We start from the raw sequence: 57,671 nt of genomic DNA on the forward strand, positions 1-57,671 counted from the left end.
ATTTTTAACAGTCAAAAAGAATTTATAGAAAACGCTTCGCACGAGTTTCAAACGCCATTGGCTATTGGTATAAACAAATTGGAGCTGCTCGCCGAAGATTCGAGTCTGAAAAGTGAGCAGGTTCAAAAAATTGGTCAAATTATAGAATCTTTTCAGAGACTTTCAGGCTTAAATAAGTCTTTGCTTTTGCTTTCTAAAATTGAAAACAAACAATTTATTTCAGAAGAAAAAATAAGCTTTGATGAGATTGTCTCACAAATCGTTGAGGATTTTACAGACTACGTAAGTTTTTTGGGAGTAAAAATTTCATATCAAAAAGAAGCAGATTGGGTATTTAGCATGAATAAAAGTTTGGCAGTTATGCTGGTTTTGAATTTGGTGAAAAATGCCATCATTCATAATCAAAAAGAAGGCGAAGTGCTAATACGGCTAAATGCAACCTCACTTTCTATCGAAAATTCAAGTGATATCTCAGAAATTCCAGAAAATAAATTATTTAAACGTTTTAGTAAAAATTCTTCAAATTCTAAGTCCACCGGGCTTGGGCTTTCTGTAGTAAAGGCCATTTCAGAGGTTTCGGGCTTAATTATTACGTATTCTTTTAGCGAAAGGCACCGGTTTCTCATTTCCGAAAAAGTATAAATATCACGTATCAAGGAGAGTTTTATGCCACAGTTTTCTCAATTCCAGATTCTTTCCAGATTTCTTCCCAATTGTTTCCAAATTCGATTTATTCCTTTGTATCAAATTAAAGGTTTAACATGAATAAAATTGTAATCATATTGGTTTTGAGTTTCTTCTCAACGGTTGCATTTGCCCAGCGTATTGAGCAAAATGCAGTTCCCGCGGTAGTGCTTAATGCTTTTCAATTAAAATATCCATCGGCTGAAGATGTGAGCTGGAAAAAAGAGAAAGCAAATTATTTGGTTTATTATAAAGTAAATACCAAGCCGCATAAGTTAAGAATGGACTATAAAGGTGAATCAATTGATCACTTTCAAGACCTTTTTTTAAGTGAAATTCCAAGAGAAGTACTTACAACTATCAAAGGGAAAATATCCAACTTTGACCTGAAAGACGCAGATTTAGAGGAAAGAAATGGCGTTTCGACATACGTAACTAAGTTTAACACAAATGGAAGTAATAGCTATTTCTGGGTCAGCGAAAAAGGGGAGTTGCTAAAATACAGACAAGAGATTCGTGAGGATGAGATTCCATCGCCCATTGTAAGTTTTATTAATAGTCAATACGGCAAGATAAAAATAGAAAGGGCCAAGTACGTTGAAGACAATGGCACAAACAATTACATTATAGGCGGAAAAATTAATGGGAAAACGAATGTTTTTTGGTTTAACACAAATAACAATATGTTAAAACATACCCAAGACCTAAAATTAAGTGATATTCCAGAATCAATTAAGAAAGTACTAAGGGTTGATTATAAAGGATTTGAACTTAGGGATGCCGACATGATTCATGTAAAAGATAGCCAAACGTATACCATTAGGCTGAAAAGTACAAACGAAGAAGTTCGGGTAACTTTTGATAAGTATGGTAAAACCCTTGAATTGAACTAATATGAAAGAGATATTACGTCATTTTGGGCTTTGCTTAATAGTGGTTATAAGTCTTTTTTCGGTTTCGAGTTTGGCACAAAACACCCTAATAGAAGAACTAAGCGGTGAGGTTTCGGAGGACTCGCTAAATTCTAAAATCAATATCTATTTAGATTGCAATGACTGCAATTCGTCTTATTTTAGAAGAAATCTGGCATTCTCAAATTTTGTGAGAGACCCCAAGTTGGCGGATATTCATATTTTTGTAACCCAACAAAAAACTGCGGGTAATGGCACCGAATATAAGCTCAATTTTATTGGCCTAAAACAATACGCTGATATTCAGTATAAACTAAAGACGTTTTCGCCACAAGACGATTCCGAAATGACAAAATGGGGCAGGTTACTAAAAATAGTGGATGCCGGTTTATTGCCATATTTGTCACGTACTGCCGATTTTTCAGGAGTTAAAATAAAACATGACGCTCCATTGGTGGCACCTGTTGAACTCAGAGACCCGTGGGATTTTTGGATATTCAGAACTGAGTTTGGAACAAATTTTAGTGGAGAAAAAAGCAAGCAGAAGTATACATTAAATAGCTCAATTAGAGCGGATAGAATTACGAATGTCTATAAATTCAAATCTGAGCTTTCGTATGATTTAGAAAAAAACGTGTATAACAATGGGGACGAGGTAATTGTAACTGCCAAAAAAGAATCGGGGGCAAATGCAAGGTTTATCTATTCCATGAACTCTCGTTGGTCAGTCGGTCTTTTCGGGAAATTGTATTCTTCCACGTATTTAAACCTACAAAAAGCCTTTAATCTAGGTCCGGCCATTGAGTATAACATTTTTCCTTGGGACAAGTCAGACAGCAAGGTGTTTACTTTGGCGTATATTTTAAAGCCAAACTATTATGCCTATAACCAAAGAACGCTTTTTGGAGAAATAGAAGAATGGAGAACTTCAGAAACCTTGAGGTTGTCGCTGTTGCTTCGTCAGCCATGGGGGGCTATCGAAAATACCTTAGAAGGCTCTCATTTTTTTCATGATTTTTCTAAAAATAGATTAACGCTACAGTCAGATGCTTCGGTAAGAGTTTTAAAAGGGCTTTCGTTTTTTTTAAACATTAAAACAGACCTCATACACGATCAGCTATACCTGCCCGCCGGAGGAACTTCCAGAGAAGATGTGCTGCTGCAACAAAGCAAACTTGCTACCAATTTCGAGATTTCGGGTAGGCTCGGCGTACGATATACTTTCGGCTCAAATTTTAATAACATAGTGAATCAACGATTATAAAAATATATATAGTATGAAAAAATACATTTTGACATTTCTCAGTTTGGTTTTAATCTCTAAAATCTCAAATGCCCAACAATTAGCCTTCCCAACAGCCGAGGGTTATGGAAAGTACACAGTTGGAGGGCGTGGAGGTGTAGTATATGAAGTTACAAATCTAAACGATAGTGGACCAGGAAGTTTAAGGGCAGCGGTAGAAGCCAAAGGTCCTAGAACAGTGGTATTTAGAGTTTCAGGAACCATTACGCTTGAAAGAGATCTAAGAATTGAAAACCCATTTATAACCATTGCCGGTCAAACGGCACCTGGAGATGGTATTTGCCTGAGAAAGTACCCGCTAATGATTAATGCGGATGAAGTCATAATTCGCTATATGCGAGTAAGGTTTGGAGACGAAGCTCTAAAAGATGCTGATGCAGTTTCTAGCAGGTATGTAAAAAATCTCATTTTAGACCATGTTTCGGCCAGTTGGAGTATTGACGAGGTGATGTCTATCTATCATGGGGAATATACAACCGTACAATGGTGTATTATTTCGGAAAGCTTGTTTGATTCTAAGCACCCCACAAAAGGCAATCATGGATTTGGTGGAATTTGGGGTTCTAATTACAGTACATATCACCATAACTTAATTGCCAATAATTCTAACCGAAACATTCGTTTGGCTTCAGGATGCGGAAATGTAGATTACCGAAACAACGTGATTTACAATTGGGGATTTGAGTCTACTTATGGTGCAGAATCTATGCAAAAAGGTAACGATAAATTTAATTTCGCTAACATAAATGTAGTTGCCAATTATTACAAACCAGGTCCAGCTACCCAACCAGGTAGATTAACCTCTCAAATCGCAGCTCCGTGGTCACGTAACGGAAATAGCGATTATGGTAAGTGGTATATCGCAGATAATGAAATGGTAGGAAGTAAGGAGGTAACCAGCGACAATTGGAAAGGCGTATCCCCTGCATTAACCGCTATTCAAGGTGTGCAAGAAAGTAACCCTGAAAACTTGGCAGCGATTCCAAGTTTAAAACTAGATAAACCATGGGCAGCCATGGCAATAAATCAGCAATCTGCTAAAGACGCTTTTAATTCTGTCCTTGAAAAAGCAGGAGCTAGTTTGCCAAAAAGAGATGCCGTTGATACTCGAATTATAAATGAAGCCCGAACCGGTCTTGCCACTTTTGAAGGTTCTTCTTATGAGAAGTTTTATGAAGTTCCTGATAAATCAAAGAACTGCGGAATTATAGATTCTCAAAATGATGTAGGCGGCTGGCCAGAACTGAAAAGTGCTCCAGCACCATTAGACACAGACCATGATGGAATGCCTGATGATTGGGAAGAGAAAAATAAATTGAACAAAAAAGACCCATCGGATAGCAATAAGATAGCGGAAGATGGATATACGATGTTGGAGAAATATATGAACAGTCTTAAATAATATTAACTATGAAAAAATTACATTTTTTGTTTATTCTGGGTTTTCTGCTAATAGCAGGAAAATCATCAGCCCAAACGGCTAAGTCACTAAAAGGAACCGCTGAAGAACAGGTTTTATTAAAAGACTTCCCATTTTTAGCAAAGTTGTTAACTACAGCATCCCCTTGGGAAATGAAACCCGAACAACTAGCAAAATCAGTTTTCGCTCGGATGCCTAAATTAGCACAAGGAAATGAAGCCTACCCACTTTTGTTTAATGATCAGCGAGAAGAAAACGGATGGTTAGGTGAGCCGGTTTTTGATCAATATGCTTATGAAACAGAACTGTACACCTTTGACCGAGAATACCCAGTGATAAAACTACACATTGGTCGTCCGCTTATTTTTGGGGTACAACACGGCCGTGTGGAAGCACTTGCCAAGGCTAAAGGCCTCGTTGCTCAGTTTCCGTATCTTGAGCCAACCGTAATTCCGGGGTTTTTACAAAAAATAGATAAGACGGTTGACTTATTGGCCCCTTATGGAGCAAAAAAGTTGCCCAATGATTTTTATCTCGCTTCTCACTATTTGCTTCCAAATGGAATCAAAATGACCGTGACCAATTTATCTGGTTCAACAAACGGTTCGCCTTATGTAGAAATTGAATTAAGACCAAGCGAGCCAGTTAAGAAATTTCAGGGTAGTCAAACACTTGCTTTTCCTGAAGCAGAAGGTGCAGGCAGATTCGCCCAAGGAGGACGTGGCGGAAAGGTATTCGTAGTAACTTCATTGGAAGACTATCTGCCAAAAGGTCGCCCAGGTAGACCAGAAGGCGTGTATGGACAAGCAAGCGACTATGCCACCACGCTTGGTGAAGGAAAGTGGATACTTCATGTTGATGCTTTGGGTAATGCCCATCCGGGAGAGGGGCGTCCATTGTTGCCAGCATACCCTGCCTTGCCAGCCCAGGAAGTAATACACGGCACCTTACGCGAAGCAGTTGAAGCGGAAGGCCCTCGGTATGTTGTATTTGCAGTGTCTGGAACAATTAACCTTTTGTCGCCTCTTGAAATCACAAATCCTTTTATCACTATAGCAGGTCAAACGGCTCCTGGTGAGGGAATTCAAATCAGAAACTTTGGTATTGAAGTAGAAACACACGATGTCATTTTGAGGTACTTGCGTATACGTGTAGGAGATATAAAAGGACCTGGTGATTTGAAAAGAACCCTTGGCGAACAAACACACGCTTTAGATTTAAACGCAATGAATATCATAGCAGACCATTGTGACATTGCTTATGCTTGTGATCAGGTTTTTAATACTTACGGTCAGTTTAAACGTGAAGCTACCACCATACAGTGGTCGTATATTTACGGTGGACTTACAGCATCTACCCACGAGAAAGGAAATCACTCTATGATTTCTGTAGGTGTGGGCTGGGGTTGGGTGTCATCTCATCATAATTTGCTGGCTCATGGCCGAGTGCGTAACCCTCGTATTGATATGCTTACCTATGACTTTAGAAATAATGTGGTTTATAATTTTGTAGGGGCTGGGTATGGTTCAGACAATGATTATTTGCGACTAAATTACGTAGGCAATACCTTAAAAAATGGACCAGATTCAGGTAATAAAAAAATGTACGCCTGGAGTGAATCCACCAAATGGGCTCAATGGTACGGAACAGGAAACAAGCTTCCAGCTAATTTTGAAGGAGATTTTGGTAAGTCAGATGTTACTATAGTTCACTCGCCCATTGACTATTATCCTTTAAAAACCGAATCAGCAGAAAAAGCCTACCAAGAGGTTGTAGAAAATGGCGGAGCTACTAAACCAATAAAGGATGTTATCACGTCGTATGTGTCGCAAACGGTTAAAGATGGTACAGGGTTTATTCCAGGAACTCCTGCTGATTGGCCAAATGGCGGCTTTGGAACATACCCTGAAGTAAAAGCTCAGGCTGATACAAATAATAATGGTATACCTGACCAGTGGGAAACTAAACATGGACTTGACTTGAAAAAAACGAAAGCTAATGGACATGATTTAGACGCTAAGTATGAAAACATTGAAGTGTATATGAATTCTTTGTAGGCTGCTTCATCGAAAAAAAACAATAAAATGAGAAAAATGAAAAGTTTTATTTTAACCGCAATAACCTCACTTACGCTGTTTTCTCTGAATAGTAGAGCGAGTGCTGGAATTAATGAGGGTTCAGAAAAAGATATTTCAAAACCACGCGTGGTAATCATGTCTGATTTTCCACCTCTTGACGTCATACCGGTTAAAGCTCCTTACGGGCCAGCTGAGAAACGAAGCGACCCGGATGATATTCAGTCGATGGTTCGTTTTTTACTTTACACAAACGAGCTAGAAGTTGAGGGCTTAATTGCCTCAGCAGGCACTAGAGCCAACATAGCAAGGAAGCAAAATATTATAGATATTTTGAATGTTTATGATCAAATAGATGAGAATTTAAGAAAGCACGATACAAGGTACCCCACGGCCGACCATTTGCGTGCCATTACCTGGCAAGGTAGAGATAAGACGTATGGAAAAGGAGCCGTAGACTTACTAGGAGAAGGAATGGATACAGAAGCTTCGAATGCAATCATTCGAATTGTAGACAAGCCAGATGAACGCCCGGTTTTTGTTTGTGCATGGGGAGGCACCTACGAAGTTGCCCAGGCTATTTGGAAAGTAAAAAATACGCGATCAGGTAGTGAACTAAAACGCTTTCTGAGCAAGTTGCGAATTTACTCAATTGCAAGACAGGATAGTACAGTTCAATGGCTGCTTGATAATTTCCCAGAACTATTCATTATTGTTGCTGACAATACCTTTAGAGGTATGATGTCTTATGCCCCCGGTTCAGACCCAACACTTACTGACATAGAATGGGTTTACAAAAACATTCACCGAGGCCATGGAATGTTAGGCCTGATGTATCCCGAAGATACCACTATGGATCCTGATAAAAAGGGTGTTAGAGAAGGGGATACACCTTCATTCTTATATCTTGTAAGTGCGGTTCGGGGTTTAAACGACCCCAATAAACCCGACCAAGAGAGTTGGGGTGGTCAATTTGTACAAACAGACCCTAGCAAAAAACATTGGTTTGATGGCCCTGGTCCTGTGAGTGTATATAAGTGGCGGGCCGAGGTTCAAGCAGACTTTGCTCGTCTGGCAGACTGGATGCTTCCTTAGATTACAACTAAACAATAAATATCAACCATATGAAACATTTCGCATCGGCACTTTTAATTCTTGTAGCTTCTTGCTGCATTTCTATGAGTAGTTTTGCCCAAAAAACACAAACTACAGAACAATGGGGCGTTTTTGAAATTAGTTTAAAGGGTCCTTCTGAAGGAAATCCGTATATGGACAATTCGCTCGAAGCTACGTTTTCTAATGGTAATAAAACCGTTTTGATGCCCGGTTTTTATGATGGAAACGGCATGTATAAAATTCGCTTTTCGCCCGATCAATTAGGAAAATGGTCGTTTGTTACAAATAGCAATCAAGCTGCCTTAAACAACCGAAAAGGCACTTTTACTTGTGTTAAGCCAACTGGAAATAATCATGGCCCAGTTAAAATTGTAAATACCTTCTACTTGAAATATGCCGATGGCTCTCCTTTTTATTCTGTTGGTACTACCGCCTATCAATGGACGAGTGTGAAGCAAAGTATACAGGAACAAACTATCAAGACACTTGAAAAGGCTCCTTTCAATAAAATGCGTATGTGTGTTTTTCCTAAAAATTATAGATTTGGAAATGATACAGAACCTTGGATGCTGGCTTATAAAAAAGTAGATGACAAAAACGACCCAACACAGCCAAACTATGAGTTTTTTCAAAATTTTGACCATAGGGTAGAACAGCTTTTGGCTATGGGAATCCAGGCTGATGTAATTCTTTTTCACCCGTATGACATTTTGGGGTATTTTCTTATGGGTAAAGAAATGAACGAAAAGTATACCCGTTATATGATTGCAAGACTTTCGGCTTATCGCAATGTGTGGTGGTCGCTTGCAAACGAATGGGATATACCGAGAATAAAAGATGCCATTGATTGGGAAGGAGTGGGTAGTTTACTTCAAAAAGAAGACCCTTATCAGCGTTTGCGTAGCATTCATAATTGGGCTGGTGATGAAACGCACTTTTACGACCATACACGTCCTTGGATTACACACGTAAGCACACAAACACATCGGTTTTTTGATGCTATAAAGTGGCGTAATCAATACCAAAAACCTGTTTTTTTTGACGAAATGCGTTACGAAGGTGATGTGGCAAGCAGTTGGGGACAGTTGACGGGTAAAGAAATGACTAGCTATTTTTGGAAGGCTGGACTGAGTGGTGTTTACGGGATGCATGGAGAAACTTTAAGAAATGATTCTGATAAAGAAACCGAAGTGCGTTGGTGGGCAAAAGGAGGGACTTTAATGGGTGAAAGTGAAGAAAAAATTGCTTTTTTTAGAAAAATAATGGAAGCAGCACCTGTTACAGAAATGACTCCTGAAATGCTTACGCTGACTAAAATGCCTAAAGCTGACACTCTCGTTGGAAAAATAGATCCCAAGCTAATGGAGGTGCTCAATAACAACATCTATACCCTGTACCAAAAAGACAAATACTATCTTGTTTATACGACTGACCCTTTACAAACAATTGAGTTAAATTTGGGAGGAAATAAAGATTACACTTTAGAAGTAATTGACACCTGGAACATGAAAGTTGGGCCAAAGAAAACGGTAAGCCCAGGGAAATTCCAATTTAAAACAGAAACACCTTTTACAGCAATACGCCTTATTTCGCAATAATGGAATGTAGATTTTTTTTAATTAAACTTATTTGAATATGAAAAAACCAATGGCTAAAATGATAAAAACCTTGGTCATTTGTGTGGCGATGATCACATTTATGGGAACATTTGCCTTTGCCCAAGAAAAACCAAGACTATTTGTACTTACCGACATCGGCGGTGACCCAGACGACCAAATGTCAATGGTGAGGTTATTGACCTATTCCAACCAAATCGATATTGAGGGTTTGGTGGCTACCGAAGTTGTAAAAACCGTTAATCCGGACCGAATCCGAAGTATAGTAGAGGCTTTCGGACAAGTGAGAGATAACCTCGAATTGCATGAATCAGGTTTTCCTAAAGCCGAATATTTACAAAAATGTATCTCAAAAGGAATACCTGTTGGAGGCATGGCTGGTGTAGGCGAGGGAAAAGATTCGGAAGGCTCAGAGCTTTTAATAAAAGCCGTTGACCGAATGGATGCAAGACCTTTGTGGGTCAATGTTTGGGGTGGTCCAAGTGTGCTTGCACAGGCTTTGTATAAAGTTAAAGCTACACGTTCAAAAAGCGAATTGGCAAAGTTTGTTGCCAAAATACGGGTATATGCCATTTCTGACCAAGATAACAGCGGTCCATGGATTCGTACCGAGTTTCCTGAATTGTTTTATATCGTTACGCCGGGTGCCAATGCAGGTGGAGCTTTTCATCACGGCACTTGGATAGGTATAGGTGGCGATAAGTTTCATGGCCGTTTCGGAGGAGCAGATTTTGAATTGGTAACTAACGAATGGCTCGAACGTAATATTCGTAAAAAGGGGCCACTCGGCAAAATGTACCCACACTGGGAATACATGATGGAAGGCGATACCCCTGCATTTTTATATTTGGTAAATAATGGACTAAATAGTCCTGACAACCCAAACTGGGGAAGTTGGGGTGGCCGTTATGAATACTATCTACCCAAAACTGAAAAGTGGTTTTATCAACCCGAAACCCACCCCATCTGGACAAATGCCGACGATGAAGTATTAGGAAAAGACGGTGAATGGCACGAAACCAACCAAGCTACGATTTGGAGATGGAGAGAAGCCTATCAGAATGATTTTGCTGCAAGAATGGATTGGACAATAATGCCATACAATAAAGCGAATCATCCTCCAGTAGTGAAATTGGAAACGCCGACATACATCAAGGCTAAAAAAGGTGACCGAGTAGACCTTAGTGCCGTAGGTACTACTGATCCTGATGGAGATTTGCTATCGTATGAGTGGTTTTGCTATGAAGAAGCAGGTACAAGAGGTATGTCAAATGCACGAACAGGTATTAAACACGACATCATAGGTTTTGATAAAGAAAAAGCGTGGCTCTTTGTAAAAGGTAGCCGTGTGATGCCTCCCGGTACAGGTACTATGCATATAATTCTCGCAGTTACTGATAATGGTTCGCCAAGATTAACGAGGTACAAAAGAGTTATTATTGATGTGGTTGAATAAAAGCCTTTTTCTATTCAAACCTACAAATAATTAATTTCGAGTAGCCTTTTTATCAGTATTTAACCTAATATTTTCGTTTCAGATTTACCTATTTGCCAAACAGTAAATAGGTAAATCGAAGCGTTTTTTTATTTAAAAGCGTTTTTGATAAAAAGTATATCAAAGTATTATCTATTCAAAATCATCTTTTTGACTAAAAAATACGAGTTTGTATTGTTCTCAGGTGTAATAGTTAAACGAGCAAAATAAATTCCATTCGGCAACCTAGATGCGTCAAATGTTTCTGTGTAAGTACCTGCTGCTCTTTGACCTGTACTTAGGTTAGACACCGAATTGCCTAAATTATCAATAACACTAAGTGAGATATAGGCAGGGTTTAATACAGTAAAACTAATGGTAGTAACATTATTGACTGGGTTTGGGAAAATACTGAGTTGTTTTTCAGAATCTACTTCATCATTTATAGCTAAAAGTACCTCTTTTGAGATTAAAGAATTTAGGTATAATTCGAGATTTGTATAGTTGATATCATACGAATACAGTTTGCCGTCGTTGGCGTCATTCGGGTTTAATCCATGAGCTTTTTCCCAATTGTCAGGCATGCCGTCATGGTCGGTATCAGTAGGGGCAGGTAAACTACTCAATACTGGCCAACCTCCAGAATCGGCAGGTGTATCTATAATTCCGCAGATTTTTTTTGGGTCTGCCAGTGTTTGGGTTTGCTTGTAGGTAGCTCCTTCGTGCGATGCCGTACCTGTTTGCGTATCATTAATAATATGAAGGTCCACCGCATCTCTGACAGGAAATGAACATCCCACATGTTCCAATACGGAGTAATAGGCTTCTTCGGCCGTTTGCTCATTTATAGGCATAGCTTCCCAAGAAGTTGCTAGTTTTATTAATGGCAGGTCCGAGTTTCCTCCTTGAGGTTGCACACCGCCATTCCAATTATCAGCCGTTACAGCTACATTGCCTACCATCACATTTTTTGCTATATACCATTTGCCATAATCAGTTTTTACGTCACGGTAAGAGGGGTTGGCAATGCGGTAAGCGTTTGTTCCGGGCTTGGTGGCAGGGCCAGGTTTGTAGTAATTGGCCACTAAATTTATGTTAGAATAAGCATGGTTTACATCGCCCACTTGTTGCTGTTCGCCGCCATAGGTGCTGTTGTAGCCCCAATTGTAAATGACATTGTTTCTAAAATCAAAATTTAAAGTACCAGAGGCCATTCTTGGGTTTCGGCTTGAGTTATGTGCCAATAAATTGTGGTGATAAGAGCTGTTGTTTGAGCCCCATATTCCTCCAAAACCATGAGCACCTTTAACGTGATTTGAATTATACATACTTTCGGCTATTAGGCACCATTGAATAGTAATGTTTTCACAATGATAAACCGACATGGTTTCGTCCACACTCCAACTTGCTGAAATATGATCTAGGATAACATTACTAACAAATCGCCCAGAGACTGCATCTGAGTCATCACCAGATTCTCCTCCTAAACGAACTCGCAGGTAACGAATAATCACTTGATTTGCAGCAATAATTAACGGATACTTTTTAAGACAAATACCATCTCCAGGAGCTGTTTGGCCTGCTATAGTTATGTTGGGGTTGTTGATTTGTAAGTTTTTGGTCAAGTTTATGGTGCCCGAAACTCTAAATACCACCGTTCTCGGGCCAGAAGCTTCTACGGCCGCCCTTAGACTTCCCACACCGGAATCATTTAAATTGGTTACTTCGTAAACCGTGCCGCCTCTACCGCCAACTGTGTATTTTCCATAGCCTTCTGCTGTAGGGAATGCCAGTTTTTGAGCATTTAAAATTGAAGAAAAAAAACCAAGAGAAAATAAAGCTAATATGTATTTTTTCATTCTAGTAATTGAGAAATTCTTTTACAATAAAAGAGGTATGCTACTAACTTAAGCTGTCAGTGCATACCTCTTTGGTTAACTAGTTTTATAATCTCCAGCGTAAAGCTCCAGCCGATGATTTCCCTACGAAAGTTTTATCTTTAAATTTGAAATTTCCATTTAAAGGATCCTCCCAAAGGTCTGTAATAGAACCGTTATAGGTATTGTTTGTAGGAGCCGTTGTAGCATTAAATGAAAAATCATTTGTCTTATATGTATTGCTAAATGTCAAAGCCGTTCCCGGAAGGTTTCCTGCTTTTACAAACGGGTTGTCATATACTGGAGGGGTAGCCCCATTGTCGGCACCACGTCCAAATATTGTATTTCTAACAATTAAGCCATCTGTAATATCTGTAGTGTTTACGTATTCTATCAATTGTCCATTTCTTGGTGACTCGCTAAAGGTACAATCTAAAATATTTAAACTCTTTGAGTTAGTTGTAGATCGGTTGTTTACCAATTTTTGAACTTTCCAAAAAGTAGAATTTTTGAATGTAACATTAGAAAGTGTATTGTTTGCTCCACCATCAACCGCTACTAAGCCTGCATTACTAAAGTCGCTCAAGAAGCAGTTGTCTATTGTGAATTGACCAATTCCTCCACTCGTCCATTGCGTTCTTGTACGAATCAAGTTTCTGAAACTCGTGAAGTCACAGTTTACAAGTGTAATATTTCCGACTGTTGAACTCACTGCAACACCGGCGTTAAACACGTATTTTGAGGTGGTTCCCAAAAACCTAACACCATCTATTATGATTGAACCAATTGTGGCATTTGCCGCTATCTCAAATTGGCCACTACTTGTTAAGTCTATAGTAGCACCACCAGAAGTTAAGCTATAGCCACTTTTGATAGTTAAAGATTTGTCAATTAGGTAATTTGATTTCAATCTGTAGGTTTGGTCACCGTCTAAAATTATGGTACTTCCAGCAGCTGCGTTGGTAAGTTGATCAAAAAGGAAAGAACCATCGTCTGGAGTAGGTATATCTGCACCTCTTAAATCTACTATTATACCCGTGGTAGGCAAAGCAGGTTTGGTAGTAAATAGTTCGAAACCTCTTAAAACGTCATCGCTATAAATAGCCACTGTGTATGAGGTAGAAGGAGCCAATTGTTTTACACTTCTTAAGCCAGCTACCTGCTGTGCTGCGGTTGTTTGGTAGGTTGCCAAAGGTTTCGCAAGGTCTTCGTCTGATGCGGCAAATACCTTGATTGTGGTTACAGGAGCACCCGAGGTAGTCCATCGAACATTAAGGCCATTGTCTATTATGTCCACACTTTGTGGTATGTTTAATATAGATGGGAAACGCTCAGTTTTAACGAAGCCGAATTCTGCAGTTTTACTATTTAATTCAGGATTTGCAGCAAAGGCCATTCCTCTTACATAATATGTGGTATTCCACAATAATTTGTCAAAAACTACGATGCTAGTAGTGTCTGAAATCTGTACGCTTCTAATGGCTGGGGTAGCGAAGTTATCTTTGCTAAGCTCAATTTTATAACCCACGGCTGTTTTTAAAAGTCCAATATTAACTGTTATCGTATTATTTACCGAACTAAGAGGTTTGTTTAAAACGGGTCTAAAAAGTCTAACATCTTCTGCTACAACTAGGTCTTCCGTACAAGAACTATAGCACAATACCCCTGCTAACATAAGCAGGATGTAGTATATTTTTATTTGTATTTTTTTCATTGTTCTAAATATTTTTAATTAAAACCATAACCGTCGTTTTTCAATAGCTTACTATTGTCTATCGCACTAATAGGAATAGGTTGAATGTACCTGATTACAGGAACTAGGTAAGGTGATAATTTTAGGTCAATTATATTATTATAGGTATTTGTGGTGGTCGAATATAAGTTGTTTGTCCAGTTACTTCTATTCCAACCGTTTACTAGTGGAAGCGTGTTTCCGTTGCTGTCTGCTCCAGTTGCTGCCACATAGTTTGGTGGAGGCGTGTTGCTGTTTAGTACACCGGAGTAAACCGTGATTTTCTTATTGTCAACTCTCCAGTAAATATAATTAGCATGAGTAGCGGTAGGGCTGTTAACTGCCGACTCATCGCCTAATGCTTTTAGTGTATTTACTGTTTTTTGCATTATTTCTTCATAATTTCCCCATCTTATCAAATCATGCTTTCTGTTTAGCTCTCCTCCAAACTCCCAAGCCTTTTCATCCACAATAGCATTAAAAAATGCTGCTTTTCCTGATAAATTATTAACATAAGCGTCTACTTTAGTTGACCAATCTTCATTAGCAAACGCTCTTTGTCTTACTCTTTTAAGGGCATCTTTTGCCGGTCCAGTTGGGCCGTTTAGTTCATTTTCTGCTTCAGCAAACATCAATAGTACATCTGCGTATCTCATCATTGGCCAGTTGATTCCTGTGCCTTTAGCTGATGCCGATCCAAGAGGAGGATTGCAATATGCTTTGCTCCATTTTGCTTGTGCAATGTCTGTGCTAGATACTATAGAAGGAATCAAGTCTTTGTCTAAATTATATAGGCCGCAAGTCGCATCTCTTCTTTTATCTTTAATATCAAATGAATAGAAATACGATAGTGGCATTGCATAATCATGAGCTCCGGTGCCATATGGGTGGCTGCCACCTGCTATTCTCATACCAACGTTATAACCAACCTCTCCGGTAGTGATAGCAAAAGGTACTTCAAAAAGCATATCACTATTGCTTGGATAAATGTTTTCGCACTGATTTTTAAATACTTGAGCAAAATCTGCAGGTAAAGGTCGGTCTTTTAAGGTCATTAATTTTTGACAATACTCCTTTGCTAATGTATAATACTTGGTTCGATCAGCAGCACTTGCTACTGCTTTAGTCATGTCTGGTTTTAGATAATATCCTGCACGTTGTAAAGACAGCCTAGCAATCATTCCAAGTGTATATTCTCTGTTTATTTGTTGACATGCCTGTGGCAGTTGATCTGCCCATTTCATACCACTCTCGGCGTCTATTAGGTCTTGAATTACTGCCGAAAGAATCTCATTTCTGTCTGTTTTTGGTAAGTCAAAATCTACACCAGCTTTAGGAGCCGCAGTAGGAAAAGGCACATCGCCCCAGTTGTAGACTAATTCGCTATACCAAAACGCTCGCATGGTATAAGCCTCTCCAATATATTGACGCATTTCTGCTTTTACTCCGGCGTCATTTGAATTGTAAGCCGCACTTGCCTTGATACCGTCAATTACTACGTTACAATCTTTTATAGAGGCATAGGCCGAAACCCAGGCTTTATTTAAGTCGTCATTGTTTGATAGAGCCCTAAGAGTTATAATCATGTTATTAAACTTATCTGAAGTTCTATCACCACTTACATCTACATCTGAGTTTCCTTGCATTGTAATAGATAGCCTTGTTCTATAGCCGTCTTCGCCAAACTGTCTGTAAATGTTATTGGTCGCTTTTCTGGCATCATCCACATTTGAGAAAATCAATGTGGTATCGAAAGTAGACAACGAAGTGGGTGCTAAAAAATCAGTACATCCGTTCGAAAGAAATGCCACCCCTACGATTAGTAAATTTCTTATGAGTTTCATATTAATATGTTTTTTATTCATTTTTTAATTAAAATACCACGTTTAGACCTAAAGTGTACGATCTATTTTTTGGATATGAAGAGAAGTCAAGTCCAGGAGTTAGGGCTTGGTAGCCATCGCTTCTCGAGTTGTTTGCGTCTGGGTCAAATCCGCTGTATTTGGTCCAAAGGGCTAAGTTTGTACCTGTGGTGTATATTCGAAGTTTAGATATTAATTTAATATTCACCGGAACTGTGTAGCCAATGTTCAAGTTGCTGAATCTTACATAAGATGCATCTTCCACTGCCCAATCAGTTAGCACAGGTTTTCTTGTTCCAAATGACATATTGCCACTCCAAAGTGTTTTGTCTTTGTTCATCTCGCCCAGTGTCGCCAAATCTTTTATTACTGCACCAGCTGGGCCATATTTTCCTTCTACGTCTATATATGTAAATCTATTTTCAGAGTTCATTGTATTTAACATATTTAGATAAGAACCTCCGTTGCTCGCCCATAATTGGTTGAAAGCAATTTTTCCGGCATTGTATTCGTCATTTCCATATGACCAGTTAAAAAACGCCGATATATCAAACCCTTTTGCTTTTGCCGTTAGGCCAAAACCACCTGTAGCTTTTGGCAATGTTCTACCAATTATTGTTCTATCGTTAAGGTCTATAATTCCGTCGCCGTTAAGGTCTTTTAACTTCAAGTCACCTGGTCTAAGAGGCACTCCCAATGAGCTTGAGTTGTCAACTAGTGGCTTACCATTGTCATCTACTTTTTTCAAAATATATTTTCCTCCGGCATATTCCGAGAAGTCACTTGCTTTGTAATAGCCATCATTTTTATATCCGTAGATTAACCCTACTTCATTGCCCACTTCTAGGTAGTAGTCTAAGTAGTTATTTAAGTCTGTACTCGCCCAGTTTGATTGTAAAAACAGAAACTGTGTGCCGTCTAATTTATCAATTCTAAATTTGTTAGAGCCAATGTTTGCATTTACATATAATGAATAGTCTTTTTTATCATAAATTCTTGCACTTAAACCTAGTTCAATACCTTGGTTTGAGGTGTTTCCTACGTTTTTCCATTGGTATTTAAATCCTGAAATAGGGGCAATTTGAGCTTGAACCAGTAAGTCTTTGGTTTCATTTCTGTAAATGTCTAAACTACCCGTAATAGCTGAATTTAACAATGAGAAGTCCACTCCAAAGTTTTTACCAATGGTGGTTTCCCACTTTAAGTCAGGGTTATATAAAACACTACCAGGGGCATTAATTTGGTAATAAACCGAAGAAAGGTTGTTTGAAAAACCAGGACCCCTGCTGTCAGATGCAGCAAATAGCAAGCTCGTAGAGTTTGATGGGATTCTGTCGTTTCCGGTAGCACCGTAGCTCAATCTTATTTTTAACTCGTCTACAACTTTAGATCCTTTCAAAAACGCTTCGTTTGACATTCTCCAAGCAGCAGAAAACGCTGGGAAATAACCTGTGTTATTTGCTTTTGCAAACTTACTTGAGGCATCGCTACGAAGCGTGGCCGTTAATAAATACTTGTCGTCGTAGTTGTAGTTTGCTCTTCCAAATACAGAAAATATATTAGCATCTGTATTTACAGAAGTGCTTTGAGACGTATATAGTGGGATTCCTAATTGCATATTTGCAAAAAGCTCTTCAGGCTTTACCGAAGGTCTAAATCCACCCGCTTGTACAGTTTGGTTTTTTCCACCAAATGAGTTCACCTCTTGACCTACTAATAGATTAAGATTGTGCTTGCCCATTTTCTTAAAGTCATAGTTCAATGTATTGGTAACTCTGTAAGAATCACTGATGCCGTTTGACTTTAGACCCACTGGTAAACCTCCATTTACTAAGGCCACAGAAGTTATTGGGCCATAGAATCTTAGTGTTTCGTTGAAGGTTTTGTTTAGTGTTACAGTTGAGTTTGCTCTCAGGTTTTTTAGGATATCCCAAGTTAAACCACCATTAAATATGTAGCTGTTGTTTGTTGATTTTCTCCAATCTTGCTTTACCAAATCGTTTGGGTTGATCTGAGACAACAAGAAATCCTCCAAATAGGCTTGGTCAGCATTGTCTGGGTTAATCGTAATCTGATCTGCATAGCCATTGGTTGGTCTATTCGTAACTAGATTTGATACTCTCAAAGAAGAGGAGCCTGATGTTCCTGCTCCATTTACTTCGTTTGTAGTTACCCTAGCTCCTAAATCTATTTTTAAATCTTTTGATATTTTGTGATTTAACTTAAAGTTAAATGCATTTCTGTTTACTCCCGAACCAGGCAAAAGGCCTTTGTCATTGTTTCCGTTATAGCTAAGTGAAAGTTTAGTGTCTGCGGTTCCCCCCGAGATATTAATGTTCTGATATCTTGAAAAAATACCTTTTTGGCCTAATACCTCTTTTTGTCTATCTATAGGTGTTGCACTTTTGTATAATTCCAAATCGTCAAAATATCCATAGTCTTTTGTAAACTGTGCCAAAGCAGCGGCACCATTCATTGCTGCAGTTTCGTATTGCATTAAGGCAAATTCATACGGTGATAGCACATCATATTTCCTTTCGCCAGGAAATGTATTTTGCTGCATGTAGGTATTAAAACTTACGGTAGTTCTTCCTGCTTTGCCACTTTTAGTAGTCACAATAATTACCCCATTTGATGCTCTTGATCCATAGATGGCCGTTGTAGCGGCATCCTTTAAAACATCTATACTTTCTATATCTTGTGGAGGTATGTCGTTTAAGTTTGAAACTATCAGTCCGTCTACTACATACAAAGGGGCGTTGTCTTGCGAAATAGATCCGCCACCTCTTACTCGAATAATTATGTCAGAGCCTGGAGCACCATCTAGAGATTGTACCCTAACACCAGGCAATCTACCTGCCAGGGCTTCTCCCACATTGGTAACCGCAAGTTTTGATATTTCACCAGCAGATATCGAAGCGATAGATCCCGTTAAATTCGCTTTTTTTACGGTTCCGTAACCTATAGAAACTATTTGCACTTCCTCTAGGGTCTGCATGTTAGGTTCTAACGTTATAGTAAAGTTGGTTTTGTTTTCAACTGCCACTTCTTGGGTAATATATCCCACATAAGAAAAGACTAGCGTTGAAGTTCCTTTTACACCAGAAAGTGTGAATTTTCCGTCTAGGTCAGTTGTGGTTCCGGTAGATGATCCTTTTACGGTTACGTTTACTCCTACTAATGGCCCTCCTATGGCACTTCCGTCCATCACGACTCCACTAGTTGCTTTGTTTTGAGCTTGAAGCTCCCCTGTGTATACTAAAAGTATACCAATAAAGAATAGCAGGAAATCTTTTTTAAGATTTAACCTTTGTGGACCGGCCTGTTTAAAACAGCGTTTTAGGTCCATAATTAAGTCTAGGTTTGCCATAGAGGTTAGTTAAGTTTAAATGTTCCCATTTATGTTATAGTTTATCAAATTATATTCCTATTCTAATTTGATTGGCAAATATATAATTATTTCCACATAATTTTGCTTTTATTTATTTTTATTTTGTTTTAGTTTTCTTTTTTTATCGTTTACCTTTTTTCATAGTCTGCTTTAAGCTTTTAATTCCATAAGATTCTAGGTTTTAATTTGTTTTTTTTTGCTCAGATTATTTAGGGTGGGTTTTGCTATTTTATATATAATAAAAAGAGTAAAGTTGGTATTTTTTATAAAATAGAGTAGTTTTTAGGGATGTGTTTTTTGAAATTCAAGAATATGTACTACTGGGGAGTATGGTAAGGAAGTGTTGACTTTGTATAGTTAGAGAAGAAATAGTTTTTTCTCTAACTATATAGTTTAGTTTTCGGACAATATAAAAAATGAATGTAGATTGTAGATTTGATTTTTAACTTGAAATAATTGATAATCTGTCCTGTAGCTTTGTTTTTACATGTGAGTAATTTAATGAGTTTTTTTGATAGACTTTTATTGATGCTGTCAGGGTGTGGTCTCAAAAATTAAAACAGTGGCAGTTTATTAGGTGTCAGCTAAGTTGTTTAGTTGAAAGGAATGGCGGGGTTTCTGGTTTAGTTAAAACGTTGCAATCTATCTGTTATGTAATTTTATTTAATATCAGAAATTTGGAGAAAGCTTTCATTGATTCTGATTCAATAATAAGTCAGAAAGGAAATTTTATAAAAACTCTTCAGTTGGACTTTTATACGACTTCAATTTTTTTGACTTGCCTACATGAAAATGATAAATTAAACAAAGTATTTGCCTCTTTGGTCTACTGAATTAGCCTATAATTAATATTTTTTGTTAGAAAAGTATACTTATTCTTTGATAAATTAAAAATATAGTAGTAATTCGAAGCTTAAACGTAATTAATCGAAAATAAACGAAATAAAAAGTTAGGTTTTTTAGGTTTCACCGGAACAAACAAAGCTTCTCAAGTCTTGTAGTTTTCTTCGAATAAAATAACTGTTTTCGTGGGGTGAAATTCAGTTCGATTTTGGTAGCGTCATTTATTCATAAATTTTTTAATGTAACATTTCTTAAAAGATGAGGATTTCAAAAAAGAAGCAAAAAGTAAAAGGAGGTATAAAGCTATTGCTTATGGCTTTGGTAGTATTAGGTTCACAAACTAGCATATTTGCCCAAGATTTTTATGCCGAAGGCAGAATTCCAATTTATGAGGTGCCGTATACATTGCCAACTGTGGATAGTATAAAGCTGGTTTTGGGTCAAGTAAGAAGTTATTATGAGGCATCTAGTAAACAGCAGATTATTGATAAAACTACAGGAAAAGAATTGAAGGATTTTTCTAAACCTAATAAAAACGCTGCTGTAACAGGTGGCTTTTCAAGTGAATGGTCGTATACCCATGGAGTGGTGCTTTCTGCTTTTGATTACCTTGACAATGTAACCGGAGACAAACGGTATTTTGAAAACAACCCTAAGTTTTTTGATTTTGTAGTTAAAAATCTGCCGTATTTCCGTGAAAACGACAAACAGTTTGGCCGAGACGCGAGCGGCTGGCCTGCCATTGTGCACATGCATGCCTTAGATGATTGTGGTGCTTTGGGTGCTGCTTTGATAAAAACCTACCAAAAAACTAAGAAAAAAGAATATTTAGAATTGATAAACATTACGGCTGACTTTGTTTCAAATAAGCAGTTTCGTTTGCCTGATGGCACTTTGGCTCGTAATCGTCCGCAGTATCAATCACTTTGGGCAGACGATATTTATATGAGTGTGCCGTTTTTGGCCAATATGGGTGTATTCACTGGCGATAAAAAATACTTTGATGATGCAGTAAAGCAAATTTTGCAAATGTCTGAACGTCTTTATATTCCTCAAAGAGAGCTTTTTGACCACGGCTGGAATGTGACCTCAGGCGACTATGACCCGCATTTTTTCTGGGGAAGAGCAAACGGCTGGACTTTAATGGCTACTGCGGAGCTGTTGAGTGTGTTGCCAAAAGACTATGAGGGAAGAGATAAATTACTACATCTGTATCGCTCTATGATTCGCAGTTTGGCTAATCTTCAAGACGGGTCTGGTTTTTGGCATAATCTGTTAGATAAGACAGATACTTTCACCGAAACCTCATGTACGGCCATGTTTACTTATGCTATCGCAAAAGGAATTAACGAAGGCTGGATAAGTCACGTTTATGGACCTGTAGCTCTTACAGGGTGGAATGCCGTAAGAACACGTATTTTGCCAAACGGTGCGGTAGATGGTACAGTGGAAGGTACTACTTTTGCTCACGACAATTCATATTATTATCACAGAGGTACGAGTGTAGACGCTACGCATGGCTACGGTCCAACGCTTTATGCAGGTGCAGAGATGATCAAGTTGCTTCAAAACGATAAAATTGAAATAGTAAAAGCTAAGCCGAATGTAATTAACAGCACATTCCATTTTTTACTCAAGTCAGAGTGGCCAAATAAGAAATAATTTGAAGTGGAAAAGCGGGATGCTTTTGGTGCATTATTTTACAAAGAAATTGAAAACTGATTTTCTTAATTACCTTATAGTAAGTCTTTTTTAGTTTTTTTTGACAAGAGAATTTCATTCATAAGATTTTTAGATAGAAAAGTTAAGGTTGAATAGCTCCTGATATATTTTTGGGGGCTATTTTTTTTTGTGTTTTTATATTCAGTTTTTCAAAGCTGCAGTATGTGCTTTTCTTTTCTTTCTTTTTTTGGTTGAAGTGCCTACTTTTTGTGATTTAATTAATAAAATATTTAAATAATTCGATAATAATAATTTTCGGGAACGATTCCGAAAGCAAAAAAAGCAAAAACGAAAAAAATAATTAAATTAATATTAAAATTTCGTTGTTTAATTGGATTTTAGCCAATATGTTTATGTGTTTATTTACGTTTATTGTTGTGAAAGTTCTATTAAAAGCAACTAAACGAAAAAAATAAATAGTATAAATTATTCATTTTTTAATTAATATTTTTTTTATGTTAAAAACGTTACATACTTATTCCAATGGAATAAAGAAAGCATCTGGATTTAGATGGTTTCAGTGGGTGGTAGCTATTTTTATGTTGGTATCAGTAAATGCTATTGCTCAAACGAAAGTTAGCGGAAAGATCTCAACAGAAAATGGAGATCCTCTTCCTGGAGCTTCTGTGGTGGTAGAAGGTACTTCAAACGGAACAACAACTAACAACGACGGAAGCTATTCTGTTAATGTTCCGAAGCAAGGTTCTTCATTAATCATTTCATTTATTGGATATGTGAGCAAGACTGTTGCTATCAATGGAAAGTCAATCATTAATGTGTCACTTGAAGAAGATGCTTCTCAATTGGGTGAAGTAGTCGTAATTGGATACGGTACGGTTAGAAAAAGAGATTTAACAGGTGCTGTAACATCAATCAAGTCAGACGATATTAAGCAAGTGCCTGCACAAAGTCCTCTTGAGTCTATTCAAGGTAAAGTGGCTGGGGTAGATATTACAAGAAGCAGCGGTTCGGCTACTTCGGGTATTAATATCACGATAAGAGGTAACCGTTCGATTGGTGCTGGTAATGGTCCATTGTTTATTGTAGATGGAATCCAGACAGGAAACATCAACAACATTAACCCAAATGATATCGAATCAATGGAGTTTTTGAAAGATGCTTCTTCTACAGCTATTTACGGATGGCAAGGTGCTAATGGTATCGTGATAGTAACTACTAAGAAAGGTGCAACCGGAAAACCTAAAGTTACATTCAATACATACTATGGTGTTTCTCAGGTTTCGAGATACCCTTCTGTATTGGATGGACCTGGATATACAGCTATCAAAAGAGAAGCAAACAGAGCAGTAGGAAAGTGGAACTCTGAAGCAGACGATGCCGCTATTTTTAATACAGGAGAACTTGCTGCCATCAAAAATAACGATTGGATTGACTATCAGAAGGAGCTGTTCCACAACGGTACGCAACAAAACTATAACGTAGGCGTAAACGCAGGAAGCGATAAAACTAAAGTGTTTTTCTCGTTAGATTATTTCAACGAAAAAGGTATCCTTAAGTTTGACGAAGCTAAACGTTACTCTTTCAGAGCTAATATTGACCAGACGATTAATAGTTGGATCAAAGTGGGTCTTCAGAGTCAAGTTACTACAAGAGACGAAAGCTATAGAAGAGACCCTTTAAACATGGCCAATAAAATTATTCCTCTTGGTACAGTTTATGATGAGAATGGGGTATTCATTCCTTATCCTTTAAGTGGTTCTTCTATCAGTCCATTGGCTGATGAGCAACCAGATGTTTTCTCAAATACTGGAAAGAAAACAAACATTATTTCGAACGTTTATTTAGAAATGAAGCCCCTTAAAAGCTTAACATTTAGATCAAATTTTGGTGCAAACATCGGCTTCTCAAGAGAAGGTCTTTTTGAAGCTTCAAACACAATCAGCAGAAACGGAGGAAACCCTCAGGCTTCTATGTCAGCTTCTAACAGCCGTTTTATTAACTGGGATAACATCTTGACTTTTAATAAAGAGATAAACAAACATGCAATCACATTTACGGCTTTGAGTAGTTATGTTCAAAACAACTCTGACGAGGTAAATGCTTCTGGTCAATCTCAACTATTACCAGCACAGTTATACTACGCATTGGGTAATGCACCTAATAACATCGCAATTAGCAGTGCCTACGAAAAATGGAATGTATTGTCGTTTGCGGGTCGTTTAAACTACAACTACAAAAGCAAGTATTTATTGACTTTGACAAACCGTGCCGATGGAGCATCGAGATTGTCAGCGGGTAATAAGTGGGCGTTTTTCCCTTCAATAGCTGCAGCTTGGCAAGTAGGTGACGAGGCATTTATGAAGAGCCAAAATATTTTCTCTGATTTAAAAATTAGATTAAGTTACGGTGTAGCAGGTAACTCAGGAATTTCACCTTACGGTACTCAAAGTACATTGGCTAGAGTTCCTATGGCATTCGGAGAGGCTAGTTACCAAGGATTTACATTCTCACCTTTATTGGGTAATGCTCAAGCAGGATGGGAGCTTTCTAAAACCAAGAACTTAGGTTTTGACATGGGCTTCTTGAAAAACAGATTGACAACTACTATCGACATTTACGATACACGTACTTCAGATCTATTGTTGCCTCGTGGTTTGCCACCTACTACAGGTGTTAAAACGGTTTACCAAAACATCGGTAAAACTAGAAACCACGGAGTTGAGCTTGGTATTAATTCAGTAAACGTTAAAACTAAAGACCTTACTTGGAGTAGTACTTTGACATTTACAAGTAACAAAGAGCAAATTGTTTCGCTTGTAACTCAAGGTGTAGACGATATCGGAAACGGATGGTTTGTAGGTCAAAACATCAACGTTTTTTATGATTACGAAAAATTAGGAATTTGGCAAACAGCTGAAGCAGACGCTGCTGCTGCATTCGGTCAGAAACCAGGTGATATCAAAGTAAAAGATCAAAATGGTGACGGTAAAATCGACGCCGTTAACGATAGGGTTGTATTGGCAGGTGTAAACAGACCAAAATGGTTTGGTGGACTAAACAACAAAGTGTCTTACAAGGCTTTTGACTTAAGTGTTTATTTGTTTGCTCGTTGGGGACAAACCATCAGTCCTGCGTTTTTGGGAAGATATGACCGTCAGTCTAACTTGAGTAATAGTTCTGCGGCAATTGACTATTGGACTCCGGAAAATCCAACTAATGAGTATCCACGTCCAAATGCAAACGTTTCGGGTTCCTCTACTTTATACTGGAGTACGCTTGGATACGTAAATGGCTCATATTTGAGAATTAGAAACCTTTCATTAGGTTATACATTGCCAACCTCTACTAAGAATACTTATTTTAACAATCTTAGGGTTTACGTTACAGGTTCAAACTTATTTACGTTTACCAAAAGTGCAAAGTTAAACGAGTATGATCCAGAAAGAGGTGGTGGCGAAAGCAGCCCAATGTTGAAAAACGTAGTAGTGGGTCTTAACCTTGGATTTTAATTTTAAACAAGTTTAGAAAGATGAAAAAAGTATCAATATTTATATTATTCCTTGCAGTGATGGCCACGTCATGCAAAGACTTACTCACAGAGTATAACCCGAGTGGCTTAACTGCAGAAGCAGTTTATTCTACACCAGAAGGATTTGAGTCGCTTGTAAATGCGGCTTACGGCTATCAAAGGTGGTGGTATGGTAAAGAAGAAGGTTACAATATCTCAGAAATGGGTACAGATACATGGACAAGTGCTGCCGGAGATATCTCTCCAGATCTTTCTAAGTATGTAAACTTACAAGGTACCAACGGACTTTTGTCAGCAGAATGGACGGCACTTTATGCAGGTGTAAACTTATGTAATGCTGGTATCAATAGAATAGCAAATGTAGGTTTTACGCCAGCAATGAGAGCTCAAAGAGAGGCAGAACTTCGTTTTTTGAGAGCATTTTACTATTGGCATATAGTAGAAACTTGGGGTGGTGTACATTTTACCTTGGAAGAAACAAAAGGAATTGAAAGTACGTCTAATAAAACGCCGGTTGAGACTTTTTACAAACAAATTTTTGAAGACCTTCAGTTTGCAACCAAGAACCTTGCAAATACTACTACTAACTATGGTAGAATCACGCGTCCAGCTGCAATGGCGTTTTTGGCTAGGATGTATTTGACAAGAGGTATGAACGCCGAGGCTAACAACATGGCGAACACTATTTTGAAAGGTAACTTTGGGTATAAGTTAGAGGCTAACTATGCTGACCTTTGGAAAATGAGCAACAACCAAGGTAAAGAAATTATGTATGCTGTAAATTATGCATCTAATTTAACATTAAATGACTTATTTAACTCAACTACTAACGTAACGGGTCACGGAAGAGGAAGTAACAACGGTCACTTGCACTTTTTAATGAAATACGATAACCTTCCAGGAATGTTAAGGGATATTACCTACGGAAGACCTTTTAACAGATACATGCCTACTAAGTTTTTGTTAGACCTTTATGGAAGTGCCGATGCTCGCTATGACGGTTCGTTTATGGAGGTTTGGTTGGCTAACTCGGGCACTAGACCGAAGGGTATGAACCTTGGTGACACCGCCGTAATTGCAACAAGGACAGCAAGAACTAAGCCTGCTAATGCATTGTACACTTTGGTAGACCGCAATGCGATTTATAACCCTGACGGTACTGCAAAAAACATGTTAGTGTATCCAACTTTAACTAAGCACATGGACAACACTCGTTTAAGTGCAAATGAGGCTCAAAGTGCTAGAGATGCTTATGTGATTCGTTATGCAGAGGTTTATTTGATAGCTGCTGAAGCACAAATGAAACTTGGCAAACTTGACTCTGCGGCAATTAACCTAAATGTGATTCGTACTAGAGCTGCCAAAGCAGGAAAAGCTGCTGAAATGCAAGTTAAACCAGAGCAAGTTACCCTTGACTTTATTCTTGACGAAAGAGCGAGAGAGTTTGCAGGTGAGCAAATGAGATGGTTTGATCTAAAAAGAACAGGTAAGTTATTAGAAAGAGTAAAAGCATATAACCCAGATGCTACAGGTATTCAGTCTTACCATTTGGTTAGACCTATTCCAAGAGCTCAGTTAGATGCAGTTTCTAATAGAGATGTATTTACTCAAAACCCAGGTTACCAATAAATATTGGTATTCTGACTCAAAATAAAATAAAGGAGGTGGGTATTTATAAATATTCATCTCTTTTTTGGATAGCATTCGAAAGGCAATTTTAAATCCTAAAATATGTCTTTAAAATACTTTTAATAGAATTTAGAACAAAGGTTGATTTTTAATAGCTCACAATAGCATTTTGTGGGCTATTTTTCTATTTTTTTGGTTGGTGTTAATTTGTTTTTGTTTTTCACTTATTAGCTCTGCTTATTGAGTAACACTTTGTTTTTCAGAAAATTATGATTTTGATTTTAAAATTTTAAGGACTTTTTTAGTATTTATTTCTATAGTTTTCAAAGAAAAAAAAGCATAAAGCTGATTTTAATAATTGGTAATAGTTAAACTATAAACTATTTTTAGGCTATAAATACTTTAAAAGATACAATTTATAGTAAAATAAGCAAATAAGGGACTTAAAAAGTAAATAAAATATTTTCGTTTACTTTCGTTTTATTTTCATTTGTTTTCTTTATTTTTGCAATAGGGTTGTTATCTTTTGGTATTAGTTAAATTAACTTTTAAAAAAATACTTAAAGAATGTTGCCCAATCAAAGGAGAGAAAAGATACTTGAGCTTCTGAAAGAAGACGGTTCTGCTAAAGTTGTAGACTTGGCCAAATTGTTTAAAGTTACGGAAGTGACTATTCGCCAAGACTTAGAAAAAATGGAGGTAGAAGACCTTATTGTGAAGGAGCATGGTGGTGCGTATTTGAAAAATGTGGAAGACCAAGTAAATAGTTTTTCTTTGGTGCATCAAGAAAATTTAGACAAGAAAGAAGTTATTGCTCAAAAATGTCTTGACTTTATCGAAAGCGGTGATACCATTATTTTGGATTCGGGAAGTACCACCACCGAGATAGCCAAAAAGATAAAGACCGCAGGTCTTAAAAATTTGACAGTAATAACAAACGCCTTAAATATAGCCCTCATGTTGGGTTCAGGGCTCGACATAGAAGTGATAATGACAGGAGGTGAGTTTAAGCCACCTACCTTATCGCTTACCGGACAAAAAGCGGCTGATTTTTTTAAAGGCCTAAATGTTCAAAAGCTATTTTTAGCTACCGCTGGCATATCGCTTAAGTCAGGTTTGACTTATCCAAGTATCAGCGATATCGTAGTTAAAAAAGCAATGATAGATGCAGCAGAAACCACCTATTTGGTGGCAGATAGTACTAAAATAGGCAAAAGTGCTTTAGCAAGTTTAGGGGCATTAAGTCTGATAGACATTATCGTGACTGACCCTGGAATAGAAGAAAAGCACATTTCGGTTTTTAAAGAAAACGACGTAAAAATAGTTATTGCGGAGTAGAAAATTTTTATTCCTAAAGGCTATTGGATTTTAGTGTTTCTATAAGGAGTTCAACATTATTAATACATAGATAAAATGACTTTAGGAGTAATCATCGGAAACAGAGATTTTTTTCCGGATAGTTTGGTGGAAAAAGCGAGAACAGAAATTATTGATGTTTTTGCTAAGTTGGGTTTAACCCCAATTTTATTAGATACCACCGAAACTAAGCTTGGAGGTGTAGAAACTTATAAAGAAGCTCAGAAATGTGCGGCTCTATTCAAAGCTCATCGAGACGAAATCTCAGGAGTATTGGTATTGCTTCCAAACTTTGGTGACGAAAAAGGAGTAGCAGATACACTTAAGCTTTCGGGCTTAAATGTTCCGGTGTTGATTCAGGCCTACCCAGACGACCTTAGCAAGATGAACGTTGTAAACAGACGCGACTCTTGGTGTGGTAAAATATCTGTTTGTAATAATTTATATCAGTATGGCATCAAATACTCCCTAACGAGTCAGCATGTAAGTCTACCTTCATCTGATATATTCCAACAAGACCTTAAGGATTTCGTAGCAGTTTGTAGAGTTGTAAAAGGACTTAGAACTGTAAGAATTGGGGCTATTGGAGCCAGACCAGGAGCATTTAACACGGTCAGATATTCAGAAAAAATACTACAAAGAAACGGTATCACAGTTTCTACTTTTGACTTGTCAGAAATCCTTGGTATGGCCAATAAGCTAACCGGTGATGACGCAAAAGTGAAGCAGCATTTAGAAATGATAAATGCATATGCCCCAAAAGGCAGAACCCCTAACGAAGCTATGATTCAAATAGCCAAGTTAGACGTAGTACTTAAAGATGTTATGGAAGAGCATAGCCTTGACGCTACTGCTATCCAATGTTGGACTTCGCTGCAACAAAACTACGGATGCAATGTATGTACAAGTATGAGTATCATGAGCGAAAACATGCTTCCAAGTGCATGTGAGGTTGATGTTACAGGTACACTAAGTATGTATGCCATGCAGCTTGCTTCTGGCTCACCAAGTGCATTGGTAGACTGGAACAACAACTACGCCGACGATCCCGAAAAATGTGTCTTATTCCACTGTGGAAACTGGGCCAAGTCATTCCTTCCAGATATTGAAATCAGCAACGCCCCAATATTGGGAACTTCGGTAGGTGTAGAAAACACCTACGGTGCTTTAGATGGCCGAACTCCTGCCATGCCGTTAACCTATGGCCGTATCAGTACAGATGATCCTAAAGGTATTATCAAAGCTTACATTGGCGAAGGCGAACTTACAGACGATCCATTAAGTACATTTGGAAACAGAGCGGTAGCTAAAATTCCTGACCTTCAGAATTTGATGAAACATATCTGTAAAAATGGTTTTGAGCACCACGTAGTAATGAATGCTTCTAAAACCGCCGCCATTTTGGAAGAAGCTCTTGAGAACTATATGGGATGGGAAGTTTATAAGCATTAATTTATTGAACTATAGAAGTTTAAGAAAATGAAAAGAGAAAAAATGGAAGTGGACTTAATGATAGAAAAATCGGTAGAATACCGTAGAAATATCATTAAATATATATTTAACGCAAAAGCGGGTCATACGGGCGGTAGCTTGTCAGTGGTAGATATTCTAAACGTACTTTACAACCGTATCATGAATGTTTCGCCTGAAAACTTTGACTCAAACGAGCGAGATAGATTTGTGCAAAGTAAAGGCCACTGCGTAGAAGCACTTTATGTGGTTTTGGCAGACCAAGGGTTTTTTCCTGAGGAAGACTTATTGACATTGTGCAAGTTTAACTCGCCTTATATAGGTCACCCCACTAAATATATTCCAGGTATTGAACAAAACACCGGAGGTTTAGGGCACGGTTTGTCTATCTGCTGTGGCAATGCCATAGCGGCAAAAAAAGACAACTCACCAGCAAAAGTATATACCGTATTAGGTGATGGCGAAATGGCCGAAGGCTCAAACTGGGAAGCTTTTATGTTAGCCGCTCACTACAAATTAGACAACTTGTGTGCCATCTTGGACTACAACAAATTACAAATTTCGGGTTCTAATGCTGAAGTAATGGCTTTAGAGCCTTTGGATAAAAAGTTAGAAGCATTTGGTTGGGCTGTTAAGCATGTAGACGGCAATGACATAAACGCATTGACAGAAACATTAGAAAGTCTTCCTTTTGAAGATGGCAAACCGTCGTTTGTTATAGCACATACTACCAAAGGAAAAGGCGTAAGTTATATGGAAAATAACTTGAAATGGCACCATGGTGTTCCGAGTGAGGAACAATATAAAATAGCAATGGACGAATTAAATTTAGCAGAAATAGCATAATACTAAGATGGCAGAAATAATGGCTACTGAAAAAGTAAAATTAGCAGTTGCAAAGGCAAATTTAGAGACTTTCTCTGAGACAGTTCAGGCTCTTGCAGCACAGGATAGAGATGTCCTTGTGGTTACCAGTGACTCACGTGGTTCAGGTAAACTTGTGCCTTTCGGTCAAAAATTTCCTGAGCAGATTGTAGAAATCGGTATTGCCGAGCAAAACCTAGTAGGCGTAGCCGCAGGTTTGGCCAGTATGGGTAAAAAAACCTTCGCAGTTTCTCCTGCATGTTTTCTAACTGCTCGTTCTTTGGAACAAATCAAAAACGACGTTTGCTATTCAGACAATGCGGTTAACTTGGTCGGAATTTCGGCAGGGGTTAGTTATGGTGCATTGGGAACAACCCACCACAGCTTACACGATTTTGCTGTTTTAAGAGCAATAAATAACGTTACAATTATAGTTCCTGCTGATAATTTTGAAACAGAAGAAGCCATCAAAGCCGCCGCCGCAATGGATTCTCCAGTTTATTTAAGATTTGGTAAAAAGAATATGCCAGCAAGCATCTGTTCGCCAGATGATTTGACAAGAAATAACTTCACAGTTGGAAAAGGTAGAACCGTTCGCGATGGCGAAGATTTGACATTTTTGGCCACTGGAGAAGCTGTTTGGCCTGCATATGAAGCAGCGGAAAAACTTGCGATTGAGCAAAATATTCAAGCAAAAGTTGTAAGCCTACATACTATTAAGCCTTTAGATTCTGAGCTAATCAAAGAGATAGCAACAAATGGTAGCCCTATAATTACTGTGGAGGAGCATTCGGTTTACGGTGGCTTAGGCGAAGCGGTGGCATCACTACTTATGCAAGGCGGATACCATAACAAATTCAAGATTGTGGGACTACCAGACCACCATACTGTTTCTGGTTCTCAAAACGAAATTTTTGATTATTACGGAATTTCTGAAAAAGGATTAGCCCAAACTGCATTAGATATTTTGAACTGAATATTTTAATCAATTGAAAATCTTAAAATGACCTTCAAGAGCTTTTTAACCTTAATTATAATAACTGTAAGTTTAACTAATTGCTCCCAAAAAAGCAGTGAGGAAAAACCTAAGGTAGCGGTTGTGATTTCTACATTAAACAATCCGTGGTTTGTGGTATTAGCTGAAGCGGCAGCTAAAAATGCCGAGCAACTGGGCTATGAAGCTAAAATTTTTGATTCTCAAAATAACCCGGCAATCGAGTCAGATAACTTCGAAAACTTGATTTCTTCGGGTTATGATGCCATTCTTTTTAACCCTACAGATGCCGACGGCTCTATCTCAAATATCATGAAAGCCAAAGAAGCAGGAGTGCCGGTTTTTTGTATGGATAGAGAAGTCAATTCAAACGACGCTGCCACCTCACAGGTTTTGTCTGACAATTATTCGGGCTGTGCTGAGATAGGCATAGAGTTCGTAAAATCCTTAAATGGTAAAGGCAAATATGTAGAGATATTAGGTCTCGTGGGTGATAATAACACCTGGGCTCGCTCAGGAGGATTCCACTCTGTGGTAGATAAATTTCCTGGTTTTAAGATGCTCGCTCAGCAAAGTGGCGATTTTGACAGAAACAAAGCCATGGAGGTTTTGGAGACAATTATGCAGGGTCATCCAGACTTAGAGGCGGTATTTTGTGGAAATGACGCAATGGCTATGGGAGCCTATCAGGCCTTACTTTCAGCAGGAAAAGCAGATAAAGTAAAAGTATTTGGTTTCGATGGTGCTAGCGATGTAATAGAGAAAATAGCGGAAGGGAAAATAGTGGCTACAGGCATGCAATATCCGATTGTGATGGCAGAAACTGCGGCAAAGTTTGCTGACGAATATTTTAAAGGGAAAAGAGATTTTCCTCAGCGAGTTCCGGTAGAAGTAGTTTTAGTTAAAAAATCAAACGCAGGAAGTTTTAAATAATATCAACATTAATGATGAAAGATTAATGGTAAATAAAGTCTAAAACAATATCCTCTCTAAACCCATTTTTCTGGGTAGGATTTTAAAGATTTTGTTTGAAATAGACTTTCGAATAGTATTTAAAAAATGCTGTTTTAAATTTATCATCCATCCTTAAATGCTCATCATTGAAAATTTATCATTAATTAACCTATGAAGAAAGTTATCGGTTTAGTAATTGTCTGCTTTCTAGCGTATAATTCTGTGTACTTCAAAAAACTAAGCGAGCAATCTGCAAGCGAAAGCTCCAAGTTTAACTTTGTAACGTATGCAGACTCTATCTATAACCAAGGTATATTAAAACAAGCTAAACCAATAGCTTTAGCAGATCTTCAAAAAGAATTAGGTAAGAATACTGAAAACGCGTTTTCGCAGTTTGGCAATAGGTTAGGAATTGGTCAAACCGCCTATTTTATGGTTTCGGTCGATGGAACAGTTTTAAACAAAACCGTGGATGGCTTTGAAGTCAAAACCGCAGATGGCAGAATTTACCCGATAGATACCAAATTTATATTCGGAAATGCGATTCGCGATGCCTCGAAGTTGGTCAAGTTAACCGACTTTAAAACCAATGCTGATTTTAATAAAGTTTCGGAAGAGTTAAACAACGTGATCAGAGAGAAAGCCATACCTGCCCAACTTAGTACGCTAATCGTAGGCGACAAAGTAGAGGTGGTTGGAGCCATAAAACAAAGCAAAAAAGACGCTTTGCCTATACTTATTTTGCCTGCCAATATTACGAAACTTTAAGTACCTTAAATACCCATGTTACAAGCCGTTAATATTTCAAAAAGTTTTCCAGGTGTTAAAGTATTGCAAGGGGTTAATTTTAATTTTTACCCCGGCAAAGTAAATGCCATTTTGGGTGAAAACGGTGCAGGGAAATCTACGTTACTTAAAGTGCTAACTGGTGTTTATACAGACTACGAAGGCGAAATAATCCTTAATGGCACCACCCTTAAGTTTGACGGCATCAAGGACGCTCAAGCGGCAGGAATTGGCATTATACATCAAGAACTCAACTTGATACCTCACCTAAGTATTTCAGAAAATCTTTTTTTAGGAAATGAGCTTAGAAACCGTTGGGGGCTTTTAGACTCTTCCGAAATGGAGAAGCAGACAAAGGTTTTATTGGCAAAACTAAAACTAGATTTTTCTCCCAAAACATTGGTTCAAAACCTCAAAGTAGGGGAGCAGCAATTGTTAGAAATTGCCCGGGCCTTACTAAAAAACAGCCAAGTGATTTTGATGGATGAGCCCACTTCGGCTTTGACAGATTCAGAGATTGACAATTTGCATGTAATCATAGAGGAACTAAAAGCAGAAGGGAAGACCATCGTTTATATATCTCATAAAATGGATGAGCTTTTTAGAATAGCTCAGCATTATACAGTTTTAAGAGATGGCGTTACCGTGGATGCTGGTGAAATGAGCCAAGCCACCGAAAAAGACCTGATCAAAAAAATGGTAGGTAGAGATGTACTTATCGTTAAAAAAGAACAAAATAAAGACGTGAGTGAGGTTTCGCTTAGTCTCAAAAATATATTTCTACCTCATCCAGTATTAAAAAACAGAAACTTATTGGATAATATTTCTTTCGATTTACACAAAGGTGAAATCTTAGGTGTATTTGGTTTGATGGGAGCGGGGAGAACAGAATTGCTACAAACGATTTTTGGTTTAAATGCCAAAAATACAAAAGGCCAAATAGAAGTTTTTGGTAAAAGCGTAAAGCTAAAAAGCCCCAAAGATGCAATAGCAAGTGGTATAGCTTACGTAACGGAAGACCGTAAAACAGAAGGCTTGGTGTTAAATATGAACATTTCTACCAATATTGGACTAACGACCTTAAAGATTGGGGAGCTTCTAAATTTCAAAAAAGAGAAAGAATTGGCTCAAAAGTACATTTCTGAATTCTCTATAAAAACACCTTCAGAAAAACAGCAATGTCAAAATCTAAGTGGCGGTAATCAGCAAAAGGTAGTATTGTCAAAATGGATGGCTACGCAGCCAGAAATTTTGATGCTTGACGAGCCTACGCGTGGTATAGATATAAAGGCCAAAAGCGAGATTTATGAGCTTATCAAGAAATTGGCGAACGACGGAAAAAGTATCTTATTGATTTCATCGGAAATACCCGAGGTGTTGGCACTTTCAGACCGTATTTTGGTGCTTTCAGAAGGAAAAATATCAGCAGAATTTAATGCAGAAGATGCAGACGAAAATAAATTATTAAAAGCAGCTATTTAAAATTACAGTTAAATGATGAATGAAAAATGTTGAGTTCGATAATTAGACAGAAACCTGATTTTAAGGTATCGGAGCTTAAGTTTAGTTAATAGTAAAACATTAGAATTTAATTATTTATCAGTAAGTATTTAGCGTTTAGCATTATAAAAAATGAATAAAGAATTACTCAAAAAATCTCAGTCACTGATCGCATTGTTTGCACTTTGCTTGGTGATAAGTATTCTGTCTGATAAGTTTATGACCTCATCCAACTTATGGAATGTGCTCAGACAAATATCAGTAAATATCTGCATTTCGGTAGGTATGACCTTGGTGGTTTTGATGGCCGGTATCGACCTTTCGGTGGGTTCTGTGTTGGCTTTTAGCTCGGCTGTTTGTGCCGGCTTATTGTCAAAAGGAATCTCAATACCTTCCATGGATCTTTTCATAGGGTTTACCGTTTTAGGTGGTGTTTTGGTGGCTTTGATAGTGGGTTTGCTCATGGGTTTGTTTAACGGTTGGGTAATCACCAAGTTTAGTTTGCCGCCTTTTGTGGCTACTTTGGCCATGCTAACTATTGCCCGTGGTGCTACTATGCTTTATACACAAGGTATTCCGATTTCAAACCTTGGTTCAAGTTTCGAATTTATAGGTTCGGGCTGGTTGTTGGGCATACCGGTTCCGGTTTGGATCTCACTTTTTGTGGTATTGTCTGTGGTGTTTATTACAAATAAAACCACGTTTGGTAGATACATTTACGCCATCGGTGGAAACGAAAGAGCTGCATTTTTATCAGGAATAAATATCAAAGCAGTTAAACTAGCCGTCTACGGTATTTCAGGAATGATGGCCGCAGTAGGAGGGATTTTAGTGACTTCACGCCTAAACTCGGCACAGCCAAACGCAGGTGCGAGTTACGAATTAGACTCCATAGCGGCAGTTGTTATTGGAGGTACGTCGCTTTCAGGGGGTATTGGTACCATAGCGGGTACCGTGATAGGAGCCACCATAATTGGCGTACTAAATAACGGTTTGATATTGTTAAATGTGTCGCCATTTTGGCAGCAAGTAGTGAAAGGCTTAGTTATACTGTTAGCAGTTATCATCGACCAAAAAAGCAAGAAGAAAGCTTAGATTTTGATGGTAATTGGAGAATGGCTAATGCTATTTTTTTCTTTCAAAATATGGGGGCTATTTCGAATGTTTTTATAATTAATGAATTAAGTGTAATTTTAGTGAAAATTTGAAAAATGAATTACAAAATATCATTTCAGGAAAGAGTTCGGTTGTCTATGGAGCTCTTATCCAAACAGTCGCCCGTGAGCTTGAAAGAAGCTGTAATGCAAGCAAATTGGATAAAGAAAACGAGCACTTCAAAAAACAAGAAACAGAAATCTTAGTTGAGTTAATTGACAAAGAACAACTTTGGATATCAGACCTCAATTTAGATAACTATGTGTCTAAAGGAGCGGAGCAGCGGGTCTATCTGAAAGACGGCAAAACAGTTCAAAAACTCAACGATTCAATTTACTACGCTTCATGGCAAGATTATTTTCATAATCTTCTTTTAAATAATTTCTTTTTTGCTGACACAGCCTATCGTCTAGATGGTTTTTATAAAGATGCGGATGTGGTATTCGCTGTTGTTAGTCAGTCATTTATAAAAGCCACAGAGCCAACAAAACTCGAAAATTTATTAACGGAAAATGGAGTTTTGCGTTTTATAGATACAGTCTTTTATTTAGACAAAACCTTTTGGAATTAAATCATAGATACTCAAAGAGTAAAATAATCTTTTTAAAAATGAAATTCGTTCTCTCAATAGACCAAGGTACTAGTAGCACAAAAACTGTGATTTTTGATGAAGGCGGCAATGCGGTAGTGAAAGGCCATGTAAACTTGCACACCGATTACTTTGATAATGGATTTGTGGAGCAAAACCCAGAAGGCATTTACCAAAACGTATTGGATTCGGTAGCCAAATGTTTAGAAAACTTTGTAAGTGTTGATTACAACATTTCAGACATAGTTTCCTGCGGGATAAGCAACCAACGCGAAACCTTTATACTTTGGGATAAAGCCGGAAATCATTTGGCTCCTGCCGTAGTTTGGGCTTGCAAAAGATCTACCACTATCTGCAAGGAGTTGATTGATAAAGGGCAAAATGAAATCATAAAAAACAATACGGGACTTTTAATTGACCCTTATTTTTCTGCAACGAAACTACTTTGGTTATTGCAAAACGAAGACGGCCTGAAAGAAAAACTAGATAATGGAGAAGTGTTTTTCGGAACTGTGGATACTTGGATTTTGTATAAAATGACCAAAGGGAAGTCTTTCAAAACAGACTATACCAATGCCCATAGAACCTTACTTTTCAATATCAATACCTTAACGTGGGACAATGATATTTTGAAAATGTGGGGTTTAGAAAAGTTAAACCTACCAGAAGTTTGTGCCTCAAGTTCAGATTTCGGTGTTTGGGATGTAAGCGAAGCATTCCCAAGTTTATCATTCATTAAGCAAAATTCATCAATACCTGTAACGTCTCTAATAGGTGATTCGCACGCGGCCGCATTTGGCGAAGCATGTTTTGATGCTGGAACCGCTAAGGTTACCTTGGGGACAGGCTCGTCTATAATGATGAACATCGGCAAAAAGCCTGTGAAATCAAAAGCAGGAATGTTGACTACCATCTGTTGGAGTACGGAAGAAACCGTAGCATACGCATTAGAAGGAGCAATAGTAGCTTGCGGCTCTACAATAGAATGGATAAAAAATGAGTTAGGGTTCTTTAAAGAAGTTTCAGAAACAGAGGCCATGGCCAATGCAGTTACAGACAATGGCGGCGTGTATCTAATACCCGCATTTAGCGGACTAGGAGCCCCACACTGGCAAATGAACCGTAAGGCATCCATAGAAGGAATGACTTTCGGAACTTCTAAAAATCATATTGTAAGAGCAGCTTTAGAAAGCATCCCTTACCAAATCAAAGACGTGGTAAATGCCATGGGTGCAGATATGGGTGGAGACCTAAAAAGCATCGCTGTAAACGGTGGTTTAACCAAAAATCAGTTTGTGATGCGTTTTCTGGTAGATTTATTGGGTATTCCATTACAGAAACAATCAGATGCTGATATTTCAGCATTAGGTGCGGCCTATCTTTCGGGTCTAAAAAGTGGCGTATTTGCCAGCATTGAGGCTTTGAAAGAATTGAACAACAGTAGAACTGAGAAAATTGAGCCCGATTTGGATAACGAAAAAGTGAAAGAGTTCTATCACAAATGGCAAGAGATTATTAAAGGATAGGTAGTTTTTATAATATTCCAGGAAGGCTTTAAACTGAGAGTTTATATTACTTATTATCCCCAAAAAATTGCTTTTAAGCAAAAAAATGAAACTATTTTAAAGGTGTTTTTTTATAAATGCCAATAAAATAGTTTTACTTGTTTTTAAGCAGGCTTTTAAACTCCTTTCTCACACCGTTTCCCCGCGTCGGGGATAGAAGCGGCATCCTTTTTTTGGCTGACGAAGTCGTTAAAAAAAGATATAGCGGATAGCCCCTTAAGACGCCCAAATCTCTTTTAAGTTTATTCTTTAGCACCTAATCTTTGTATTTGGTCGCCAAATTTAAATTTAACATCCATTCCTTTAAGCCACTAGGTCTTTTAATAGTAAATTGTGACTGACAGTAGTTATTTTTACCTACTTTTTAAGTTATTTGAGAAGTGTAAATTATCTATTAGTCAACACTTTATAAAAACTAACTATTTCTTGAATTAAAACTCATCAACATGAAAAAAACCTTAACACTTTTAATGTGTTTTGTAGGCTTTCAGACATTTAGTCAATCGACACTTTTGTTGCGACAGCCAGCCATTAGCCCCGATGGAAACGTAACGGCGTTTTCGTATCAAGGCGATATCTGGACGGTGCCAACTGCAGGCGGTCGTGCAAACAGACTAACCATTCACGAGGCTTATGAAACCAGTCCCGTTTTTAGTCCTGATGGAAAGCAAATAGCTTTTACAGGGGCACGTTTTGGCAACAATGATATTTTTGTAATGCCTGTTACTGGCGGTATGCCGCAGCGTCTTACTTTTCATTCGGCTTCTGATGTTATCTCCAGTTGGACCCAAGCCAATCAGATTTTGTTTTCGACCACCAGGGAGTTTCGTCAGGTGGAGCGACCTGCCGAAATATATAGTATCAATCCGGCAGGCGGAACCGAAAGTCGCGTGCTTGATGCTTTAGGGTTTGATCCCATTTACTCAGCAGATGGCAGGTATTTGGCTTTTGTGAGAGGCGATATTAACCCTGTGGCCAGACAAGACTACACGGGTAGTTCTGATAGGGATATTTGGATTTATGACACTCAGAAAAAAACGTACCATGAAATAGAGGGTTTCGCTACCAATGATATTTCACCACAGTTTGGTCCTGATAACACCTTGTATTTTTTGAGTAGTATTGAAGGGGCCTATAACCTGTACAGCCTAAGTTTAAAGTCGGGTTTAAGCAATATGCCCAAGCCTACCAAAATCACCAATTTCAAAGACGAATCTATTCGTGCATTTAGTTTAGCAGGCAATGGTAAGAGTTTAGTTTTTGAGAAAGATGTACATTTATATCACATGGTTTTGGGTTCTGCAGCCAAGGTGATTGACGTTCAAATAAACGCTGACGACCGCTTTGATGCTTTTGAAAACAAAACGTATAGTTCAAATGCCGGCGATTTGGCGATTTCACCAAATGGCAAATTGATGGCTTTTGGAGTTAGAGGAGAGATTTTCGTGAAGGAAGTAGACAAAGAGGCGAGTAGAAGCATTAATGTCTCGGAGCATGCTTTTCGTGACCTAGAGCCCGTGTTTTTAAATGACAGCACCTTGCTTTTCACCAGCGACAGAGCCAAAGACAATTTTGATATATACTTACTTAGTTCGGCTGATACTAAGCAGCCTAATATTTTTAAGTCGCTAAAGCACAGTTTAAAGAAAATCACAAATACATCGAGTGATGAAAGTCAACTTACGGTATCGCCTGATAGAAAAAAAATAGCATATGTGAGAGGAAGAGGCACTATGGTGGTAGCGGATATAGATGCAAACGGTACACTGAGCAACGAGAAAATCATAAACGATACTTGGGACTCACCAAACGGTATGGCTTGGAGCCCAGATAGCAAGTGGCTCGCCTATGCTTTGAGCGATTTATATTTTAATCAGGAAATATTTATTCAGGCGGCAGACAATAGTACCAAAGCAGTAAATGTGAGTATGCACCCTCGGTCTGACAGCCGCCCAACTTGGAGCCCCGATGGCTCTAAACTGGCTTTTATAAGCGGCCGAAGTGCAAGCAGAAGTGACGATGTTTATTTTGTGTGGCTCAAAAAAGCCGATTACGAAAAAGTAAGCCAAGACTGGCAAGAAAAAGATAAGCCCGAAGAGGCGGATGCCGCTAAAAAAGGCAAAGAGAAAGCCGAAGTAAAGCCAATAGAAATTGATTTTGATAAAATTTACGAGCGAGTAGTTCAAGTCACGAGTTTTCCGGGAGATGAGAGCAATATCGTAATCTCAAAAGATGGTGAAACGTTTTATTATACTACCACCAGTAGCAACGCCAAAGGCCGCGATTTGTACAGCATCAAGTGGGATGGTAAGGGGCTAAAAGAAATTACCAAAGGAGGTACCAACCCGAGCAACGTTTTTGCTGATAATGAGGCTAAATATCTCTATTATACCAAGTCGGGTTCGTTTGCTCGGATAGATCTAAAAACAAGTAGTTCTGAATCGCTTCCTTTTGCTGCCAAAATGAAGATTGACTTTACTGCCGAGCGTACACAAGTGTATGAAGAGGCATGGAGAACTATCAATAATGGTTTTTATGACCCAAATTTCCACGGTAAAAATTGGAAAAAGCTGCATGACAAATACTTGGATCGCTGCATAAATGCGAGTACGAGTCAAGACTTTAGAGATATGTTTAACCTTCTTTTAGGAGAACTTAACTCAAGTCACATGGGATTAAGCGTGACCGACCGCTCTGAAACTCAAAACCAGTCAACAGGTCTAATAGGAGCCGAGCTAAAACCTGAAAAAGATGGAATGCGTGTAGTGCATGTGGTGCCCGAAACACCAGCCGACAGAGCCACTAGCAAACTGATGGAAGGCGACAAGATTTTGAAAGTTAATGATATTCAAGTTAGTCAGGCTGATAATTTTTACGAAAAGCTAAATGACCTCGTAAACGAAAAGGTTATTTTGACTGTAGAAGGAGCAGATAAAACACAACGCGAGGTGATTATTAGACTAACGGCAAACATTTCTAATAATTTGTATAGCGAATGGGTTGAAAACCGCAAGAAAATAGTAGACCAACTTTCAAAAGGTCGCTTGGGATATATTCACATCAAAGGCATGGATTTTGCGAGTTTTGAAGTGGTGGAGCGAGAGTTTATGGCGGCTGGCTATGGCAAAGATGGCTTGGTGATAGATGTTCGCTACAATGGCGGGGGCTCTACTACCGACTACCTCATGACTATCTTAAACTATAAGCAACATGCCTACACCATACCTCGTGGTGCGTCAGAAAATTTAGAGAAAGACAAACTGAAGTTTAGGGAGTATTACCCGATCGGCGAGCGACTTGTTTATGCCGCTTGGACCAAGCCTTCCATCGCACTTTGCAACGAAGGCAGCTACTCAAACGCAGAGATATTTTCGCATGCCTACAAGCACCTCGGCATAGGTAAGTTGGTAGGTTTGCCTACAAACGGTTCTGTGATTTCCACGGGCGGCAAAGGCCTCATGGACGGTTCGTTTATTCGTCTCCCTGGCCGTGGGTGGTTTACAAAAGCAACCGATAAAAATCAAGAATTAGGGCCAGCCATTCCTGACATTTTGGTTGAAAATACACCGGATTGGTTAGCCACAGGTCAAGACAATCAACTAAAAGTAGCGGTCGAAGAATTGCTAAAAGACATAGATTTAAAGAAGTAAATTCTTTAGGACTTTAAATGAAACCCCAAAGTCAAGCTGTAATTGGTTGGCTTTGGGGTTTGTTGGTTTTGGCTGAGAGAAGTAATCTCTTTAGGTCAGGAAATAATGGGTTAATTTTTTATTCAAAAAAGTCCTCATACCTCACTTTGCACCCATACGAATGGCTCCATCTAGTCTGATTACTTCGCCGTTAAGCATTGAGTTTTGAATGATATGGATGACTAAGGCTGCAAATTCCGCTGGTTTTCCTAATCTAGGCGGAAAGGGTACTTGTTTACCTAATGAGTCTTGTGCTTCTTGAGGCAAACCTGCCAACAATGGCGTCTCGAAAATACCCGGTGCTATAGCCATAACCCTAACCCCCATTCTCGCAAATTCTCTTGCGATTGGTAATGTCATAGACACTATTCCGCCTTTTGAGGCTGCATATGCGGCTTGTCCTATTTGGCCGTCGTAAGCTGCCACTGAGGCCGTGTTTATTATTATTCCTCTTTCGCCACCTTCGTCAGGGGCATTATTCTGAATCTCGTTTGCCGCTAGTCGGATCACATTAAAGGTGCCCACTAAGTTGATATCCACTACTTTTTTGAAAAAATCTAAATCGTGAGGACCTTCTTTGCCTACTACTCTTTTTGGTGGGCCAATGCCCGCACAGTTTACTACGCCGTCTATTTTACCAAACTTGGCAATCGTTTGAGCAATAGCAGCCTGAACTTCCTCCTCAGACCGAACATCCGTTTTACAAAATAAAAGGCTTTCAGATGGGGTAATGTCAGATTCGTTAAGGTCTAAAACAGCTACTTTGGCTTCATTTTCTAAAAGGAGAGTTGCCGTGGCTTTTCCCAGCCCAGAAGCACCGCCAGTTACAATAAATACTTTTTGGTTGATTTTCATATGGTTTTGTTGTTGATGTTATTCAAAAATAAGGCATAAAAGATGAAATTAGAAATACATACTTAAGTAAGAATCACAAAACTTGCCAAACGAATAAGCTTACGTCTTTGGGGTTTTTAACACCTTGGCAAATAAATACGGCGTTGTTCATCCAGTAATATTTTCCTTCGGGAGCTTCTATTTTTAGTCTTCCTTTAAAATAATATTCAGACGCTAAAACCACTTCGCCTTTTGCTAAACGTGCGGCTACCTCGGGTTTGGCTACGCGTATACTCTCGTTTTTGAGGTAAAGTATTACGCCGTCTTCTGTCACCATTTGAGAAAGTGCCTCTATTTCGGCAGTGCCGTCTTTACGTATTAATTGCCAGTCTGAACCTCCTGCCAATACTTTTCCGTTTAGTTTTGGTCCTGAGGCAGTACCGTCCACGATAGGCACTATTCGCCTTAAACCTGTTGGTGTTTGGCCGACAGTATGTGCGGGGTCTAAGACAAATTTAAATTCAGTAATATAGGCTAACTCTGGAGTAGGTGGCAGAGAGTTTTGGCCAAAAGTGACGATAGCTACCAAAAAGGATATTAAAAGCAAAGTGTATTTCATATAGACTTTCAGATTTTGTTTTTCAAAACCAAAAGTTACAAAATCTACCGCTTTTTTTTTAAATAACTTTAAAGAAAAGCACTACGTTAAATTCTGAATCTAAGTTGAAACTGTGAGCATTTCTAAGAAACTCCAAGCATTCAACAGTCCAAGACGAATGAAATATTACCTCGCCAACTCAATCTTCATTTTTCTGCCTTTAATCTTTTCGTTATCTATGTTTTTCAAAAAACCGGGAATAGCTTTATTTTTAATAGCCACATACGAAGCAAAATCTTTGACCTCAATCTTACCAATTTGGTCTTTTTCTAATTTTCCTTTCTGAATACAAAAACCAACAATATCCATTTTGCTGATTTTGTCTTTTTTTCCACCACTAAAATACACCGTGTCCCATTCTTCAGCGGCCGGTAAAAGGTGGTTGTTTTCTATCACAAATTCTTTCGGGAGGTCTTTGATATATGGAGGAGTATTCCCTTTTAAATCCACAAAAAAGTAAGCAGTACCTGTAGCGTTCATTCGGGCTGTTCGTCCGTTTCTATGTACAAACTCTTGTTCGTGATGTGGTAAAGCGTAGTGAATCACGTGCTCTACTTCGGGTATGTCAAGTCCCCTTGCCGCAAGGTCCGTACTTATCAAATATCTACTACTTCCGTTTCTAAATCGTATCAGAGCTTTTTCGCGTTCCATTTGCTCTATTTTACCATGAAAAATAGAAGAGTTGATGCCCTTTTTTTGCATCGCGTTTGCTAGTTCTTCAACTTCGTCTCTGAGGTTGCAGAAAATTAAGGTAGGCGAAGCCGAAATTTGCCCCAAAAGGCTTACCAAAGCTTTGGTTTTTTCTTGTGTTCTAATATATCTAAAACTGATATTTTGAGCTAAAACTTTCGCCTCTATATAATCTAGTGTAGTAAGTTTATTTACAGTAACAAAATCAGGAATGGCGATACGCTGGGTAGCTGATACAAATATGCGTTTGGTTACATTCGGAAGGTTCGTGAAAATGTATTGCATTTGCTCCTGAAAACCCATTTCTAAGGACTTGTCGAACTCATCAAAAATAAGCGTATGAACCTCTGAGCCATCAAATGTACGGCGGGTAAAATGATCCGCTATTCTGCCAGGAGTACCTACCAAAAGGGTGGGAGGCTCCGAAAGGCTGTTAGTCTCTACTTCCATGCTGTGGCCGCCATAGAATGCATTTACTTTGTGTTCAACACTGATTTTTTTCCAAACAGACTCAATCTGAAGCGAAAGTTCACGGGTAGGCACCAACACAATCACCTGCACTTTGCCAGTTTCGGGTTTAAGTAGCTTTAATAATGGCAATAAAAAAGCCAAAGTTTTGCCCGAGCCAGTTGGCGAAAGCAATAAGGTGTCGCCATCAGCTTCTATACTTTTGATGGCTTCAATTTGCATTTCGTTCAATTCCGTAACTCCGAGGTTCTGTAAGGTTTTTTCCATGCACAAAGTTACCCTTATATTTTGGCATGATTATAATATTTTTAAAAATCAAAATGAATTCAAAGTTTAGTCTATGTATAAGGCTACGTTTCTACAAAATCGTGACTTAAAGATTTACAATGCTTTAACATCAATTATCAGGTTTTAATAGTATGTTTATTGAAAAAATATCAGCCATGACAAAAAACAATCTTACCGCCCTCATTATTGGGGTTTCTGTGTTGCTATCTTCGCTTTTTTTAGGGTATAGTTTTGTGAATAGAAACAAAAAAGAAAATACCATAAGTGTAACTGGTCTAGGCAAAAAAGACTTTACGTCAGATTTGATTGTGTGGACGGGTTATTTTTCAAAGAAAAACTATAACCTAAAGTCTGCATACGCCGAGTTAGACAAAGACCGCGAAGCTCTCAAAACGTATTTGATAAACAAAGGAATTGACGAAAAGGCGATTGTCTTTAGTTCGGTTTTAATAAATAAAGATTTTGAATCATATTTTGACCCGCAAACGCAACGTACCACAAATACATTTACGGGTTATACACTTACTCAAAATTTAAACATTGAAAGCCGCGAAGTAGACAAAATAGAAGGGGTTTCAAGAAAAATATCTGAGGTAATAAGTTCGGGTGTGGAGTTTTATTCAAATGCTCCGGAGTACTATTACACCAAGCTAGCCGAACTGAAACAAAGCATGATAGCCCAAGGAACACAGGATGCAAAAGAACGTGCCGAAAAAATTGCGGAAAATGCCGGAACTAGCTTGGGTGGCCTAAAAAAGGCCGTAATGGGGGTTTTTCAAATTACCGGACAAAATTCGTCGGAAGAATATTCGTGGGGAGGGTCGTTTAATACACTTTCAAAAAACAAGACAGCTACCATCACTATCAAGCTAGATTATGAAATAGATTGAGTATATTTGCAACCCGTTTTTCAAAACTGAGGTTACAACGTCTCGCTATTTTATTTTTTTAATGCCTAATTATATTTACGGTATCGACTTCGGTACTTCCAATTCTGCACTTGCTATTTTAGACCAAGATTCGCAGCAAATTCTGAAATTGTTCACTGCACCTTCGCTTTTGTTTTTTAAAGAAATGGGTAGCAAACCTGAGGCTCCTACTGTGGCTATTGGCGACGCTGCCATAGATCAATACGTAGAAAACAGGATGCACGGTCGATTCATGAAATCGATCAAAAAAGTGCTGCCAAATAAGAGTTTTTTAGATACCAGAATTGGTGGAAACAGATACCGGGCAGAAGATTTAGTGGTTTTAATTTTGAGCCACCTTATCACACAAGCCGATGAGTTTTTAGGTCAAAGTGTTAAAAAAGCTGTGATAGGCAGGCCCGTAGTGTTTGATGAAAATCCAGAAAAGGATCAATTGGCCCAGGAGCGTTTGGGCAGAGCTGCAAAAATGGCAGGACTGGAAGAGTTTTATTTTCAGATGGAGCCTATTGGAGCTGCTTATACCTACCAAAGACAAATATCAAAACCTGAGCTTGTATTGGTGGCTGACTTTGGCGGTGGTACTTCTGATTTTTCGCTTATGAGGCTTCATCCGGCGGCCGAGAGCCAAACCAACGAAGACATGCTGGCCCAAGGTGGTATTTATATCGGTGGCGATAGTTTTGACTCCGATATCATGTGGCACAAAGGCACGCCGCATTTTGGAAGAGGCGTAAAGGAAGAGTTTACTCCCGGTAAGCCCATAGACCTGCCACTTAACTATTTCCTGAATATTTGTTCGTGGGAAAGAATGAACTTTCTTGATACGCTTCGTATGCGTTTGAGCATTGCGAAATCGTATCAGTTTTCCAAACAAGACTACCGCGTTAAAAACTTACAGACACTCATTGATAAAAACCTCGGGTACACGTTTTTTAAACAAATAGAGCAAGCCAAAATAGAGTTAGGTAGCCAAGACACAACGTTTTTGGATTACAATCAGCACGAAATAGAGATTCACGAGGAAATACAAGCAGAAGAATTTGAGCACGATATCATAGTTGATAACTTGAGCAAAATCAAAGACTACTTAAATGAGTTTTTGGAGAAAAATAACTTTAAGGCAGAAGATATAGACGTAGTGTTTATGACCGGAGGAACCTCACAAGTTAGGCCTCTGAAAAACCATTTCATTTATACATTTGGAGAGGCTAAAGTCACTTCAGGCGATAACTTTAACTCCGTGGCTATGGGACTTGCGTTTAGCTTTGACCTTTTGGCCCAAAAACAAAAAGAGGAAGTGATTTAATTCACTTCCCCCTTTATTACTGATTTAAAATTTCATTATCTAGGCAAGTTAACCGACCAGGCATCAAACAGCATTTTCTCATTCTCAGTTGGATTGGCCTTTTTCTTAATCACAATATTTTTGTCCGAAACTCGGGTATATTCTAAACCTATTTTTCCTAGGTATTCGGCATGAGGCAAAGCTTCGTTTGCTATAATATACTTATCCGTAAAATCTTTGATTTCAGGATACGTCATAGCGGCTAAATCGTCAAAAAACGTTTTTTCGTTAAATGGATTTCCTTTGCCATATTTTTGTACAAGGTTAAGTAAGGTTTCTCTCAAGCCTATTTTTCCGCCCGAAAGCTCCAAAAGTCTAATGTCTAAATATGACGCTACCAACGAACCTTTGTAGTAGATGTTTCCATATTGCTTGGCTCCTTCGCCACCGTCAAAAGACTCGTCTGCAATTCTTTTTAGGCTCCAATCAGGGCTAAAATACAGCTCATTGATAAGTATTTTTTGTTTGATTCCGTTTGCTATGTAGTTTTCAAAAGTGGTTACGCCACCTCTATAAAGTTGCATGTGAGACGCCCACTCGGTTACGCCTTCGTAAAGCCATAGGTGCTGTGATGGTGTTGGCTTTTCGAAATTAAAATGCTCGATTATTTCAGAGTGAATATTAAGCGGTGTCACGATGTGAAAAAACTCGTGTGAGGCAATGTCAACTACAGACTTAAGAAACGCTTTGTTAGGCTCGCCTTCGCCCAATACGTACTCAGAGCTATATGAATGCTCCCAAGCACCTGTTACGCCGCTCGGGTTTTGAAGGAAATAATACAAAAACGTGTAGTTGTCTACCGGTAGTTTCACCAAAAACTTCTCTGCAGACTCAAGCATTTGTTTCATTTCTCCCAAAAGCATTTCAGAGTTTAGTTTTCCTTTTTCTGAATAAGTAAAAATACGAATCGGAGTATCGGCTATTTTGGTTTCGGCCATGGTTAATTTACCGCTCAATATGGGAGAATCAACCAGTTCGTCAAAAGATGTAGCTGTGTAATAGCCATCTTTTAGTTTAAGAGCAGAACCGGTGGTCCAGTCTGCCTTTCCTAGTATTTTTATGCCTACCGGATTGCTCTGCATACCTTTAAAATACCCACCAAGTGTATGGGCGTTTATAAGTGTATGGTCATTTTCAATCGAACTTCCGGCCATCATATATATTGGCAGTTCCGTCAGTTTGGTATCGAATGTTTCGGCTACCTTATAGGTCAGTGACTTAACTTTTTTTGGCTTACTGATTTTGTATTGGTTTATGTCCACAAGTTCTACTTTGAGAGCTTTCCCTCTTTTGTCTAAAGCTTTAAAATCGCTCACTAGTCTACCGATATTCATGGTTTGGTAGGTGCCTGGAGCGGTAGAAGGAAACTGAAAAATGGCATTTGCTTTTTTTAGTTTTTTGGGCGGAGTGGCTTTTACATAAAACGTATCCATGTTTTGGGTTACGTCTACATCAAAGTGCATGATATCTTGGCCAAAACTAAAGAGTGAGCCCAAGCACAATAGAGAAAAAGGAATTAATTTTTTAAGCATATTTGGTTTTTATTGAAGGCATAAATTTAAGATAGTTTTTTCACATTTTATCTAAAATTCCCATGACCAGTCGTATAGCGTTATCAGCGGCAGGTTTTTTAAATTCATTGAAGTCTACGTGTGCTTGGTTATTGGCATTGTCAGAGCAACTTCTTATGACTAAAAACGGTATGTGGTTTTGGAATGCAATCTGTCCCAAAGCGGCACCTTCCATTTCTGTGGCAAACGCGTCGAACTCTCGGTAAAGCCATTTTGCTTTTTCGGTATTAGAAAGAAAGACGTCGCCCGTAGCTATTTTTCCAAAAAAAACTTGGGGTTTATGTTCGTTTATTTTTTCGAAAGAAATATCTGAAATTACAGATTTTGCCAAAAGTAACAAAAGGCTATCAGACTTAAAATATAAGGGATTAAGCTTTCCTTCAAGATTCGTAGTAGCCCTAACGATATATTGGTCTGCTAAGTGTTTTGCATAATCGTGGTGAAAAACCGAGGTAGCTACTACCATGTCGCCCGGGTAACTTTCAGGATGCACGCCTCCTGCTACTCCCGTAAAAATAATTTTTGAAACCTTAAATCTGCTAATGAGCTTGGTGGTGCTATAAGCTGCATTTACTTTACCAATTCCGCTTTTTAGAATTACTACTTTTTGGGTATGTATTTTACCTTTATAGTAAACCAAGCCGTCTTTTTTTATAATCTTTTTTTGCTTCAAAGTATCGGTCAAAAGCTTAATTTCTTCAGGCATTGCACCTACAATCGCAATTCGCTGTGCATTACTTGAGCTAAACGAAAATATAAAGAGAACGTAGAGTGAGATTTTTTTTAAACCCATAAAGCAAAGAGTGAAAGAAAATTGATTACGATTAATACCCACGATATTTCTGATTTTTTGTTTGAAAAAAACTTTAAAACTGTCCAAGCCAAAAGGCCAAAAACTATTCCTTGTGTGATACTAAATGTAAACGGAATAAGTACCAAAGCCAAAAAACATGGGATACCTTCTGAGAGGTCCTTCCAGTTGATTTTGTTGATTGGTGAAAGCATAAATGTACCCACCAAAACCAAGGCTATCGAGCTTGCCACACTGGGTACTAGCGAAACCAAAGGCGATAAAAACATCAGAGGCAAAAACAAAAAAGCGGCTATTATGGCGGTTTGACCGGTTTTTCCTCCTTGTGATATTCCCACAGAAGATTCTATAAAAGCAGTGCCTGGACTACTGCCAACTAGCCCTGCAAAAAGCGTTGCGGCTGAGTCTGTAATCAGAGATTCCTTTAAGTTTTTTGGTTCGCCATTTTGGTCGGTTAGACCTGAAGCCTCACTTAAGCCTACAAAAGTAGAAAGGCTGTCAAATAAGTCCGTAAATGCAAATACAAAAATAATAGGCAAAAAACTATACTTTAAACTGCCCCAAAGGTCAGCCTGAAAAAGTAGGCTATAGTCTGGCCATGAAAAGAACCCCGTATAGTTTACTACCGTTTGGCTTCCGAAATTATAAGCGGCGGCATCTCCCCACCATCTTCCTATCGGGTAGGCCAAAATGGTGGTAAATATGATTCCAATTATTATGGCTCCATTTACTTTTCTAACTAACAACGCTGCGGTAAATAGTAAACCGGCCAAAAAGGTGAGGGTGTGTGGGTCTTTTAGCGAAGCCAAAGAAACTAGTGTGGCCGGATTGGCAACTACAAAGTGGGCGTTTTGGAAACCGATAAAACATATAAATAAACCAATACCCGCAGCAACGGCATGCCTAATTGGCTTTGGAATAGCTTTAACGACTCCTTCGCGAATATTGAAAATAGATAAAACCAAAAATAAAACTCCTGCCCAAAATACAGCACCCAGTGCCTGTTGGTAGGTGAGGCCCATGCCCAAAACGGCAGTGTAGGTAAAGAATGCGTTCATACCCATACCGGGTGCTACCACTATTGGATTTTTGGCATAGATTCCCATCATGAGGCTACCGAAAAAGCAAACTAAAACCGTGGAGGTAACTACCGCATTAAATGGCATGCCAGAGGCCGAGAGAATGGCAGGATTAACGGCTACAATATACACAGTGGCTAAAAATGATGAAATACCTGCTAAAACCTCAATTTTATTTAATTTCATGACCTTGGTTTAGTTTGAAATATCAATATAGGCAAATATGTGATTATTCATATATTCATTGTAGATCTTGGCATAGAATCAAATCCTTTTCAAAATAAATATTGATAGAATATCCGTCATATAGTAATAATGAAACTGCATATTCCTTTTTCAGTATTAAAAAGGAAGTGTTTAAAAATCGCCTTTAAATTATTTCAATATTTCCAAATACGCTTCAATATACCGATTCAAATATTCTTCCGAAAACTCAAAATAAAGGTCTGGTTCAATCATTTCTAATTCCATCAAATGAAACTCATTATTAATCACTAAACCATCCACACGTGCATAAAGCAAGGGCTCTGTTACATGGTTTACAATATTCGCAGCTATTTTTAGTAATTCTTCATTAGGAAAATATGCTTGATATAGACCTCCAAACTGCCTTTGGATTCTAAAATCTCCCTCAGCTGGTTTTTTTATGATGGAATGACTGAATTTTTTATTGAAAAATATCATCGAAATTTCCCCTTCCTCTATTTCATTTAAAAACGGCTGAATTAGCCAATCGCCCGTTTTTATTTTGTTAAGAATTGAAAGGTGGTTTTCGGGTCTAAATTCAAATACTTCGGTCAAGTAAGATCCTGCAGACACCGCCGGCTTAATCACTATTTTATTCCAAAGCTTCGCCTCGATCTTTTCAATTACATCCTTTTCATCAGAAAATATAGTCGGAATAATTTTGATACCAGCATTGGCAAATTCCCTCAAGTAAAACTTGTGCATGTTGTCAAAAATAACAACTGGAGGGTTAAAAAGCGGCACGCCTAATTCTATGATTTTTTTAAGCCAAGCTCTAAATTCCGCCTCTCGTGTATAATAATCCCAAGTACTTCTGATTATGAGGTTATCGTAACTTTTCCAGTCGATAGATGCATCGCTCCAGACTACAAACTCTGCATTGATTCCTTTTTCTTTAAATTCATTCGGTAAGTTTATTTCAGCGGGTATACCATTTGGGTGCTTTTCGCAGGTAACTAAGCCAATTTTTTGCATTTGTTTTTTGAAAGTAATATTGGGCAAAAGTATCAAATTTGAATTTAAAAAAAATGCCTTATTGATATCAATGCGGGTAAGGGTCGTAGGTCGAATAAAACAAATTGTCTCTATTTACTATTTTTAGTCTTTTTAATAGGAGCACTGCGTCTTTATTTTCTTCTGGCTTGGTGATTGCATACCACGAGACTACGGTCGCAGGTGTTTTTAGCACAGTAACTTCATCTTTTGAATTTGCCAATTGATACATAGCCTGCCTTTCTTTGTGGCCATCGTCTGATACTTCGATATTTCTAACCGTAAAAAATATCAATACCAATGGAATGTACACGAGTTTGATTTTTGATTTTTGATTTTGAAATAACACCAAAGAGGTTTTGCCAAAATAGAATATTAAGATGAGTGTAACAGGAAGATACGTGTCAGCTCTAACGATATAAGGCCTGTAAGCTCGGTATCCACCTAAAGGCAAAAGCAGCGTATAAATCACCACAAAAAGTATTAACCAAAGCCCTAAAGTTAAAAGGCTTTTAGTTTCTTGAAGTTTCTTTTTATGTATTAGGAATAAATTAATATCGATAGCTATAAGTATTATCAAAGGTCCAAAACTATCTAAGAAATAAATTGCAACGCCTTTAAAAAGTTTAAGATACATTTCGGAAAGGGTAAATTGGTCGGCAACTAGGGTTTCGGCGTTAAATGTGCCTAAATAAAAAGAATAGAAGCTCAACAAAACGGCTATCTGTACACCAAAAGTATAAGAATTAGATAGATTTTTTCTATGCCATTTTAAATCTGGAATTTTAATACGAAGGCCATAAGTTTCGGAATATAAATACAAGAAATATATGAACCCAATAATTATTACTATGGGTGCATTTATGGCTCCATTTAGTGCAATTATGGGAGCCATAATAATTGAAAATAGCACAAAGTATTTTTTTATTTTTAGTTTTTTACCCGAAAATTGCTCTATAAATATGGGACTAAAGAAAAGTAAAACCCAAAGTACGCCAAGAGAATAAAAATAGGTATATGTTATGTAAGGGCTGATTATTGACATCCTGATTTTGCCCGGGCCACCTGCTTGGAAAAGCGGTGCAATCAAAACCGCAAACCACCATAAGTTCTTGTTTTTTAGACTAAAACTTCCCACACCAACACACGCTAATAAATAAATAAAAAGGATATGTATCAATAGTTTACTAATAGCCGCGGAAACAAACAAACTTACGATTGGGTCAAAAAATACCTGTAACCAAAGTGGTACATTATTGAAGAAATTGTACTGCTGCCAGTGTGCAAAAAACCTATTGGGCACATTGTAAATCTCGTGATTAAATATAACTGAAGTACCAAGCGGGTCGGCCAAGACCTTTTTATAGGGTTCGGTAGGAAGCACCACTGCCAATAAATCACCATCGAGCATGGTCTCGTAATATTGATAAAACGAAAAACCAAAGTAAATGAGAAAATATAAAATGAAAATATAAAAGTTGTTTTTATTCATTCTTGAATTATACAATTTCCTTGGTTAGGATTTTAAACTTGGGCTACTCGTTTCTATTTAAGGGCTAAATTAAGAAATGAAATACACTTAGCGACTATTTTATTCGCTCAATTTTCAGGATTTGTATTTTATGGTTTTTGATATCACCTCATTTTTAAAATATATTTTTTACTTTTACCCATAATTAGTTTCTTAAAATTCAACCACATTAAATGCAATATCCTCAAGCGTCACGTATCATGTTAGCCATCGACTGCTGTATTTTTGGTTTTGATGGTGATGATTTAAAAATTTTATTAATCAAAAGAAATTTTGAACCGGAGGCTGGTAAGTGGTCGCTGATGGGTGGTTTTTTAAAAGAAAATGAAGATTTAGAGATAGCCGCAGGACGAATTTTGCATGAACTCACCGGACTAAATAATGTATACATGGAGCAGTTAAAAGCACATGGGAAAACAGACCGTGACCCAGTGGAGCGTACGGTTTCAATATGTTTTTTTGCATTAATAAATATTCATGAGCACGACAGCGAACTAGCACGAAAGAAAAATGGACAATGGTTTAATATTGCAGATAAACCCAATTTGATTTTTGACCATGACGCCATGGTAGAAAGTGCTCTGCACCAAATCAGATACAAGGCAGCTTTGCATCCCATCGGTTTTGAACTTTTACCCGAAAAATTCACAATACCGCAGCTTCAAAAGCTGTACGAGGCCATTTATGACTCCAAACTAGACCGCAGAAATTTTAGTCGCAAGATACTTTCTACCAAATTGCTGATTTCTACAGGAGAAAAAAATGAGAATGCAGCAACCAATAAAGCCATGTTGTATAAGCTTGATTCCGAAAAATACAAGTCACAGTTTAACGCATTTCACTACTTTATTAATCTTTGATTTTTCAATCAAGCAATTTCTTTTTGTTGTAAAATTCAATGTAATATTTTGGTTTTATTTTTTAATGGTGTAGATTTAACACATATTTATATTTTTGGTAATATTTGGACTATTCTAGTACTATCAAATCTATTTTTTAAAATTCAACCTTTATTTAAATGAAAAAAACTGTTTACAAACTTCTGCTGCTTGTATTAGTTCCAAGTGCTGTGTTTTCTCAAACTCGCGTAACGCTCAATACCGATTTAGCTCAAACCAAAATCAATAAACACATTTACGGGCATTTTGCCGAGCATCTAGGTAGATGCGTTTACGAGGGCATGTATGTGGGTGAAAATAACACGAAAATTCCGAATACGGAAGGCGTTAGGAATGATATAATAGTGGCACTGAAAGACCTGAAAGTTCCAAATCTTAGATGGCCAGGTGGTTGTTTTGCAGATGCATATCAGTGGAAAGACGGCATCGGTCCAAAGGCCGAAAGACCCAAAATGGTTAACGTTTGGTGGGGCGGAAGCACAGAAGACAACAGTTTTGGCACGCACGATTTCTTAGATTTATGTGAGCGAATAGGAGCAGAGCCGTATTTGGCTGGAAATGTAGGCAGCGGATCTGTCAAAGACCTGAGCGATTGGGTAACGTATGTGAATCATCCTGCCGGAAGCCCGATGTCTGAACTTAGAAAACAAAATGGCCGTGAAAAGCCATGGAACGTGAAACTGTGGGGTGTAGGAAATGAGGCTTGGGGCTGCGGTGGAAACATGACGGCTGAGTATTATTCCAACATTTACCGACAGTATGCCACGTTTATGCAAGACAACAAAGACGCCAAATTGTATAAAATAGCATCAGGTGCCAGCGATGGCGACTACGCTTGGACGGAGACTTTAATGAAAAACATTCCGCATAATATGATGTCGGCAGTGGCACTTCACCACTATTCGGTTTTGAGTTGGAGCGACAAAGGCCCAGACGTGAATTTTACTGAGGCACAGTATTTTAAAACCATGGAAGAAGCTTGGAAAATGGAGGATTTTGTGACCCGACACAGTACCATCATGGATAAGTACGATCCAGCCAAAAAAGTGGACTTGATTGTAGACGAGTGGGGCGGCTGGTACGATGCCGAGCCAGGGACAAAAGACGGAGTTTTGTATCAACAAAATACCATGCGTGATGCCATGATTGCTGGCCTTTCATTGAATATATTTAATAACCACGCAGATAGAGTTAGAGGGGCTAACTTGGCTCAAATCGTTAATGTGCTGCAAGCAGTGATATTAACCAAAGGCGAGAAAATGATTTTGACGCCAACCTATCACATCATGAAAATGTATAATGTGCATCAAGACGCCACATTGGTACCTTTACAAATAGAATCGCCAGATTATGTTTTTGGTGATAAAAAACTAAAGGCGGTTTCGGTTTCTGCCTCAAAAGATGCCGCGGGTGCAATAAATATCTCTCTTACAAATATTGATTTTTCTAAATCTCAGGAGGTTACAATTAGCCTAAGAGGAGAAGATTTTACAAAAGTTTCAGGTCAAATATTAAGTTCTGAAAACATCCACGACCATAATAGTTTTGAGCAACCCAACAAAATTTCAATTAAAGATTTCGCAGGGACGAAAATGGAGAAAGGCATTTTGAAATTAAAATTACCTGCCTATTCTGTAGTGGTTTTGAATGTTAAAAAGTAAGTAATAAGGAGAAGATTGTTAAGGTGTAAGTAGAGCGTATGGAGTGAATTATTTAAAACATTTCGCATTCATCCGTAGCGATAATTAATTAGAGTGTTTAGAGTAGAGAGAATATGTGTAGCAAGAGATTAATCATTTAATATTTAGTATTCATTCGTGCATTCGTGGCGATAATTAAGTAGAGTGATTGGAGTAGTGAGAAAATGAGTAGCGAGAGTGTAATTATGGAACATTTAGAATTGATTGGTGCATTTGTGGCGATAATTAAGAAGAGTGTTTGGAGTAGAGTGAATATGAGTAGCAAGAGACTAATCATTTAAAATTTAGTATTGATTCGTGCATTCGTGGCGATAATTAAGAAGAGTGTTTGGAGTGGTGAGTTGAAAAGTGATTTATTAAACATATCGTATTCATTCACTAAAATAAAAAAGCAAAATAGAAATTATGAATAATATCAAAAAACTGATATTTGCCATTTTGATTGGGGCAAACGCAGCGGCTCAAACTCCAATCAAAATAGAAGTAGACGCCACCAAGCCTCTATTTCCAATTCAGCCGACGATGTACGGAATTTTCTTTGAAGACATAAACTTCGGGGCAGATGGTGGTTTGTATGCCGAACTAATAAAAAATCGCTCTTTTGAGTTTGAATACCCGTGGATGGGCTGGAAACATATACCAGAAGCCGAAACGCGATTCAATACTGAAAATGAACTGACCATCTATAATAATTCAAAAACAAACCCTCAAAATCCACGTGTAGTACGGGTTGATATCAGAAATGCGACCAAAACCATTGGCCTTCAAAATGAGGGTTTTGATGGTATTGGATTTAAAAAAGATGCCAAATATGATTTTTCAGCTTTCGTAAGGTCAAATAAAGGAAACGTCAATATTGAGGTTCAGCTTTTAAATGAAAAAGATGAAATTATAGGAACAGCAAAAGCTTCGCAAAGCTCTATCAGTTGGGGAAAAGTAGAGGCCGTGCTCACAGCTAACCAAACTGTTCAAAAAGGGAAAGTGAATGTAATTTTTAGTGAGGTAGGTCAAATTGATATTGACTTAATATCCCTCTTCCCACAAGACACTTGGAAAGGTAGAAAAGGGGGGTTAAGAAAAGACATGGTGCAGCTTTTGGCGGATATGAAGCCGGGGTTTGTGCGTTTTCCAGGCGGATGCATAGTGGAAGGTCGCACACTTGCCGAACGCTACCAGTGGAAAAAAACAGTAGGAAAAATTGAGGATAGAGAGTTGTTAATAAACCGATGGAATAAAGAATTTAGCCACAGACCAGCACCCGATTATTACCAAACCTTTGGCCTTGGTTTTTATGAATATTTCTTATTGTCCGAAGATATCGGAGCAGAGCCTCTGCCCATTCTTTCTTGTGGCTTGGCGTGTCAGTTTAACTCCTCTGAAACCACCCCGCTCGATGAGCTCGACCCGTTTGTGCAAGATGCCTTGGACCTAGTTGAGTTTGCTAATGGTGACATTAACACCAAGTGGGGAGCCTTACGTGCCGAAATGGGGCATCCGGCACCATTTAATCTAAAAATGATTGGGATAGGAAATGAGCAATGGGGGCAAGAATATTTTGACAG

Annotated in this window: 39 protein-coding genes (2 of these 39 running past the window's edge); 27 read left to right on the forward strand and 12 right to left on the reverse strand. The window is 38.2% G+C overall.

The window, feature by feature from the left end:
• From ACFOOI_RS16425 to ACFOOI_RS16460, 8 genes are all read left to right on the forward strand, one after another.
• A protein-coding gene (locus ACFOOI_RS16425; protein WP_379839117.1) for a sensor histidine kinase crosses the window boundary here: on the forward strand, positions 1-642 show its 3' portion. 630 nt of this gene lie to the left of the window's left edge; the window shows 642 of its 1,272 coding nt (coding positions 631-1,272); the start codon falls outside the window, past its left edge; it ends in the stop codon at positions 640-642.
• Between the two features lie 119 nt (positions 643-761).
• Positions 762-1,577: a hypothetical protein gene (locus tag ACFOOI_RS16430; RefSeq protein ID WP_379839118.1), complete on the forward strand. Its 816-nt coding sequence runs from the start codon at positions 762-764 to the stop codon at positions 1,575-1,577.
• A gap of 1 nt (position 1,578) precedes the next feature.
• Positions 1,579-2,859, forward strand: coding sequence for a hypothetical protein (locus tag ACFOOI_RS16435; protein WP_379839119.1), 1,281 nt, complete (start codon positions 1,579-1,581; stop codon positions 2,857-2,859).
• A gap of 13 nt (positions 2,860-2,872) precedes the next feature.
• Complete coding sequence (locus ACFOOI_RS16440; RefSeq protein WP_379839120.1) at positions 2,873-4,300, forward strand: pectate lyase family protein; 1,428 nt, start codon at positions 2,873-2,875, stop codon at positions 4,298-4,300.
• An 8-nt stretch (positions 4,301-4,308) separates the two neighbouring features.
• Positions 4,309-6,375: a hypothetical protein gene (locus ACFOOI_RS16445; protein ID WP_379839121.1), complete on the forward strand. Its 2,067-nt coding sequence runs from the start codon at positions 4,309-4,311 to the stop codon at positions 6,373-6,375.
• A 27-nt stretch (positions 6,376-6,402) separates the two neighbouring features.
• Complete coding sequence (locus tag ACFOOI_RS16450; RefSeq protein ID WP_379839122.1) at positions 6,403-7,488, forward strand: DUF1593 domain-containing protein; 1,086 nt, start codon at positions 6,403-6,405, stop codon at positions 7,486-7,488.
• Between the two features lie 29 nt (positions 7,489-7,517).
• Entirely contained in the window at positions 7,518-9,107 is a 1,590-nt protein-coding gene (locus ACFOOI_RS16455; RefSeq protein WP_379839123.1) for a DUF5060 domain-containing protein, read from the forward strand.
• A 37-nt stretch (positions 9,108-9,144) separates the two neighbouring features.
• Positions 9,145-10,581: a nucleoside hydrolase-like domain-containing protein gene (locus ACFOOI_RS16460; RefSeq protein ID WP_379839124.1), complete on the forward strand. Its 1,437-nt coding sequence runs from the start codon at positions 9,145-9,147 to the stop codon at positions 10,579-10,581.
• A gap of 167 nt (positions 10,582-10,748) precedes the next feature.
• Here the strand turns inward: ACFOOI_RS16460 and ACFOOI_RS16465 are convergent, their stop codons facing one another.
• The 4 genes from ACFOOI_RS16465 to ACFOOI_RS16480 form a co-directional block, all read right to left on the reverse strand.
• Positions 10,749-12,458, reverse strand: a complete 1,710-nt coding sequence (locus ACFOOI_RS16465) for a T9SS type A sorting domain-containing protein (RefSeq protein ID WP_379839125.1) — start codon at positions 12,456-12,458, stop codon at positions 10,749-10,751.
• Positions 12,459-12,543: 85 nt separating this feature from the next.
• A complete protein-coding gene (locus tag ACFOOI_RS16470) occupies positions 12,544-14,190 on the reverse strand; it encodes a hypothetical protein (protein ID WP_379839126.1) in 1,647 nt (548 codons plus the stop codon).
• Positions 14,191-14,204: 14 nt separating this feature from the next.
• Positions 14,205-16,052 (reverse strand): RagB/SusD family nutrient uptake outer membrane protein, encoded by a 1,848-nt coding sequence (locus tag ACFOOI_RS16475; protein ID WP_379839127.1) that lies wholly within the window; start codon positions 16,050-16,052, stop codon positions 14,205-14,207.
• A gap of 28 nt (positions 16,053-16,080) precedes the next feature.
• Positions 16,081-19,440 carry a SusC/RagA family TonB-linked outer membrane protein gene (locus tag ACFOOI_RS16480; RefSeq protein WP_379839128.1) on the reverse strand — a complete coding sequence of 1,120 codons (3,360 nt, stop codon included), beginning with the start codon at positions 19,438-19,440 and terminating at the stop codon, positions 16,081-16,083.
• A gap of 1,122 nt (positions 19,441-20,562) precedes the next feature.
• Between ACFOOI_RS16480 and ACFOOI_RS16485 the strand changes: the two genes are divergently transcribed.
• The 14 genes from ACFOOI_RS16485 (at position 20,563) to ACFOOI_RS16550 (ending at position 42,028) form a co-directional block, all read left to right on the forward strand.
• On the forward strand, positions 20,563-21,966 hold the full coding sequence (locus tag ACFOOI_RS16485) for a glycoside hydrolase family 88/105 protein (RefSeq protein ID WP_379839129.1): 1,404 nt from the start codon (positions 20,563-20,565) through the stop codon (positions 21,964-21,966).
• Between the two features lie 515 nt (positions 21,967-22,481).
• On the forward strand, positions 22,482-25,496 hold the full coding sequence (locus tag ACFOOI_RS16490) for a SusC/RagA family TonB-linked outer membrane protein (RefSeq protein ID WP_379839130.1): 3,015 nt from the start codon (positions 22,482-22,484) through the stop codon (positions 25,494-25,496).
• Positions 25,497-25,516: 20 nt separating this feature from the next.
• The gene (locus ACFOOI_RS16495) at positions 25,517-27,145 is read left to right on the forward strand and encodes a RagB/SusD family nutrient uptake outer membrane protein (protein WP_379839131.1); all 1,629 of its coding nucleotides are present in this window, start codon (positions 25,517-25,519) and stop codon (positions 27,143-27,145) included.
• Between the two features lie 567 nt (positions 27,146-27,712).
• The gene (locus tag ACFOOI_RS16500; protein ID WP_379839132.1) at positions 27,713-28,483 is read left to right on the forward strand and encodes a DeoR/GlpR family DNA-binding transcription regulator; all 771 of its coding nucleotides are present in this window, start codon (positions 27,713-27,715) and stop codon (positions 28,481-28,483) included.
• Positions 28,484-28,558: 75 nt separating this feature from the next.
• A complete protein-coding gene (locus tag ACFOOI_RS16505; RefSeq protein WP_379839133.1) occupies positions 28,559-29,953 on the forward strand; it encodes an L-fucose/L-arabinose isomerase family protein in 1,395 nt (464 codons plus the stop codon).
• A gap of 27 nt (positions 29,954-29,980) precedes the next feature.
• Positions 29,981-30,817 (forward strand): transketolase, encoded by an 837-nt coding sequence (locus tag ACFOOI_RS16510; RefSeq protein WP_255070431.1) that lies wholly within the window; start codon positions 29,981-29,983, stop codon positions 30,815-30,817.
• A 7-nt stretch (positions 30,818-30,824) separates the two neighbouring features.
• The gene (locus ACFOOI_RS16515; RefSeq protein ID WP_379839134.1) at positions 30,825-31,811 is read left to right on the forward strand and encodes a transketolase family protein; all 987 of its coding nucleotides are present in this window, start codon (positions 30,825-30,827) and stop codon (positions 31,809-31,811) included.
• Between the two features lie 27 nt (positions 31,812-31,838).
• Complete coding sequence (locus tag ACFOOI_RS16520) at positions 31,839-32,762, forward strand: D-ribose ABC transporter substrate-binding protein (RefSeq protein WP_255070427.1); 924 nt, start codon at positions 31,839-31,841, stop codon at positions 32,760-32,762.
• Positions 32,763-32,954: 192 nt separating this feature from the next.
• Positions 32,955-33,551, forward strand: coding sequence for a DUF2291 family protein (locus ACFOOI_RS16525; protein WP_379839135.1), 597 nt, complete (start codon positions 32,955-32,957; stop codon positions 33,549-33,551).
• A gap of 15 nt (positions 33,552-33,566) precedes the next feature.
• Positions 33,567-35,051 carry a sugar ABC transporter ATP-binding protein gene (locus ACFOOI_RS16530; protein WP_379839136.1) on the forward strand — a complete coding sequence of 495 codons (1,485 nt, stop codon included), beginning with the start codon at positions 33,567-33,569 and terminating at the stop codon, positions 35,049-35,051.
• Between the two features lie 150 nt (positions 35,052-35,201).
• On the forward strand, positions 35,202-36,164 hold the full coding sequence (locus tag ACFOOI_RS16535) for an ABC transporter permease (RefSeq protein ID WP_255070423.1): 963 nt from the start codon (positions 35,202-35,204) through the stop codon (positions 36,162-36,164).
• Positions 36,165-36,273: 109 nt separating this feature from the next.
• Complete coding sequence (locus ACFOOI_RS16540; protein ID WP_379839137.1) at positions 36,274-36,795, forward strand: putative polyvalent protein kinase domain-containing protein; 522 nt, start codon at positions 36,274-36,276, stop codon at positions 36,793-36,795.
• 38 nt (positions 36,796-36,833) lie between these two features.
• Positions 36,834-38,339: an FGGY family carbohydrate kinase gene (locus tag ACFOOI_RS16545; RefSeq protein ID WP_379839138.1), complete on the forward strand. Its 1,506-nt coding sequence runs from the start codon at positions 36,834-36,836 to the stop codon at positions 38,337-38,339.
• 485 nt (positions 38,340-38,824) lie between these two features.
• Entirely contained in the window at positions 38,825-42,028 is a 3,204-nt protein-coding gene (locus ACFOOI_RS16550; RefSeq protein ID WP_379839139.1) for a S41 family peptidase, read from the forward strand.
• 141 nt (positions 42,029-42,169) lie between these two features.
• On the opposite strand, the gene ACFOOI_RS16555 is transcribed toward ACFOOI_RS16550, so the two are convergent.
• The 3 genes from ACFOOI_RS16555 to ACFOOI_RS16565 all read right to left on the reverse strand — a co-directional run bounded on the left by ACFOOI_RS16555 (position 42,170) and on the right by ACFOOI_RS16565 (position 44,984).
• The gene (locus tag ACFOOI_RS16555; protein ID WP_379839140.1) at positions 42,170-42,922 is read right to left on the reverse strand and encodes a 3-hydroxyacyl-CoA dehydrogenase; all 753 of its coding nucleotides are present in this window, start codon (positions 42,920-42,922) and stop codon (positions 42,170-42,172) included.
• Between the two features lie 73 nt (positions 42,923-42,995).
• Positions 42,996-43,520 (reverse strand): DUF3237 domain-containing protein, encoded by a 525-nt coding sequence (locus ACFOOI_RS16560; RefSeq protein ID WP_379839141.1) that lies wholly within the window; start codon positions 43,518-43,520, stop codon positions 42,996-42,998.
• A gap of 165 nt (positions 43,521-43,685) precedes the next feature.
• Positions 43,686-44,984 carry a DEAD/DEAH box helicase gene (locus tag ACFOOI_RS16565; protein ID WP_379839142.1) on the reverse strand — a complete coding sequence of 433 codons (1,299 nt, stop codon included), beginning with the start codon at positions 44,982-44,984 and terminating at the stop codon, positions 43,686-43,688.
• Positions 44,985-45,160: 176 nt separating this feature from the next.
• Between ACFOOI_RS16565 and ACFOOI_RS16570 the strand changes: the two genes are divergently transcribed.
• Positions 45,161-45,895 carry an SIMPL domain-containing protein gene (locus tag ACFOOI_RS16570; RefSeq protein WP_379839143.1) on the forward strand — a complete coding sequence of 245 codons (735 nt, stop codon included), beginning with the start codon at positions 45,161-45,163 and terminating at the stop codon, positions 45,893-45,895.
• A 61-nt stretch (positions 45,896-45,956) separates the two neighbouring features.
• Entirely contained in the window at positions 45,957-47,240 is a 1,284-nt protein-coding gene (locus ACFOOI_RS16575) for an Hsp70 family protein (protein ID WP_379839144.1), read from the forward strand.
• 35 nt (positions 47,241-47,275) lie between these two features.
• Here ACFOOI_RS16575 and ACFOOI_RS16580 read toward each other — a convergent pair whose 3' ends face one another.
• The 5 genes from ACFOOI_RS16580 to ACFOOI_RS16600 form a co-directional block, all read right to left on the reverse strand.
• Positions 47,276-48,811, reverse strand: a complete 1,536-nt coding sequence (locus ACFOOI_RS16580) for a M61 family metallopeptidase (protein WP_379839145.1) — start codon at positions 48,809-48,811, stop codon at positions 47,276-47,278.
• A gap of 40 nt (positions 48,812-48,851) precedes the next feature.
• Positions 48,852-49,643, reverse strand: a complete 792-nt coding sequence (locus ACFOOI_RS16585) for a 5'-methylthioadenosine/adenosylhomocysteine nucleosidase (RefSeq protein ID WP_379839146.1) — start codon at positions 49,641-49,643, stop codon at positions 48,852-48,854.
• Positions 49,634-50,926 (reverse strand): NCS2 family permease, encoded by a 1,293-nt coding sequence (locus ACFOOI_RS16590; RefSeq protein ID WP_379839147.1) that lies wholly within the window; start codon positions 50,924-50,926, stop codon positions 49,634-49,636. Before ACFOOI_RS16590 ends, ACFOOI_RS16585 begins: the two co-directional genes overlap by 10 nt.
• 189 nt (positions 50,927-51,115) lie before the next feature.
• The gene (locus ACFOOI_RS16595) at positions 51,116-51,961 is read right to left on the reverse strand and encodes an ATP-grasp domain-containing protein (protein WP_379839148.1); all 846 of its coding nucleotides are present in this window, start codon (positions 51,959-51,961) and stop codon (positions 51,116-51,118) included.
• Between the two features lie 67 nt (positions 51,962-52,028).
• On the reverse strand, positions 52,029-53,471 hold the full coding sequence (locus ACFOOI_RS16600; protein ID WP_379839149.1) for a hypothetical protein: 1,443 nt from the start codon (positions 53,469-53,471) through the stop codon (positions 52,029-52,031).
• Between the two features lie 212 nt (positions 53,472-53,683).
• Between ACFOOI_RS16600 and ACFOOI_RS16605 the strand changes: the two genes are divergently transcribed.
• The 3 genes from ACFOOI_RS16605 to ACFOOI_RS16615 all read left to right on the forward strand — a co-directional run.
• A complete protein-coding gene (locus ACFOOI_RS16605; RefSeq protein ID WP_379839150.1) occupies positions 53,684-54,370 on the forward strand; it encodes an NUDIX hydrolase in 687 nt (228 codons plus the stop codon).
• A 158-nt stretch (positions 54,371-54,528) separates the two neighbouring features.
• A complete protein-coding gene (locus ACFOOI_RS16610) occupies positions 54,529-56,070 on the forward strand; it encodes an alpha-N-arabinofuranosidase (RefSeq protein WP_379839151.1) in 1,542 nt (513 codons plus the stop codon).
• 444 nt (positions 56,071-56,514) lie between these two features.
• Positions 56,515-57,671, forward strand: the 5' portion of a protein-coding gene (locus tag ACFOOI_RS16615) for an alpha-L-arabinofuranosidase C-terminal domain-containing protein (RefSeq protein ID WP_379839152.1). Its footprint extends 817 nt past the window's final position; 1,157 of the gene's 1,974 nt are visible here — the first part of the coding sequence; its start codon is at positions 56,515-56,517; the stop codon falls past the right edge of the window.

The organism is Lacihabitans lacunae (genome assembly GCF_042649125.1).
In the GTDB taxonomy this organism is placed as follows: Bacteria; Bacteroidota; Bacteroidia; order Cytophagales; family Spirosomataceae; genus Leadbetterella; species Leadbetterella lacunae.

What these genes read in the sequence shown, in the direction of transcription:
- ACFOOI_RS16595 (WP_379839148.1), bottom strand. Translation starts at nt 51,961, where the DNA reads ATGCAAAAAATTGGCTTAGTTACCTGCGAAAAGCACCCAAATGGTATA.
- ACFOOI_RS16570 (WP_379839143.1), top strand. Translation starts at nt 45,161, where the DNA reads ATGACAAAAAACAATCTTACCGCCCTCATTATTGGGGTTTCTGTGTTG.
- ACFOOI_RS16470 (WP_379839126.1), bottom strand. Translation starts at nt 14,190, where the DNA reads ATGAAAAAAATACAAATAAAAATATACTACATCCTGCTTATGTTAGCA.
- ACFOOI_RS16495 (WP_379839131.1), top strand. Translation starts at nt 25,517, where the DNA reads ATGAAAAAAGTATCAATATTTATATTATTCCTTGCAGTGATGGCCACG.
- ACFOOI_RS16605 (WP_379839150.1), top strand. Translation starts at nt 53,684, where the DNA reads ATGCAATATCCTCAAGCGTCACGTATCATGTTAGCCATCGACTGCTGT.
- ACFOOI_RS16585 (WP_379839146.1), bottom strand. Translation starts at nt 49,643, where the DNA reads ATGGGTTTAAAAAAAATCTCACTCTACGTTCTCTTTATATTTTCGTTT.
- ACFOOI_RS16565 (WP_379839142.1), bottom strand. Translation starts at nt 44,984, where the DNA reads ATGGAAAAAACCTTACAGAACCTCGGAGTTACGGAATTGAACGAAATG.
- ACFOOI_RS16445 (WP_379839121.1), top strand. Translation starts at nt 4,309, where the DNA reads ATGAAAAAATTACATTTTTTGTTTATTCTGGGTTTTCTGCTAATAGCA.
- ACFOOI_RS16555 (WP_379839140.1), bottom strand. Translation starts at nt 42,922, where the DNA reads ATGAAAATCAACCAAAAAGTATTTATTGTAACTGGCGGTGCTTCTGGG.
- ACFOOI_RS16545 (WP_379839138.1), top strand. Translation starts at nt 36,834, where the DNA reads ATGAAATTCGTTCTCTCAATAGACCAAGGTACTAGTAGCACAAAAACT.
- ACFOOI_RS16435 (WP_379839119.1), top strand. Translation starts at nt 1,579, where the DNA reads ATGAAAGAGATATTACGTCATTTTGGGCTTTGCTTAATAGTGGTTATA.
- ACFOOI_RS16460 (WP_379839124.1), top strand. Translation starts at nt 9,145, where the DNA reads ATGAAAAAACCAATGGCTAAAATGATAAAAACCTTGGTCATTTGTGTG.
- ACFOOI_RS16500 (WP_379839132.1), top strand. Translation starts at nt 27,713, where the DNA reads ATGTTGCCCAATCAAAGGAGAGAAAAGATACTTGAGCTTCTGAAAGAA.
- ACFOOI_RS16535 (WP_255070423.1), top strand. Translation starts at nt 35,202, where the DNA reads ATGAATAAAGAATTACTCAAAAAATCTCAGTCACTGATCGCATTGTTT.
- ACFOOI_RS16520 (WP_255070427.1), top strand. Translation starts at nt 31,839, where the DNA reads ATGACCTTCAAGAGCTTTTTAACCTTAATTATAATAACTGTAAGTTTA.
- ACFOOI_RS16575 (WP_379839144.1), top strand. Translation starts at nt 45,957, where the DNA reads ATGCCTAATTATATTTACGGTATCGACTTCGGTACTTCCAATTCTGCA.
- ACFOOI_RS16600 (WP_379839149.1), bottom strand. Translation starts at nt 53,471, where the DNA reads ATGAATAAAAACAACTTTTATATTTTCATTTTATATTTTCTCATTTAC.
- ACFOOI_RS16580 (WP_379839145.1), bottom strand. Translation starts at nt 48,811, where the DNA reads ATGCTTAAAAAATTAATTCCTTTTTCTCTATTGTGCTTGGGCTCACTC.
- ACFOOI_RS16515 (WP_379839134.1), top strand. Translation starts at nt 30,825, where the DNA reads ATGGCAGAAATAATGGCTACTGAAAAAGTAAAATTAGCAGTTGCAAAG.
- ACFOOI_RS16550 (WP_379839139.1), top strand. Translation starts at nt 38,825, where the DNA reads ATGAAAAAAACCTTAACACTTTTAATGTGTTTTGTAGGCTTTCAGACA.
- ACFOOI_RS16610 (WP_379839151.1), top strand. Translation starts at nt 54,529, where the DNA reads ATGAAAAAAACTGTTTACAAACTTCTGCTGCTTGTATTAGTTCCAAGT.
- ACFOOI_RS16430 (WP_379839118.1), top strand. Translation starts at nt 762, where the DNA reads ATGAATAAAATTGTAATCATATTGGTTTTGAGTTTCTTCTCAACGGTT.
- ACFOOI_RS16590 (WP_379839147.1), bottom strand. Translation starts at nt 50,926, where the DNA reads ATGAAATTAAATAAAATTGAGGTTTTAGCAGGTATTTCATCATTTTTA.
- ACFOOI_RS16530 (WP_379839136.1), top strand. Translation starts at nt 33,567, where the DNA reads ATGTTACAAGCCGTTAATATTTCAAAAAGTTTTCCAGGTGTTAAAGTA.
- ACFOOI_RS16525 (WP_379839135.1), top strand. Translation starts at nt 32,955, where the DNA reads ATGAAGAAAGTTATCGGTTTAGTAATTGTCTGCTTTCTAGCGTATAAT.
- ACFOOI_RS16505 (WP_379839133.1), top strand. Translation starts at nt 28,559, where the DNA reads ATGACTTTAGGAGTAATCATCGGAAACAGAGATTTTTTTCCGGATAGT.
- ACFOOI_RS16485 (WP_379839129.1), top strand. Translation starts at nt 20,563, where the DNA reads ATGAGGATTTCAAAAAAGAAGCAAAAAGTAAAAGGAGGTATAAAGCTA.
- ACFOOI_RS16490 (WP_379839130.1), top strand. Translation starts at nt 22,482, where the DNA reads ATGTTAAAAACGTTACATACTTATTCCAATGGAATAAAGAAAGCATCT.
- ACFOOI_RS16465 (WP_379839125.1), bottom strand. Translation starts at nt 12,458, where the DNA reads ATGAAAAAATACATATTAGCTTTATTTTCTCTTGGTTTTTTTTCTTCA.
- ACFOOI_RS16440 (WP_379839120.1), top strand. Translation starts at nt 2,873, where the DNA reads ATGAAAAAATACATTTTGACATTTCTCAGTTTGGTTTTAATCTCTAAA.
- ACFOOI_RS16455 (WP_379839123.1), top strand. Translation starts at nt 7,518, where the DNA reads ATGAAACATTTCGCATCGGCACTTTTAATTCTTGTAGCTTCTTGCTGC.
- ACFOOI_RS16475 (WP_379839127.1), bottom strand. Translation starts at nt 16,052, where the DNA reads ATGAAACTCATAAGAAATTTACTAATCGTAGGGGTGGCATTTCTTTCG.
- ACFOOI_RS16450 (WP_379839122.1), top strand. Translation starts at nt 6,403, where the DNA reads ATGAGAAAAATGAAAAGTTTTATTTTAACCGCAATAACCTCACTTACG.
- ACFOOI_RS16510 (WP_255070431.1), top strand. Translation starts at nt 29,981, where the DNA reads ATGAAAAGAGAAAAAATGGAAGTGGACTTAATGATAGAAAAATCGGTA.
- ACFOOI_RS16560 (WP_379839141.1), bottom strand. Translation starts at nt 43,520, where the DNA reads ATGAAATACACTTTGCTTTTAATATCCTTTTTGGTAGCTATCGTCACT.
- ACFOOI_RS16480 (WP_379839128.1), bottom strand. Translation starts at nt 19,440, where the DNA reads ATGGCAAACCTAGACTTAATTATGGACCTAAAACGCTGTTTTAAACAG.